The organism is Emticicia sp. CRIBPO (genome assembly GCF_009905725.1).
GTDB lineage: Bacteria > Bacteroidota > Bacteroidia > Cytophagales > Spirosomataceae > Leadbetterella.
Window position 1 is genome coordinate 57,672 of sequence record NZ_JAAAKV010000016.1, and the last position, 54,827, is coordinate 112,498.

45 protein-coding genes (1 of these 45 only partly in view) are annotated in these 54,827 nt (G+C 45.9%); 21 read left to right on the forward strand and 24 right to left on the reverse strand.

Going from position 1 to position 54,827, the window contains the following annotated elements; genetic code table 11:
- Positions 1-370 carry the 3' portion of a vancomycin high temperature exclusion protein gene (locus tag GVN16_RS24355; RefSeq protein ID WP_205748982.1) on the forward strand. 296 nt of this gene lie to the left of the window's left edge, so 370 of the gene's 666 nt are visible here — the last part of the coding sequence; the start codon falls outside the window, past its left edge; its stop codon occupies positions 368-370.
- An 8-nt stretch (positions 371-378) separates the two neighbouring features.
- Here the strand turns inward: GVN16_RS24355 and GVN16_RS24360 are convergent, their stop codons facing one another.
- Positions 379-858 carry a hypothetical protein gene (locus tag GVN16_RS24360; protein ID WP_166566580.1) on the reverse strand — a complete coding sequence of 160 codons (480 nt, stop codon included), beginning with the start codon at positions 856-858 and terminating at the stop codon, positions 379-381.
- Between the two features lie 167 nt (positions 859-1,025).
- On the opposite strand from GVN16_RS24360, the gene GVN16_RS24365 reads away from it, so the two are divergent.
- Both GVN16_RS24365 and GVN16_RS24370 read left to right on the forward strand, forming a co-directional pair.
- Positions 1,026-1,712: a hypothetical protein gene (locus tag GVN16_RS24365; RefSeq protein ID WP_166566581.1), complete on the forward strand. Its 687-nt coding sequence runs from the start codon at positions 1,026-1,028 to the stop codon at positions 1,710-1,712.
- Positions 1,713-1,818: 106 nt separating this feature from the next.
- A complete protein-coding gene (locus GVN16_RS24370) occupies positions 1,819-3,375 on the forward strand; it encodes an arylsulfatase (protein WP_166566582.1) in 1,557 nt (518 codons plus the stop codon).
- Positions 3,376-3,383: 8 nt separating this feature from the next.
- Here the strand turns inward: GVN16_RS24370 and GVN16_RS24375 are convergent, their stop codons facing one another.
- From GVN16_RS24375 to GVN16_RS24390, 4 genes are all read right to left on the reverse strand, one after another.
- Positions 3,384-3,872, reverse strand: coding sequence for an SRPBCC domain-containing protein (locus tag GVN16_RS24375; RefSeq protein ID WP_166566583.1), 489 nt, complete (start codon positions 3,870-3,872; stop codon positions 3,384-3,386).
- A gap of 13 nt (positions 3,873-3,885) precedes the next feature.
- A complete protein-coding gene (locus GVN16_RS24380) occupies positions 3,886-4,386 on the reverse strand; it encodes an SRPBCC domain-containing protein (protein ID WP_205748983.1) in 501 nt (166 codons plus the stop codon).
- On the reverse strand, positions 4,358-4,705 hold the full coding sequence (locus GVN16_RS24385) for a helix-turn-helix transcriptional regulator (RefSeq protein ID WP_166566584.1): 348 nt from the start codon (positions 4,703-4,705) through the stop codon (positions 4,358-4,360). Before GVN16_RS24385 ends, GVN16_RS24380 begins: the two co-directional genes overlap by 29 nt.
- 177 nt (positions 4,706-4,882) lie before the next feature.
- Complete coding sequence (locus tag GVN16_RS24390) at positions 4,883-5,575, reverse strand: NrtR DNA-binding winged helix domain-containing protein (RefSeq protein ID WP_166566585.1); 693 nt, start codon at positions 5,573-5,575, stop codon at positions 4,883-4,885.
- A gap of 166 nt (positions 5,576-5,741) precedes the next feature.
- On the opposite strand from GVN16_RS24390, the gene GVN16_RS24395 reads away from it, so the two are divergent.
- The 8 genes from GVN16_RS24395 (at position 5,742) to GVN16_RS24430 (ending at position 18,654) form a co-directional block, all read left to right on the forward strand.
- Positions 5,742-7,376, forward strand: coding sequence for a carboxylesterase/lipase family protein (locus GVN16_RS24395; RefSeq protein WP_166566586.1), 1,635 nt, complete (start codon positions 5,742-5,744; stop codon positions 7,374-7,376).
- 77 nt (positions 7,377-7,453) lie between these two features.
- The gene (locus GVN16_RS24400; RefSeq protein ID WP_166566587.1) at positions 7,454-9,061 is read left to right on the forward strand and encodes a carboxylesterase/lipase family protein; all 1,608 of its coding nucleotides are present in this window, start codon (positions 7,454-7,456) and stop codon (positions 9,059-9,061) included.
- 355 nt (positions 9,062-9,416) lie between these two features.
- Positions 9,417-10,028, forward strand: a complete 612-nt coding sequence (locus GVN16_RS24405; RefSeq protein WP_166566588.1) for an RNA polymerase sigma factor — start codon at positions 9,417-9,419, stop codon at positions 10,026-10,028.
- 62 nt (positions 10,029-10,090) lie between these two features.
- Complete coding sequence (locus GVN16_RS24410; RefSeq protein WP_166566589.1) at positions 10,091-11,173, forward strand: FecR family protein; 1,083 nt, start codon at positions 10,091-10,093, stop codon at positions 11,171-11,173.
- A 96-nt stretch (positions 11,174-11,269) separates the two neighbouring features.
- Complete coding sequence (locus GVN16_RS24415; RefSeq protein WP_166566590.1) at positions 11,270-14,671, forward strand: TonB-dependent receptor; 3,402 nt, start codon at positions 11,270-11,272, stop codon at positions 14,669-14,671.
- Between the two features lie 18 nt (positions 14,672-14,689).
- Positions 14,690-16,288: a RagB/SusD family nutrient uptake outer membrane protein gene (locus GVN16_RS24420; RefSeq protein WP_166566591.1), complete on the forward strand. Its 1,599-nt coding sequence runs from the start codon at positions 14,690-14,692 to the stop codon at positions 16,286-16,288.
- 64 nt (positions 16,289-16,352) lie between these two features.
- Positions 16,353-17,798, forward strand: a complete 1,446-nt coding sequence (locus tag GVN16_RS24425; protein ID WP_166566592.1) for a sulfatase — start codon at positions 16,353-16,355, stop codon at positions 17,796-17,798.
- Between the two features lie 88 nt (positions 17,799-17,886).
- Entirely contained in the window at positions 17,887-18,654 is a 768-nt protein-coding gene (locus GVN16_RS24430; RefSeq protein WP_166566593.1) for an SUMF1/EgtB/PvdO family nonheme iron enzyme, read from the forward strand.
- A gap of 69 nt (positions 18,655-18,723) precedes the next feature.
- Here the strand turns inward: GVN16_RS24430 and GVN16_RS24435 are convergent, their stop codons facing one another.
- Entirely contained in the window at positions 18,724-19,116 is a 393-nt protein-coding gene (locus tag GVN16_RS24435) for a DUF1398 domain-containing protein (protein WP_166566594.1), read from the reverse strand.
- Positions 19,117-19,208: 92 nt separating this feature from the next.
- Between GVN16_RS24435 and GVN16_RS24440 the strand changes: the two genes are divergently transcribed.
- From GVN16_RS24440 to GVN16_RS24450, 3 genes are all read left to right on the forward strand, one after another.
- On the forward strand, positions 19,209-19,466 hold the full coding sequence (locus GVN16_RS24440) for a hypothetical protein (protein ID WP_166566595.1): 258 nt from the start codon (positions 19,209-19,211) through the stop codon (positions 19,464-19,466).
- An 80-nt stretch (positions 19,467-19,546) separates the two neighbouring features.
- A complete protein-coding gene (locus GVN16_RS24445) occupies positions 19,547-20,464 on the forward strand; it encodes an SMP-30/gluconolactonase/LRE family protein (protein WP_166566596.1) in 918 nt (305 codons plus the stop codon).
- Positions 20,448-20,945, forward strand: a complete 498-nt coding sequence (locus GVN16_RS24450; RefSeq protein ID WP_166566597.1) for a YchJ family protein — start codon at positions 20,448-20,450, stop codon at positions 20,943-20,945. The genes GVN16_RS24445 and GVN16_RS24450 overlap by 17 nt, the downstream gene beginning before the upstream one ends.
- Before the next feature lie 149 nt (positions 20,946-21,094).
- Here GVN16_RS24450 and GVN16_RS24455 read toward each other — a convergent pair whose 3' ends face one another.
- Positions 21,095-22,015, reverse strand: a complete 921-nt coding sequence (locus GVN16_RS24455) for a metallophosphoesterase (protein ID WP_166566598.1) — start codon at positions 22,013-22,015, stop codon at positions 21,095-21,097.
- 197 nt (positions 22,016-22,212) lie between these two features.
- Between GVN16_RS24455 and GVN16_RS24460 the strand changes: the two genes are divergently transcribed.
- The 4 genes from GVN16_RS24460 to GVN16_RS24475 are packed head-to-tail and all read left to right on the forward strand — an operon-like array spanning position 22,213 to position 25,130.
- The gene (locus GVN16_RS24460) at positions 22,213-23,094 is read left to right on the forward strand and encodes a DUF547 domain-containing protein (RefSeq protein ID WP_166566599.1); all 882 of its coding nucleotides are present in this window, start codon (positions 22,213-22,215) and stop codon (positions 23,092-23,094) included.
- 11 nt (positions 23,095-23,105) lie between these two features.
- The gene (locus GVN16_RS24465) at positions 23,106-23,441 is read left to right on the forward strand and encodes an arsenosugar biosynthesis-associated peroxidase-like protein (protein ID WP_166566600.1); all 336 of its coding nucleotides are present in this window, start codon (positions 23,106-23,108) and stop codon (positions 23,439-23,441) included.
- Between the two features lie 10 nt (positions 23,442-23,451).
- Positions 23,452-24,507 carry an arsenosugar biosynthesis radical SAM (seleno)protein ArsS gene (arsS, locus tag GVN16_RS24470; protein WP_166566601.1) on the forward strand — a complete coding sequence of 352 codons (1,056 nt, stop codon included), beginning with the start codon at positions 23,452-23,454 and terminating at the stop codon, positions 24,505-24,507.
- An 8-nt stretch (positions 24,508-24,515) separates the two neighbouring features.
- Positions 24,516-25,130: a TIGR04282 family arsenosugar biosynthesis glycosyltransferase gene (locus tag GVN16_RS24475; RefSeq protein ID WP_166566602.1), complete on the forward strand. Its 615-nt coding sequence runs from the start codon at positions 24,516-24,518 to the stop codon at positions 25,128-25,130.
- Here the strand turns inward: GVN16_RS24475 and GVN16_RS24480 are convergent.
- From GVN16_RS24480 to GVN16_RS24560, 17 genes are all read right to left on the reverse strand, one after another.
- Entirely contained in the window at positions 25,106-25,792 is a 687-nt protein-coding gene (locus tag GVN16_RS24480) for a TIGR04283 family arsenosugar biosynthesis glycosyltransferase (RefSeq protein ID WP_166566603.1), read from the reverse strand. The two genes, GVN16_RS24475 and GVN16_RS24480, sit on opposite strands and share 25 nt — an antisense overlap.
- Before the next feature lie 111 nt (positions 25,793-25,903).
- Positions 25,904-26,317, reverse strand: a complete 414-nt coding sequence (locus GVN16_RS24485; protein WP_166566604.1) for an arsenate reductase ArsC — start codon at positions 26,315-26,317, stop codon at positions 25,904-25,906.
- A gap of 53 nt (positions 26,318-26,370) precedes the next feature.
- On the reverse strand, positions 26,371-27,240 hold the full coding sequence (locus GVN16_RS24490) for an arsenite methyltransferase (protein ID WP_166566605.1): 870 nt from the start codon (positions 27,238-27,240) through the stop codon (positions 26,371-26,373).
- Between the two features lie 55 nt (positions 27,241-27,295).
- Entirely contained in the window at positions 27,296-27,625 is a 330-nt protein-coding gene (locus tag GVN16_RS24495; RefSeq protein WP_166566606.1) for a helix-turn-helix transcriptional regulator, read from the reverse strand.
- A 192-nt stretch (positions 27,626-27,817) separates the two neighbouring features.
- Positions 27,818-28,765: a nucleoside hydrolase gene (locus GVN16_RS24500; protein WP_166566607.1), complete on the reverse strand. Its 948-nt coding sequence runs from the start codon at positions 28,763-28,765 to the stop codon at positions 27,818-27,820.
- Positions 28,766-29,072: 307 nt separating this feature from the next.
- Positions 29,073-29,879: a PKD domain-containing protein gene (locus GVN16_RS24505; protein ID WP_166566608.1), complete on the reverse strand. Its 807-nt coding sequence runs from the start codon at positions 29,877-29,879 to the stop codon at positions 29,073-29,075.
- Positions 29,880-29,911: 32 nt separating this feature from the next.
- Positions 29,912-30,097 (reverse strand): hypothetical protein, encoded by a 186-nt coding sequence (locus tag GVN16_RS24510; protein ID WP_166566609.1) that lies wholly within the window; start codon positions 30,095-30,097, stop codon positions 29,912-29,914.
- 126 nt (positions 30,098-30,223) lie between these two features.
- Positions 30,224-31,357, reverse strand: coding sequence for an NAD(P)/FAD-dependent oxidoreductase (locus GVN16_RS24515; protein WP_166566610.1), 1,134 nt, complete (start codon positions 31,355-31,357; stop codon positions 30,224-30,226).
- Entirely contained in the window at positions 31,350-32,045 is a 696-nt protein-coding gene (locus tag GVN16_RS24520; RefSeq protein WP_166566611.1) for a methyltransferase domain-containing protein, read from the reverse strand. Before GVN16_RS24520 ends, GVN16_RS24515 begins: the two co-directional genes overlap by 8 nt.
- Complete coding sequence (locus tag GVN16_RS24525) at positions 32,042-33,124, reverse strand: type III polyketide synthase (RefSeq protein WP_166566612.1); 1,083 nt, start codon at positions 33,122-33,124, stop codon at positions 32,042-32,044. The genes GVN16_RS24520 and GVN16_RS24525 overlap by 4 nt, the downstream gene beginning before the upstream one ends.
- On the reverse strand, positions 33,117-33,980 hold the full coding sequence (locus GVN16_RS24530) for a UbiA family prenyltransferase (protein WP_205748984.1): 864 nt from the start codon (positions 33,978-33,980) through the stop codon (positions 33,117-33,119). The genes GVN16_RS24525 and GVN16_RS24530 overlap by 8 nt, the downstream gene beginning before the upstream one ends.
- Positions 33,981-34,372: 392 nt before the next feature.
- Positions 34,373-35,170 (reverse strand): hypothetical protein, encoded by a 798-nt coding sequence (locus GVN16_RS24535; protein ID WP_166566613.1) that lies wholly within the window; start codon positions 35,168-35,170, stop codon positions 34,373-34,375.
- A gap of 414 nt (positions 35,171-35,584) precedes the next feature.
- A complete protein-coding gene (locus tag GVN16_RS24540) occupies positions 35,585-36,787 on the reverse strand; it encodes a hypothetical protein (RefSeq protein WP_166566614.1) in 1,203 nt (400 codons plus the stop codon).
- A 101-nt stretch (positions 36,788-36,888) separates the two neighbouring features.
- Positions 36,889-37,428 carry a helix-turn-helix domain-containing protein gene (locus GVN16_RS24545; RefSeq protein ID WP_166566615.1) on the reverse strand — a complete coding sequence of 180 codons (540 nt, stop codon included), beginning with the start codon at positions 37,426-37,428 and terminating at the stop codon, positions 36,889-36,891.
- 29 nt (positions 37,429-37,457) lie between these two features.
- The gene (locus tag GVN16_RS24550) at positions 37,458-38,012 is read right to left on the reverse strand and encodes an NIF family HAD-type phosphatase (protein ID WP_166566616.1); all 555 of its coding nucleotides are present in this window, start codon (positions 38,010-38,012) and stop codon (positions 37,458-37,460) included.
- A 271-nt stretch (positions 38,013-38,283) separates the two neighbouring features.
- Positions 38,284-39,786, reverse strand: a complete 1,503-nt coding sequence (locus tag GVN16_RS24555) for a SusD/RagB family nutrient-binding outer membrane lipoprotein (protein WP_166566617.1) — start codon at positions 39,784-39,786, stop codon at positions 38,284-38,286.
- Positions 39,787-39,808: 22 nt separating this feature from the next.
- The gene (locus GVN16_RS24560; protein ID WP_166566618.1) at positions 39,809-42,832 is read right to left on the reverse strand and encodes a SusC/RagA family TonB-linked outer membrane protein; all 3,024 of its coding nucleotides are present in this window, start codon (positions 42,830-42,832) and stop codon (positions 39,809-39,811) included.
- Positions 42,833-42,927: 95 nt separating this feature from the next.
- Here GVN16_RS24560 and GVN16_RS24565 point away from each other — a divergent pair, with 95 nt between their 5' ends.
- From GVN16_RS24565 to GVN16_RS24575, 3 genes are all read left to right on the forward strand, one after another.
- Complete coding sequence (locus GVN16_RS24565; protein WP_166566619.1) at positions 42,928-44,016, forward strand: AraC family transcriptional regulator; 1,089 nt, start codon at positions 42,928-42,930, stop codon at positions 44,014-44,016.
- A gap of 134 nt (positions 44,017-44,150) precedes the next feature.
- Positions 44,151-46,967: an ATP-binding protein gene (locus tag GVN16_RS24570; protein ID WP_166566620.1), complete on the forward strand. Its 2,817-nt coding sequence runs from the start codon at positions 44,151-44,153 to the stop codon at positions 46,965-46,967.
- An 898-nt stretch (positions 46,968-47,865) separates the two neighbouring features.
- On the forward strand, positions 47,866-54,827 hold a 6,962-nt coding region (locus tag GVN16_RS24575), incomplete at its 3' end, for a SprB repeat-containing protein (protein ID WP_166566621.1).

The window sequence follows — 54,827 nt, forward strand, 5'->3', positions numbered from 1 at the left end:
CATTGTCAGTGGCAACAGCCGGCCGCCTAACCGCGAAGCACAGGACATGCGGGAGGAGTTGATCAGCCGCGGTATTCCGTCTGAAGTTATATTCATCGACTACGCCGGATACCGTACACTGGATTCGGTTTTAAGGGCCAGGGACGTGTTCGGGCAGGATACATTCCTGGTGATCTCACAACCGTTTCACAATGAAAGGGCTGTGTTCATCGCCCGGCAAAACGGCATCAGGGCCTATGGCTACAACGCCGGGGACGTCAAGGCCCTCGCAATTGAAATCAGAGAGTTTTTTGCGAGAGACAAGGTATTCCTGGATATGCTGTTTGGCGTCAAGGCCAGGGTTTCGGGGAAGAAGGTTGAGATGAAATAAAGTAGTTATTACATTTCTAAATACTTCTCTATCAGGCGGATCTTCTGATGATCCTTTGGGCGGCCGAAAAAGTGCAGAATCCTTTTTTGATCAGCTAAAGAAGGGACGTGAACCTCAAAACCATCGCCGCTTATCTTAACAGGCTCCTCCACTCTCAAAGGCACCCATTTGTCGTTCCGGCAGACTTCCAGGTTACCCATCACCTCAACGTCCATATCGCCAAAACCGAAGCGTCCGAAGTTGGACCTGAATTGATGCCCGTCGGCCGGGATGTATGTATTCAGTTGCCGGTCTTTCCAGATGGTTTTTAAGAGATCGGCATCACGGGCAGAAGTCAGTAAATCGATATCAAAGGTATTCTCAACCTCCACTCCCGACAAAATCAAAGCAGAAGCCCCGATCACATAAAAGGGGTCGTTCAACAGCGTCAGGTCCTTATTTATTTCTTTTAAAAGAGCATGTATTTTTTCTTTTATACCTGTTTCCATCGGGTTCATTTATGTCCTGCAAATATCTTAAAATGAGAACAGAATTCCGAGCAACGATCCGTTTCCCTTTTTTTTCCCTGGTTCCGGAAGCGGTCTGAGTGACTATCCGGGTATATCTGCGTCTAAATTTAAAACGCTCTTTTAACCCTTTAACAAACACACCGGGTGTGTTCCGATCATTTATTCTTATGGCTATCATTACGACAATTTCACAAATCCATCTCAAAACCACTCCTTTAGACGCTACCCACGAATGCCCCAAATGTAAGCAACACAGCCATCTTCAACTGGACTGGTTTCAGCCGGAAGTTTCCAACTTTGGCGGTTCGGTTCTGTTAAAAAGAAAAGACGCCCAGCTAAGTTGTTCTGCCTGCCATCAAATCATCAGACCCAAGGACATTTCCCCGGAGATCAAGAGCCTGATCAAAGCAGAAAGAGAAAACATTGTCGCCCATTTCAGGATCAGACCCTCCCTGTTTTTTTACGGCCTGGTCATTTTCCTTGCGGGAATCTTCACTTATTTCAAGGTAATCAAAAAGAGCGATACAGGTCCGGATCCGGCTTTTGCCCATATCAAGGCCGGCACAAAAATGTGGACTTATGACTTTGACGAAACAGCAAAGAAACATTACACCTGGTTCCTCGTCAGCCGTATCTCGGGTGACACCGTTTTTGTCAGGCCGCACAAAGAAACCGTCACATCTTCCTCTTCATCTTCATTGCAAAACACAGAAGATCAGTTTAGTCCGACAGAAATTCCTGTGGCACAGGAAGAGCTAATAAAAGAGCAAAAATTATTTATCAACAACCAGATTCCCTACCGGAGCATAGGCAAGGTAGAAGAGCTGGAATAAACAGGTATTTCCAGGGCGGCCACCGACCCGTTTGCAGAACGCAGACGGGTATTTTATTTTAGCCGGAAACCGCTTCGCCAATCCTGTTTTTCACTATTTTTATCGAATGAAAACAACCGTTCCTTTGAAAAGAATATCTGAAATATACCTCCTGGCTATCGCACTTGTTATCAGTCATACTACCCTAGCCCAGAAAAAACCACAGCAACCCAATGTCATTTTTATTTACGCCGACGACGTCGGTTACGGTGATTTAAGCTCCTACGGTGCCCGTAAAATCAGTACGCCAAACATAGACCGGATCGGTAAAGAGGGCGTCCGGTTTACGAATGCCCACGCCACTTCGGCTACCTGTACCCCGTCGCGTTATGCCCTGATGACGGGCAGATATCCCTGGCGTCAGCAGGGAACGGGTGTGCTACCCGGCGACGCCTCCCTGATTCTTCCGACTGACCGCACCACGCTTCCCTCGCTGTTTCAGAAATCCGGATACAAAACGGCTGTAGTAGGTAAATGGCACCTGGGGCTGGGCGAAAAAGGTGAAAAAATCAACTGGAACAAGCCTGTTGCCAAAGGCCCCAAAGAAGTGGGCTTTGATTATTCCTATATTTTCCCGGCCACTTCCGACCGTGTACCGACTGTTTTCATGGAAAACCAGGCTGTGGTAGGTCTCAGTGCTGATGATCCCATTGAAGTGGATTATAAAAACAAGATCGGAAACGAACCTACCGGGAAAGAAAATCCTGAATTGCTGAAACTACCCGCGGCTCTTAACCACGGCCACAACAATACGATTGTCAACGGTATCGGACGTATCGGGTGGATGTCCGGCGGAAAACAGGCCCGCTGGACGGACGAAGAAATTGCCCATGTTTTCCTGGACAAAGCTGAGTCTTTTATAGAAAAACAGGCCAAAAGTCCGTTCTTTTTATACTTTTCACTGAACGACATCCACGTGCCCCGCATGCCCAGCACCCAGTTTAAAGGCAAAAGTGGTATGGGACTTCGCGGTGATGTTATACTTCAGATGGACTGGACCGTGGGTCAGATCCTGAAAAAACTGGAAGAGCTTAAAATTTCGGAAAATACGATTGTTATTTTCTCGAGCGACAACGGCCCCGTGCTGGACGACGGTTATGCTGACAAAGCTGTGGAACTGGCCGCGGGCCATCAGCAGGCCGGAGGGTTCCGGGGAGGAAAATACAGTGCTTTTGAAGGTGGCACCCGCATACCAATGTTGATCAGATGGCCCAAAGGCATCAAAAAAGGCATAGAATCCAATGCACTGGTCTGCCAGATAGATATGCTGGCTTCCTTTGCCAGACTGCTGAACCAGCCATTGAACAAAGAAGACGGGCCGGACAGTTTTGAGATACGCGATGCTTTTCTCGGCAAATCATTAAAGGGAAGAGAAACACTGATAAAACAAGGAGGAGCCTTATCGCTCACCGAAGGCCAATGGAAATACATCGAACCCAACAAAGGCCCCGCCTATTACGAACTGACGGGGATCGAATCCGGCAACAGTGAATCACCCCAGCTGTATAACTTATCAAAGGACAAGGAGGAAAAGAAAAACCTCGCTGACCAGTATCCCGACCGGGTAAAAGCCATGACTTCAACCCTGAACAAAATGAAGGAAGCAAGCCGGACGAGGCCGTAAATAAGTAATCAGCCGTTCATCTCCGAAAGCACCACCTCCAGACGGTCAAAATTCTCTTCGTTAGCCCCGGTGACCAATGATTTCAGGGCATCACACATTTCTTTGTTCTGAAAAATCATTTTATAGGAAAGAAATGTATCCTCTCCATTTGACTCAAAAGTGGCAACCCCCTGAAACTGTGGTGCTGATATATGATTGAATACAAGTTTTTTAAACGGCTCAATGGCAATGAAAACAGATTCATTCGGGTAGTTGGCCCCATTGGGTCCGTGCATCACAAAACTCCATTGTCCGCCCGGACGTAAATCGTAAATATTAAACGTATTGGTAAAACCATTCGGTCCCCACCATTTTTTGTGATGGTCCGGGGTAGTCCAGGCCTCAAATACCAGTCCCGTAGGATAGTGTAGAATCCTTTGGGTCAGTATGAAATTTTCTGCAGGGCTGTCGGTAATTTCTGCTTGTATATTTTCCAGCCAGATTTTCGAATTTGACATAATGATATAAAGGTTAAATAAGTTCAGCCGAAAGGCGTTCAAACATCTGTATCCAGCTTGGGTGTGCTCCTGTTTCTTTGGCCAGACTTTCAGAAGCGGTCTGATGTAAAGTCAGCAGGGTTTTGTCAGCGTTTTCTTCAAAAGTAACCGTAACAATGGTGATTTTGGGCCATTCCGGGTGCATGCCCAGGGCTTTGGGCTCCGCTTCATTGCCGTGTTCATCCGTCGCTGTAAGTGTGTAAACCAACCGCTCAGGGGCTTTGATTTCAAGGTATTCGCCTTTACACCAGCAATCCTTGAATGCCGGGTTTTTGATGCATGACCTGAACCTCCCTCCTTCCCTGAGGTCAATTTCGGGAAATTCGATGGTGCAGCCATGAGGAGCATACCATTTTCTGAGATGCTCAGGATCTGTCCAGGCTTTGAAAAGAATATCCCTTCTGACATCAAATACATAAGAAATCAATATTTCTCTATCCGTGCTTTTATTTTCCGGCTGATTCATTATTTCCATTTTCTTTACTTTTTAATTCCACCAGGTAATTGTCAAGCGATTGAAAACGATCCACCCAGAACTGGCGATATTGTTCCACCCAGCCTGATACCTCACTGAGTTTGTCGAGCTTTGCCTCGCAAAACCTTTCCCTCCCCTGCTGCTTAATCACAATCAGGCCGCACTCTTTAAGTATCTTGATGTGTTTTGAAACCGCCTGACGGCTGATGTCAAAAGTTTCGGCCACGGTGTTTAAATTCATGGACTGATAGGCTACCACCCGGATGATTTCCCGGCGGGTAGGATCGGCAATAGCCTGAAATACGTCTCTTCTTATCATTAATATGCAATCGTTTGGTTACAAATATAAATGCAACAATTCAGTTGCACAAGTATTTACGAATATTTTTATTTCATGGGCAATCATTCAATAGCAGAGGCCCTCACTGCAAAAGATCAAGGCAGGAAATTAATAGAAAGGCTGACATTCCTCCACCTACATCAGGTCCGGGGTTTGTCATTTTTCAAAACTATACAAAAAAGGAGCTTTGTGGGCTTTGCCTGAGTATTGTTTATCATGGCGTTTGAGGATGCCGAGGCCCAGCATTTTCCGCTGAAATGTTCCCCGGTGGATGGATTCTCCCAGGATCGCTTCATAAACTTTCTGCAGCTCTTTCATGGTAAAAACCAGGGGCATAAGGTTAAAACCTACCAGTTTACGGTCAATATTATCGCGAAGTGTCTGCAATGCTTTGTTGACGATCTCATTATGGTCCTGCATCAGGGCGGGCAGGTTATCTATGTCATACCAGCCACATGAATCGGACAGGGCGTCGGGCTGCGGAACAACTTTCTCGTAATCTATCAGGGCATAATAGGCCACAGAAATAAAACGCTCGAGCATCCAGGCGTACTGTTCTGTTGAATTGCCGTTGGCCAGGAGTATCGTCTGCATGGATTCGGGCTGATACCGCTGCACATCCCCGAAAGTATAAAACTGCTCAAGGTAAATATTATCCAGCCCCGTTCTTTCTTTGAGACCCCTCCTGACTGCGTCGTTCAGGTTTTCTTCCATTTTCACAAATCCCCCAGGAAGGGCATAAAGTCCTGTATTATGATACTTCATGATGAGAATTTTCAGCTTATCTCCTGAGAATCCGAGGATAACCGAATCGAACGCGATATGTCTTAAATAGTTTTTTGGTTCCACTTTGTAATGTTAGTGATTTTCTGAAAAGAGAAAAAGAAAAACGGGATGAAAAGCTCCTTCTTCTTACACCTCCGACGCTTCCTGAATATAATTTTTTCAAAAATAAGTAGGATAATTTAAAAAAACGAATTACTATTGTCGCAATATGCGACAATAATCAAAATTTATGAAAAAAATATTTTATCTGGCAGCTTTGAGCTGTTTTATTACATTTTCGTCCATGGCCCAGGGCAACAATGCCTTCGCTGTGCAGACTACCGTTCAGAACGGTATTATTGAGGGTAATTACGATACTAAAACCGGTATTCAGACTTATTTCGGTGTACCTTTTGCCAAACCACCGGTAGGAAACCTGAGATGGAAAGCCCCTCAGCCGGCTGAAAACTGGAAAGGCGTAAAGCAAACCAAGAAATTCTCGGCAAGACCCATGCAATCAGTGGTTTTCGGTGATATGAACTCCCGTTCAGATGGCGTCAGCGAAGACTGTCTTTATTTAAATGTGTGGACCCCTGCCAAACGCAACACCAAAGGCCTGCCTGTACTGGTTTACTTTTATGGTGGCGGTTTTGTGGCAGGAGATGCTTCGGAGCCCCGCTATGACGGTGAAGCCATGGCCAAAAAAGGCATTGTGGTCGTGACTGCCAATCACAGGCTTAACATTTTCGGTTTCTTTGCACACCCCGAACTGAGTGCTGAAGCTGCTTACAAAGCCTCAGGTAACTATGGCTTGCTGGATCAGCATGCGACCCTGGAATGGGTGAAGAAAAATATCGCGGCTTTCGGGGGAGACCCTTCCAAAGTGACCATTGCGGGAGAATCAGCCGGTTCTATCTCTGTGAGTGCCCAAATGTCTTCTCCGCTTTCTAAAGGACTTATTGCAGGAGCCATTGGTGAAAGCGGTGCCGGCATCAACCCTACGCTTGCCCCGGTTCCATTGGCAGAAGCCGAAAAAACCGGACTTGAATTTGCCAAAAATGCCGGATTCCCTTCATTGGCCCAATTGAGAGCCCTAAGCTCCAGAGAAGTTTATGAAATTTATAATGAATCGAAAAGATTCGGCTTTCCTACAGTCATTGACGGTTATTTCTATCCTAAAACCATTCCTCAGATTTTCAATGCGAAGCAACAGGCCCAGGTGCCGCTTTTGCTAGGCTGGAACTCTGCAGAGATTCCGGGAGGAGCCTTTATGTTTGGTCAGCCGAATAAAGAAGAAAACTTTATTAACAGGGTAAAAAAGGAATACCCTAATGATTTCGAAGAGGTACTGAAATTATATCCTCATGGTTCTGAGAAAGAAGTAGAACTCTCGGCCACGGCCCTGGCTTCAGACCGTTTCATTTCTTACAGCACCTGGAAATGGTTTGATCTGCACAGAAACAACAGCAGCCAGCCGGTTTACAGGTATTTATACAGCAAGCTGCGTCCACCTTTGGCAGACAACAACCTGGCAGCAGGACTGGCTGGTGGCACCGTCAAAAAAGACCCGAACGCTCCCAAAGCTCCTGAGGCAGTAGGTGCCCCGCATGCCTGTGAAATCGAATATGCCATGGGAAACCTTCATCTGATCAAGGAGTTTGCCTGGACACCGGACGATTACAAAGTGTCGGAAACCATGTTTAATTTCTTTGCCAATTTTATCAAAACCGGAAACCCGAACGGAACAGGATTACCTGAATGGCCAAGTGCCAAAGCAGGAGACAAAACTCCTCCTGTGATGATCATTAACACGGAGTCTAAAGCCATCGCCACTAAAGACGACGGCAGGTATGAGTTCCTGGATAAGGCCTATGGCAATAAGTAGACTATAAGCTTTAAGCCGTAAGCTTTAAGAAACATGGTCTGAACTAAAACATATTAAAAATTCTAACATTCATAAACATGAAAAAATATTCGATCGCAATTCTCATGGCCCTGAGCAGCATTTCAGGAGCTTTTGCCCAATTGCAAACCGGTGAAAATGTAGCAGTAACCAATACAGATGCCGGTAAAGTACGCGGATATATACACAATGGCGTGTTTACCTACAAAGGGATACCTTACGCCACGGCCAACCGTTTTGAAGCTCCCGCCAAACCAAAAGCGTGGCAGGGAGTCAGAAGCTCGCTCAGCTATGGCCCGGTGGCTCCCTTGATGGACCCTACCACCAATGTCGCCGACGAAAGTGAGTTTATTTTCCACCACGACTGGGGCTATGCCAGCGAAGACTGCATGCGTCTCAATGTATGGACACCGGGCATCAGCGACGGCAAAAAAAGACCCGTCATGTTCTGGATCCATGGGGGTGGCTACACCGCAGGTTCTTCGCAGGAGCTTCCTTCCTATGACGGCGAAAACCTGGCTAAGAAAGGGGACGTGGTGGTCATTTCTATCAACCACCGTTTGAATATCCTCGGCTATCTTGACTTGTCGGCTTACGGAGAAAAATACAAACATTCTGCCAACCTGAGTATCCTGGATATGAAAGCAGCATTGGAATGGGTAAAAGCCAACGCAGCGAGCTTCGGCGGAGATCCCGACAACGTCACCATTTTCGGGCAATCAGGCGGAGGGGCGAAAGTCAACAACCTGATGGCCATGCCTTCGGCCAAAGGGCTTTTCCATAAAGCAGTGAATCAAAGCGGTGCCTTCAGAGCAGCCATGCTGGAGAAAACAGAAACCCAGCTCATAGCAGCTGAGGTTCTAAAGGCCCTGAACCTGCAACCCAACCAGGTAGACAGCCTGCAGAAAGTACCTTTTGAAAAACTGAGTGCTGCCGGTAAAAAAGCTCTGAAAGTAGTCGCTGACAAAATGAAAGCCGAAGGCAAACCGGTCGTAGGATTCGGGCTGAGCTGGGGACCAAGCCGTGACGGCGATGTGCTTCCTTACCAGCTCTTCTCTCCGGAAGCCTTTGAGTTATCTAAAAACATTCCATTGATGATCGGTACTGTAAAAAATGAATTCATGCCCTCTCTCGGAGCAGGATTAAGTAATGGCACACAGGAACAGGTGATGGATTTTATCAAAAAGAGATATGCAGACAAAGCCGATGCTTATGTAGCTGCTGTGAAAAAGGCATTCCCGAAAGATACCAAACCTTCCGACCTCATCGATGTCGACCTGATGTTCCGTCCGGGAGCTGTGTTGCAGGCCAATACCAAAGCGGCCGTTAAAGGCGGGGCTCCGGTATACATGTACTATTTCGCTTATCAGTCGCCTGTGATGGATGGAAAATACAAGGCCATTCACTGTTCGGAATTGCCTTTTGTGTTTAACAACATCGCCCGTTGTGAAGAGATGTCAGGCGGAACGAAAGAAGCCTATGTGCTGGCAGACAAAACAAGCCAGGCCTGGATCAATTTTGCCAGAACCGGCAATCCCAACCACGCAGGTCTGCCGAAATGGGAACCTTATACAGTAGAAAAAGGAACCACCCTGTTCTTCGACAACAAGAGCGAGATCAGGTATCACCATGACAAAGAATTGCTGGAGCTGATGGCTCCAAAGTAAGAGATGATACAATAACCCTAGATTCTATAACTGAAGGTCAGATCCCCCGGAGAAATCCGGGGGATTCTGGTTTAAATTGGTGCCTCACTCCTGAATTTAATAGTATTGCTTTAACTTATTTTTTAAGAGAATAACACGCTCAGATTATTGCTTCTATCATTGGTCTTTTAAATATTCCCTGAGAAAGTGCCCTCGATGCAAACGTGCAGACTCCTGTCGAAAACCCCTATACTACACAAGGATAAATTCAGAAAAATAAAAAAATATTGATAAAATGAGTATTTTTGAGAGGCCTGTTCCTTCTATAGAATGGTCAGGGAGATACGTTTATCCTGGTCTTGTTTAAACGAAAGAAGTGAAAATTACAGAAAATCAAAGTGCCCAGTCAGATATTCAATTGTGGATACAATTGAAGCATGGAAGTGAACTGGCTCTGGGTAAGCTGGTTAAGAAATTTTTCAATCCTTTGCAGAACTATGGCTACAAGTTTATCAAAGATGAGGATTTTGTCAAAGACTGTGTGCAGGAGATTTTCATAGAAATATGGCAGCGAAGGGAGCGGCTCAGCGTTCCGGACAGTGTGAAGGCTTACCTGCTGAGTTCTGTCAGAAAGAGAGTATTGCGGGAAGGTTACCGCCAGCAGATTTTAAAAGGAGACGACGAAAAAGTGATTCAGAATGACCTCAGCCAGTCCGATTTTTCGGCAGAATGGGCCATTATCGAAGAAGAAAGCCTTCATGAAATCACAGAGAAAGTAAAGGATTCTCTCGGAAAACTGCCCAAACGGCAACAGGAGGTATTGTATCTCCAATATTACCAGGGACTGAGCCGGGAAGAAATCGCAGAGATCATGGACATCAATACCCAATCGGTTTCCAATCTTATACAGACAGCGTTTAAATCATTTCGCCAGAACTGGGAGGGCATCGTCATCCTCATCAGCTGGCTGTACATTTTCAGGTCATAAATTTTTATTAAAAACAGAGTATTTTTCAGGGCAATCTGCCATCTCAGTAAAAAGCATCAACGATGGAAAAAGAATATAGAAAATACCACTTCGAAGACTTAGCCAAAGATCCGCATTTCAGGAGCTGGGTGATAGACCGCAACCCTGAGAGCAGGATTTTCTGGGAGCAATGGCTGGCAGAAAACCCGGATATGCAGAAAACCGCACACCTGGCCAGGGCCTTCCTGATGGCCCTGGAAGAAAAGGACACCCACCTGGACCAGGAAGAACTGGAAAACATCACCGACCAGATTGTAGAAGAAAACCAGGCTTATCCTGTGAGTTTCTGGAAAACCAAGGCTTTCAGGATAGCAGCCGCTTTGTTGCTGTTTTCAGGACTCGGCTACCTGGGTTATTCTTTTATAACCGAGAACAGCAGGGAGGATGTATTATCGGGCATTCTCGATGGAGGGGCCGAAGGCTACCAGGAAGAAAGCAATACCGGAGACCAGATCAAGGTAGTGAGCCTGATTGACGGCAGTAAGGTCAGCCTGTATCCCAAAAGTAAACTCCGCTATCCGAAGTCGTTTTCAATGAAAAAACGGAGTATTTACCTGACCGGAAAAGCTTTTTTTGACATACATAAAAACCCGAACAGCCCTTTTTGGGTGTATACAGAGCATATTTCGACCCAGGTGCTGGGCACCAGTTTTACGGTCAGTGCCTTTGAAAACACCAAAGATGTCAAAGTGGAAGTGAAAACAGGGAGGGTTTCTGTATATACCCGCAAAGACCTGGATGCCAATAAAGACGACCGGAAAGGCATGCTGGCGGGGATGGTCCTTACGCCCAACCAACAGGTGACGTTCTCGAAAACGGAAGCCAGGCTCATCAAATCCATTGTGGAGCAGCCGGAGCAGATCGTTGAAATACCCAAAGAGCAGTTCAGATTTGAAGAAACATCTGTGTCCAATGTATTCTTAATGCTGGAAAAGGCCTATGGCATTTCCATTATTTTTGATGCCCAGAATATGATCGATTGCTACCTGACAGCCACCCTTGAAGAAGAAAATCTGTATGAAAAACTGGATATCATCTGCAAAGTGACTCACTCTTATTATGAAATTGTTGACGCGCAGATCATCATTCACAGCCGGGGTTGTTAAAAATTTTATATTATTTAAAAAAAAAGTTCTACCAAAACGAGTATTTTTAAATCATCGCCGCCATCTGAGAGAAATTACCAAAAATCTTTTCTCAAAATGGCAAAACGTTACAAGCTTAACCCTTTACTACTCTCCATTATGAAGATCACATTAACACAATTCATGTTAATTGTCTTGTTTATGGGAGTATCCTATGCCCACAAAGCGGCGGGTCAGGAAATACTTGATCAAAAAATCTCAGTTTCTGTCACCAATGAAGATTTAAAAACGACATTGGAAAAAATCGAACGATCTTCAAGCGTGAAATTTGTGTATAACCCGAAAGAAATCAGGGTTTCACAAAAAATAACTCTGGATGCAAAAAACGAACAACTGAAAGAAGTACTGAAAAAGATCTTCAACCCTCTGAGGATCGACTTTGAAGTAACAGGCAAAAAAGTAGTGCTTTTCAAACACGGCCTCGGATTGATACAGGCCCTTCCACAGCCGTCAAAGGTTATCGAACAGGCTGCTGAAAAAACCATTACCGGCCTGGTCACAGATGATAAAAATGAACCCATCATCGGGGCTACCGTAGCCGTTAAAGGAACGACCAGGGGATCTATCACCGATGTTGAAGGAAAATACAGCATCTCTGTCCCGGACGAAAACGCCCTTCTGACATTCAGCTACATCGGCTACATTTCAGCTGAGGTAAAAGTGGGCAATCAAAGTGTCATTTCAGTGGTACTCAAAGCCGATACCAAGACCCTCGAAGAAGTAGTGGTGGTAGGTTATGGCCAACAGACCAAGGTCAGTATGACCAATGCTGTAGCTACCATTAAAAGTGCTGAACTCGTTAAAAGACCCGTTTCCAATTTACAGCAGGCTTTGCAAGGCCAGGCTCCAGGCCTGACGATCATCGACCAGGGTGGCAGCCCGGGGCGGACCACCACCACCATGAGGGTAAGAGGGGTAACCACCCTAAGCAACAGCAATGAAGCCCTGATTATCGTGGATGGTATTGAACAGCAGATGACCAATATCAATCCTAATGATATCGAATCCATTTCTGTTTTAAAAGATGCGGCCTCCACAGCCATTTACGGATCAAGGGCTGCCAACGGGGTCATCATGATCACCACCAAGCGGGCCAAAGAAGGTAAAATAAGTGTGAGTTACAGCGGTTTTTATGCCTTGCAGAGCTCTGTAAATAATCCTGAAATGGACATGCCCAGCTATATGAAACTGCAACAGGTGGCCTACACCAATGCCAAAATTGCTATTCCTGCCAATTTCACAGAACAAGGCATTCAAAACTATCTGCAGGGAAACAAGACCAACAAAGAACTTTATCCTGACGTCAACAGCTGGTTTCAGGACATGCTTTATAAGGCTCCACAATACAACAATACCCTGTCGATCAGTGGAGGTAATGAAACCATGCTGGCCAGGTTGAGCGTCCGTCATCAGAAACAGGCTTCCATCCTTGACGTGCCTCAGGATTACGGCAGCGACCTCAGGGACATCCGCCTTAACACCGACTTCAAGCTTTCCAAAAGGCTGAATGTGGTGGCCGATATTAATTACCGTAACAATTACTCGCTGACACCTGTGAACGAAGGAGAGGTATTCAACCGTTTTTTCCACGGCACGCTTTTCGCCACACCCAGGTATTCTGACGCACTCGAAAGCCAGTATCCGGGCATAACAGGCACTTACGGTCTGAGTCCGCAGGGCATCAGCCCGAGGATTGTAGCTGAAATGGACGGTACTTCAAAAAGATGGGACGAGAATATCTTCAGCAATCTGAAAGGCGATCTTAAAATCACGGATCATCTGAGTTTTTCTTCGCAGCTGGCCATCAGGATAGACAACCTGAGAGAAAAGAACTTCTCCAATGCCTATAAAAACGTAGACCTTGTTAAAAACATCACCAGGAATGTGGTCAACAACACCCTGACAGAGATAAGAAACACCGCGACAGAATATACCTGGAACAACTTCCTGAATTATGACAATACTTTCGGGAGTCATTATGTCAAGGGGCTCATCGGCTATTCAACCATCAACAATGATTACCGCGGCCTGTCAGCCTACAGGCAGAATTTCTATAACAATGACATCCAGTCGATCGGACAGGGAGCTAACGACGGCACCAAAAACAACAGCGGTTATGATGCCCAGTTTGGTCTCCGCTCCTATTTTGCCCGTGTCAACTATTCTTATGCCGACAAATACCTGTTTGAAGCCAACGGACGCTACGACGGCTCATCCCGGTTTACCGGTAACAACGTTTACAGTTTCTTCCCGTCCTTTTCAGCAGGATGGCGGATTTCAGAAGAGAAATTTATGCAGAACAGCCCGTTTGATGAGTTAAAACTGAGGGCTTCCTGGGGAAAAACCGGTAATCAGTCGGTGGGCCTTTACAGCTTTTACCAGTCGCTTGCCCCGACTTCCTACGGATTCAACGGGGTGACCGTTGTAGGCTACAGCCCTGCCCAGCTGGCCAACAAAGACATCACCTGGGAAACCACCTCGCAGGTTGACCTTGGCTTTGATGCTACACTTTTCAGAGGATTTAATGTAACTTTTGATTACTATAAAAAACGTACGGAAGGGATCTTACTTAACCTCCCGATTCCGGCCACGATCGGTCTGACGGCTCCTCCCCAGAATGCCGGGGTGGTTGAAAACAAAGGTATAGAGCTGATGCTGAGCTACCGCAATGCCCCGACCAAGGCCATCAGGTATAACCTGAGTTTCAACATTGCCGCTAACCGTAACAAAGTGGTGAGCCTTGCCGGAACAGGCCCCTACATTACCGGAACGGACATTGACCCGCTGTACATCATCAAGGAAGGCTATCCGATCAACTCACATTGGGGATACCTGACAGACGGCCTGTTCCAGACCGAAGAAGAAGTGAAATCATACCCTAACATTACGGCAGGACGTGCTCCCGGGGATGTGAAATATGTAGATCTCAACAATGACGGTAAGATTGATGCCAATGACAGGACCGTGATCGGGAAATCTTTCCCGGATTTCACTTACGGATTCAACGCCAACCTGGGTTACAAGAGTTTTGAGCTGACGATGTTGTTCCAGGGAGCTGCCGGGGTAGATACCCGCCTTTCGGGAGCACTGGCCGAAAACGGCAATAACGAAGGTTTTGTACCGGCCATGATCAGCAAGGATTACTGGACCCCGGAAAATACAGATGCCCGTTTTCCGAGACCTCTGAAAAGAGACCTGTTTAACATGTACACTTCTGACAGACTGATCGTTAACGGTGATTATCTCCGTCTTAAAAACGTACAGCTGCTTTATACGCTGCCTAAAGAGCTGGTGAGCAAAGCCAGGATGGTCAATGCCAATATTTATGTATCGGCATCCAACCTGCTTACTTTTTCAAAGCTGAAGGAATGGGGACTTGACCCGGAAGTAAGCAGTGGCCGTGCCACGTATTACCCGCAGGTTTCAGTCTGGACCATCGGAGCGAATATTCAATTTTAATTTAATTATCTGAATCAAATGGAAGCGAAAAATATATTAAATATCGGATTACTCACCCTGACTATGTTTGCCCTGGGCAGCTGTGAGAATGATTTATTGAACCAGGCCCCTAATGACCGGCTGGCCAGTGAGCTGTTCTGGAAATCAGAAAATGATGCCATCCTGGCGGTCAATGCCGCCTATCCGGCTGTTCTGGACGACGGCATGACTTTATTCCAGAGAGATGCCCTGACAGACATCGGGCATGTCAACTCTTTTTTCAACCAGGACGCCCTGGTTCAGAAAAACTCTTTTGATGCGTCGAACTCAACCATTGCCACCCAATGGGCCAATATCTGGATCGGGGTGACCAAAACCAATTTTGTACTGGATAACGTGGATCAGATTCCTGTTACTTCCAAAACCATCATCAACAGGGTGAAAGGCGAGGCCAAAGTGCTCAGGGCTTTTCAGTACATCAAACTGGCTGCCATGTTTGGCGATGTTCCGCTGGTGACAAAAGTAATTTCCATCCAGGAGGGTCGTGGCCTGACCCGTACACCGGTAAACCAGGTCTGGGATTTTATAGATACCGAACTGACGGACGCCGCCGCCCTGTTGCCCGTCTCTTATACCGGGGCAGACAGAGGCCGCGTAACCAAAGGTGCTGCCCTGGCCCTCAAAGCCCGTGCTGATTTGTATGCAGGAAGATACCAGCAGGCCGCAGCTGCTGCCAAAAGCGTAATGGATCTAGGGGTATATGCCATTTATCCGAAATACAGCGAACTGTTTTCTTATGCGGCAGAAAGAAACACGGAAGTAATCCTGGACAGGGAATACATCAAAGACCTGTTGTCAAATGCCATTTTTAACACCATGGCTCCTTACGGACAAACGGCCTCCTCGAATCCCAACACCTATGTACCGACCAGGGCACTGGCCAGGATGTATACCATGAACAACGGAAAAGACATCACTGATCCGGGCAGCGGATTTGAAGCGATCAATCCTTACAAAAACCGCGATTCGAGGTTATATGCTTCTTTCTTTTTGCCGGGTGACCTGATGCCCAACGGAAAACCGTTTAACTCATTGCCCAACAGCGGCACCACTGACGCCGCAGGAGGAACTTACTTTGCCTCAGCGACCGGTTTTACTTCCAGGAAGTATATTAACAGCCAGGACGCCGCCACCCCTGCCAACAACGGCATCAACATCATTCAGACGAGGTACGCCGAAGTATTGCTGACTTACGCCGAAGCGAAAACAGAGCTGAACCAGATCGACCAGAGTGTTATTGACGCCGTCAATGCCATCAGGAAAAGAAGTGACGTGAACTTACCGGCCCTTGCCTTAGGCATTGGCCAGTCAGAACTCAGGGAAATCATCCGCAGGGAAAGGACTATTGAACTGGCTTTTGAGGGTTTCAGGTTATTTGACATCAGACGCTGGAAAATTGCCGAAAAAGTAATTCCCGGCAATGTGGAAGGCATTGATTACGTAGAAAACGGCACTTTAAAAACACTGGTGGTGCCTTCATTCATTAAAGAATTCAAGGCCGGCCGCGATTATTTATGGCCGATCCCGACCAACGAGAGAGTTCTGAATCCGAACCTTACTCAAAATACCGGCTGGTAATAAAGGAAATTCAACATACAGGTACCCCCGACCTCCGGGGTACCTTAACCTTAAATAGAAATCAATGAAATATTCAAGATTTATCATCGCCTTTTTTGTACTCAGCCTTGCCCTGGTGAGTTTCAGTAAAAAATCGGAGAAACCGAATGTCATCGTCATCTATTTTGACGACATGGGTTATGGAGACACCGAGCCTTACGGGATGACCGGTGTACACACCCCCAATTTTAACCGGATGGCCGCTGAAGGGATGCGGTTTACCAATTATAACACCATTCAGGCGGTTTGTTCGGCTTCAAGGGCAGCTTTGCTGACCGGAGCGTACACCAACAGGATCGGACTGGCCGGAGCCCTGGGTCCCAAGGCACCGATCGCCCTCAGCAGAGAGGAAGAAACGGTGGCATCCCTGCTGAAAGGAAACGGTTATGTGACTGGAATGCTCGGTAAATGGCACTTAGGCAGCGAAGCACCGTACTTCCCGAAAAGTTACGGTTTCGACAGTTTCTACGGCCTTCCTTACTCTCATGACTACTGGCCCATTGGCTATGACGGTAAGCCCATCACCGCCGAAAATGACATCAGGAAAAGCTGGCCTCCGCTGCCGGTTATTGATGGCAACGACATCGTAAGGACCATCACGACCCTGGAAGAGCAGGCTGAATGGACTACCACCCTGACTGAAAAGGCGGTTTCATTTATCAAAACCAATAAGAAAGGCCCGTTTTTCCTTTACCTGGCACATCCGCTGCCGCACGTGCCGCTGGTGGTTTCTGATAAATTCAAAGGCAAAAGCAAACTGGGCCTTTTCGGAGATGTGATGATGGAACTGGACTGGTCGATCGGTGAAATCCTGAATACCCTGGACAAGGAAAAACTGGCAGAAAATACCATTGTGATGATCATGAGCGACAATGGCCCGTGGATACACTTCGGCAATTCAGCAGGTTCAAGCGGGGGCTTCAGGGAAGGCAAAGGGACTACTTTTGAAGGGGGCACCAGGGTCCCTTGCCTGGTTCGCTGGCCGAAAAAAATCAAAGCCGGTAATGTGTCGGGTGAACTGATGACCAACATGGACATATTGCCGACCATATCTGCCATGACAGGATCAGCCCTTCCTAAAAAACGCATTGACGGACAGAATTTTATGCCGCTGATGACCGGGCAGACTGTGGACGGACCACGCGACATGTTCTATTATTACTATAATCAAAACAGCCTCAAAGGCATACGCTACAAACAATGGAAGCTGGTTTTACCTCATAAATCACTGAGCTATGAGCTGGGAACAATAGGACGCGACAGGTTCCCGGGCCAGACCAAGCCCATGGACGTTCCTATGGCTCTATACAATCTCGCCCATGATCCCGGTGAGCGGTATGACCTTCAAAAGGTATATCCCGAGGTTGTGAACGAGATCATGAAATATGTGGAAGAAGCCAGGGCCGACCTGGGTGACGACCTGACAGGCAGGGAAGGTGCCAACAGGAGGCCTCCGGCCAAGGTTCATTAAACTGACAAACGGAAAAAGAAGAATGAAAAATGTAGTCTGACCTGCTTAGTTTAACTACATAGTTCAAACTAAAAACTGATTTTACTTCATGAGGATAAAACCCATATGCGTGTTCTGTTTTGCCCTTATTATTCAGGCTTGCCAGCCCCGTGCCGTTGAGAAGGACGGCATGGTGCTGATTAGCGGAGACCGCGATATAAAAGATTTCTGGCTGGATGTTTCACCGGTGACGGTGGAACAATTCGGCCGGTTTGTCAAAGCCACAAACTACAAAACCGAAGCGGAAAAATTCGGAGATGGCGGTGTATTTGATTTTGAGCTGGGTGTGTGGAAGCTACAGAAAGGAGTATCATGGCAACACCCTTTCGGAAACGACACCGCCAAACCCGACCATCCTGTCACGATGGTGTCGTGGAACGATGCTGTGGCTTATGCCCGGTGGGCAGGAAAACGGCTGCCGACGAGTCAGGAATTTGTATTTGCAGAAAAAAACGGAGAGGCAGACTTCGATAAGACTTATACCTGGGGCGAGCATTTTAAAGAAAACGGGATGTTCAAAGCCAATTTCTGGCAAGGTACTTTTCCTGGTAAAAATACGGTAGAAGATGGGTTTCTGACCACATCACCTGTCGGCCATTTTGGTAAAAACAAGCTGGGGTTAACCGACATGGGCGGCAATGTCTGGCAATGGTGCCAGGACGAATCAGAGCAGGAACCAGGGCAAAAAGTGCAGCGTGGCGGTTCTTACCTTTGTGACCCCATGGTTTGCCACGGTTTTAAAGTAGGTGGCAAGGCCGCCTCTTCACCGGAGACGAGTTTAGTGCATGTGGGATTCAGGTGTGCTAAAACCGAGTAAATGAATTTATCATTAAAATCGCGGTAAAGCCGGGCCTTTTGCTGATCAAAAGGCCCGGCTTTTTTTAAGTTATGGCTCCGGGATTGTCTCCGTTACGAGAACATTCCCTTTTTTGTCTACATAATAAACTTCCATTGCTGCGGCGTCAGTAACCCATTTTTCCACTCCGGCCTCAGCGGCCTGCTGACAGAAAGTGAGGAAATCGGTCTGCCCTTGCTGATGAATTTTGAGAGCACTTTTAAGGTTTCCCGGAGAGCTGTTTTCTGTAATACTTTTAGCCGGATATTTAGGTATCCCCTGCACTTCATAATCGCCTGCCCCGTAATAAACCGCATGGCCGTCGGCCACATAAAAATCGTAATGATCAAGCCCCAGGGCTTTGATTTCCTTTACATACGCCGGAAAATCGGCCCCGCTTTTTACCTTGGCATGGGCTGCCAGTATTTGTTCTATCGTAAACATGTCTTTTGAATGATTTAATCTTTCTGCAAAGGTAAACCGGCCGAAAAGGGTGTGATTGTAAAAAATCGTTTATTTAAAGTTCATAAATTCTTATGAAGACATTAATTGATCTTTTTTATTTACAAATTCGCAAACAAATCAATCCATTAAACAAAATTAAACCCATCAACATCTCTGAACTTACTCCTGCCATAGCCATTCACCCTGGTGAAATATTACTCGACGAACTGGAAGCAAGAAAAATAAAACAAAAGGAATTTGCTCTTCAGAGCGGCATGCAAAAATCGCAGCTGAATAAGCTCAAGACCTTAGTCGACAAAACTGAGTTTGAATCTGAATTTGTTAAATAAACGGAGCTTTAAAAATAATCCCTCCAAACTTCGTCAAAATCCATTAATTTGTGACCTCATTCAACCTCTTAAATATGTTTATGAAAAAGTACAACAAAACACCCGGGCTTTTGACAGCCCTCATTGCCCTTACATTTTCCACGCAGGTTTCCGCACAGGGATTAGACAGCATCAAGGTCGTCGCTCCGAAAGCCGTGTTGAAAAAAGTTTCCGACCAGTTTAAGTTTACGGAAGGTCCTGCAGTCGACAAAAAAGGCAACATTTTCTTTACTGATCAGCCCAACGACAAAATCTGGAAATATGATCTCAAAGGAGAGCTGAGCCTGTTCATGGACCAGACCGGTCGCTCCAATGGTCTTTATTTCGACAAAAAAGGCAACATCATTGCCTGTGCGGATCTTAAAAACGAACTGTGGTCTATCGCTCCCGACAAAACCACCAGTGTACTCATGCCCGGTTCACTGAACGGCAAGGGTTTTAACGGACCGAACGACCTGTGGATCGACCCGAAAGGTGGCATTTATTTTACGGATCCATACTATCAGCGTGACTACTGGGAAAGAAAAAGCACGGAAATGGACGGTATGAAAGTGTATTATCTTCCGAAAGACAGCAAAACCCCTGTGGTAGCGGATGATAAACTGGTGCAGCCTAACGGTATTGTAGGCACTCCTGACGGCAAACATCTTTTTGTAGCTGATATCCGCGACAACAAAACGTACAAATACGACATTGCCAAAGACGGCTCGCTAAGCAACAGAAGGTTATTTGTGGAACAGGGCTCAGACGGCATCACGCTCGACAGCGAAGGCAATCTTTACCTGAGTGGCCGCGGAGTTACGGTGTATGACCGCTCCGGCGGTAAAATAGGTAATATCCCTGTGCCTTCACGCTGGGTAGGTAACCTTTGTTTTGGTGGAAGAGACCGCAAAACCCTGCTGATCACCGCATCGGAATCTGTGTATACCCTTAAAATGAATTATGCCGGCGTCGAATAATATGACCTCATGTTTCTGTGGCTCGCAACTTCCTTTCGGGGAATGTTGCGAGCCATTTATCCTTGAAAAAGCCTTCCCTCCTATCGCGGAAAAACTGATGCGGTCGCGGTACTCGGCCTTTGCCGTGGCTGATTCGTCTTACCTGATGAGTTCGGCCCACCCGGTTCTCCGTAAACAGCAAAATGAAGAGGACATCAAAAGCTGGGCCCTGGAAAATAAATGGCAGAAACTGGAGATCATTTCCACCAAATCGGGTCAGTCTGAAGATGAAAAAGGAGAAGTGGAATTTAAAGCTTACTATATTGATTCGGAAGGCATTATGCAGATCCACCATGAAAGATCAACCTTTCTGAAGGAAGACGGACGGTGGCTGTATCACTCCGGCATAACCCCACCCAAAACAGCGGTCAAAACGCCGAATCGGAATGATTTATGTGCGTGTGGAAGTGGCAAGAAGTATAAAAATTGTCATGGAAGGTAAGGTTGATTACACATCTCAAAAAACAGGCGATACTGTCGGGATCCGGATTGTTTTACTGTGTGTGACTATTCTACAAATATTTGAATGCATGGGATTCAGCAAAAATGACTCTGCACTATAAAATACTAATGCAGAACCACTTAATAATATCAACGATAACTCACATACTCCGTCTTAAAGCTACCGTCGGCAAATAAATCTATCAAAGCATAACCAGGTCCGGTCTGGTGATAGGACCCAAACCACCAGGCTCCGCTGACGGCCCCGTTGCAGCAATAGGTGATGCCGTTGTATTCCACTTTATCCAGCAGGTGCAGGTGGCCGCTGACGGCGATTTTAATGTTTTTGAATTGATAAAACAGGTCGGTCAATTCGGCGGCATCTTCATGCATCCAGCTGCCGGGCACATTCCACTGGCCGTTTCTGTAGTTCTTCCCATCCAGGAACACAGAGGCTGACAGGATAGGAATATGTGACATGATGAAAACAGGAGTAGCGGCAGGCACACTTTTCAGTTCTTTTTTCAGCCAGTCCATCTGGGCTTCGTCAATAGCCCCGGTATACCATGAACCATCTGCTTTGGCCTGAACAGAGTCGAGCACGATAAAATGCCAGCCGTTGCGGCTGAAACTGTAATAAGGTTTGGCGAGCTGATATTCATCCAGGGCCCATTTTTTGCCGTCGTTAAATGAGCGGGCATTTTCTGTCTCACACCAGATGTCATGATTGCCGATGCAAGGGAAAATTTCCAGACCGTTTTCGCTGGAAATCACATCCTGAAACAAGCTCCATTGCTTGGTAAACTTATCTTTGGGCGATTTGTGGGCTCCCATGATGGAGTCTCCTCCATTGAAAATAAAGTCAGGCTTAATATCCAGGTTCTGAAGATGGTGCAGGCATTTTTCGAGCCCCCTGGCTGCCCCGATGAGCGGTTGAACGTGTACATCGGTCAGGTGGGCTATCCTCAGTACTCTCTGATTTACTGTTGGTTCTGCAGCTTTTGTCAGCACCGGAAGATGCATGGCTCCTGCCAAAGCCCCCAACCCTTTTAATAGCTGTCTTCTCTGCATCTTTGTATAGTGACCGGTTAATCAGACACAAAGTACCTGATTTTAAGCCAGATAGACATTAACAAAAAGTTAAGGTATCGTAAGGTAATTATAAACTGCCGTCTGACCCACTTCCGGCAATATAAAAATATCAGATAGGCTTCCCATTCAATCCATTTCTCTTCAAAATGCGTATATTTGACAAAACCAGGTTCACAATGCAGCACTTTTTTCTGCTCTCGCTCATGCATATTTTCACTCTTTCTCCGACAGGTGGCCAGCCTGTCCGGTCCGGTGAGCAGCATAATCACATGGTTTTGCCAGGCATTGTTGATACAAAACAACCAGACGGAAAGACAAACGACCAGACTATGTCCCCGATTAGCAAATCTCTTCCCGGGCTCACTCCTTCCAGGCCGCTGGTTCAACTTTCCCAGGAGTTTGTTTACGCCTCCAGGACGGGTGAAAATACCGAAGTTTTTATTGAAAAGTTTAAGCTGATTCCTTTTGATGAACTCACCTCTCAACTGGATTCAGACAGAGAGAAAAAAGCTTTCTGGATAAACCTTTACAATGGGTTTACACAGGTTTTGCTGAAAAAAAATCCTGAAAAATACCAGGACAAAGGCAATTTCTTCAAAACAAGGGCCATTGAAATAGCCGGAAAAATGATGAGCCTCGACGATATTGAACATGGTATATTAAGAAGATCAAAAACAAAATGGAGTCTGGGCTACGTCAATAAGCTGTTTCCGGGGAAGGACGAAAAAACACTCAGGGTTTCGGCAACAGACTATCGTATTCACTTTGCATTGAACTGCGGAGCAAAGAGCTGTCCGCCCATCGCTTTTTATAAGACGGAAAGTCTTGATCAGCAGCTGGACCTGGCCACTCAATCCTACCTGGGAGGTGAAGCCATATATGATGGAAAAACAGTGCAGGTGCCCGCTATACTGAGTTGGTTCAGAGCGGATTTTGGTGGCAAAAAAGGCATTATCCGCTTATTACAAAAAGAGGGTATTGTTCCGGAAGGAGTCAAACCCGGCATAGTTTTTAAAACATACGACTGGTCAATCTATTTAAATAACTATACCAATTAAACTTTAAAAAAATGGCAAATCATTATTACAATGCTGAGGATTTGGGTAAATTCGGCAGCATAGGAGAGTTCCAGAAACCCATGGCTGATAAATTTTTTGCCTGGTACGGTGAAGTATTCGGAGAAGGGCATCTGACAGCCAAAGAGAAATCGCTGATTGCCCTCGCGGTGGCTCATGCGGTACAATGCCCATACTGCATCGACGCCTACAGCACTGATGCGTTTGAAAAAGGTTTCAGTGAAGCCCAGATGATGGAGGCCATTCATGTAGCAGCGGCCATCAAAGGTGGGGCAGCCCTGGTACACGGCACCCAGATGATGAACAAAGTAAAAGAAATTTCCATGTAAACGGCAACCTATGAAATCACTGAAAGCCCTTGGCAGTAAACTGGCCACAGCCAGGGAACAAATAGACATTCTTGAACACGGCATTGATCATGAGCACCCTGTAAGCACCTTCCCGTTTGCCGAAAATTTAAGAAATATCGGATTGTTGCCTCTCAAACCCACCGAACTGGAGATTTTCCAGATCAATATGGGCAAAATGTGCAACCAGGTGTGCCAGCATTGCCACGTGGATGCCGGGCCTGACCGGAAGGAAATCATGACCAGGGATACCATGCAGCAGTGCCTGGAGGCTTTAAAAAACAACCCTTCCTTTAAGACCGTTGATCTGACAGGCGGGGCTCCGGAAATGAATCCGGATTTCAGATGGTTTGTAGGCGAAATCAGAAAACTTGAAAAAAAGATCATTGTCAGGTGTAACCTCACCATTATTCTGGCCAATAAAAAGTACCACGACCTTCCGGAATTCTTCAAATCTCACGAAATAGAGGTGGTGTCTTCCCTGCCGTTTTACGCCAAAGACCGCACTGACAAACAGAGAGGCACAGGTGTATTCGAGGACAGCATCAAAGCCCTGAAAAAGCTCAACGAAACAGGCTATGGTATGGAAGGAAGCGGACTGATCCTCAACCTGGTGTACAACCCCTCGGGAGCTTTTATGCCAGCTGCTCAGAACAGCCTTGAAAAAGAATACAAAGAGGTATTGAAAAGGGATTTTAATATTGTGTTTAACAGCCTGTTTACGATCACCAACATTCCGATCAGCCGCTATCTCGACTATCTGATAAAAAGTGGAAATTTTGAAAAATACATGGATAAGCTGATTTCGGCCTTCAATCCTGTCGCCGCTCAAAATGTGATGTGCCGCAATACCCTTTCTATCGGGTGGGATGGCTATATTTATGACTGTGATTTCAACCAGATGCTGGATATGAAGGTGGCTTGTGACAGTCAGCACGTTTCAGAATTTAACAGCGACGCCCTTAAAAACAGGTCGATATTGGTCAATCAACATTGTTATGGATGCACCGCCGGAGCAGGTTCGAGTTGCGGCGGGGCAGTAGCCTGAGCTAAAGTATGAAAAATGCCATCATCATTTTTGTAAGAAACCCTGAAAAAGGAAAGGTAAAAACCAGACTTGCCCGGGGTATTGGCGATGACAAAGCCCTGGAAGTCTACAGGACCTTACTGACCATCACCCATGACCTGACCGCCAGAATCGATGCAGACCGTTTTGTTTTTTACACTGATAAAGTGGAAGAACAAGACTTGTGGGAGACTTCTCTTTTTAAAAAAATGATCCAGAAAAACGGTGACCTCGGCGAAAGGATGTCTCATGCTTTCGAACTGCTCCTGGGGCAGGGGTATGAAAAAGTCGTGATCATCGGCAGCGACTGTCCGGAACTTAACCCGGCGATTATGAACGAGGCTTTTGACAGCCTTGACCATTATCCGGCCTGCATCGGCCCAGCAGACGATGGAGGATATTATCTGCTGGGTTTAAACGGGTTGATTCCAGAATTGTTCAAGGACAAAAACTGGAGCACCGCCACAGTGTTCGGTGACACCATGGCTGACCTGGAAAAGACAGGAAAGAAGGCTTTTATCCTGCCCATCCTTTCAGATATCGACACGATTGAGGACCTGCTGAAGTTTAAGGGTAAACCTTATTTTGCCAACATCGCCTTATAAGTATCCACAATATCCTGCTGATCATCTCCGGCTTTGAACATACTGACAGCCTTGCGGTTGGCCAGCTGGACTTTCAGCCACCCGGCCTCCTGGTATTTCCTGGCCGAAACCAGCACCTCTTCCTTTATGATCTTATATCCGGCAAATGGCCTGGCTCTTAAAACAATATCATAATCTTCCATAATAAGACGGGATACATCAAATCCGGCGATACTGTCAAACAAATCCCTCGTCATAAACAAAGTCTGGTCACCTCCGTAGCAAATGAAGAAATCAAAGCGGGTAACAAAAGCATTGATTTTCAACAAGAGCATATCACTATCGAATTTGGTGATAAATCGTCCAAAACCAAATCCTTCTTCCATGGCTTTTATTATATCTGTGGCGTAAGTTACGGGAGGCAGTGTATCTGCATGCACAAAGTAAAGTATCTTGCCGGAGCTCAGCATAGCCCCCTCATTCATCTGACCGGCCCGTCCTTTCCGTGAACTCTTCAGCACCGTTGCTCCCGCAGCGGCTGCCATTTCAACCGTGTCATCAGTACTACCACCATCCGACACGATGATTTGTGACACCAGGCCTGCGGCGTTCTTCAGAAGATGCTCCACCAGCTTTGTGATGTTACGGACTTCATTATAGGTCGGAATAACAATGCTGATCATATCAGATGCATTTGATTTTAAGTCTGATTTTTAACCTCAGGTTCTGATCAAATATACGGATATAACCCGGAAAAGTATGAAAACCTATAATGCGGAATCAGATGTTCCGGATCAAATATGCTCACTTATAAAATCTCGGCAATACGTTTTGATCATTTCCCTCACCCTTCTGAATTCGGCAAGAACTTCGTCTTCTGTACCCTGAAACTTAGCCGGATCAGGGAAGTTATGATGAAATTTTACGGCGTTTGTCGGGAAATAAGGACAACGCTCCCTGGCATTGTCACAGACCGTAATCACAAAATCAAAGTCAATGGCCGCGTATTCGTCCACATGGTTAGAGGTATGTCCTGAAATATCAATACCGTCTTCTTTCATGGTGGCTACAGCCCTCGGATTCACGCCGTGGGTTTCCACGCCTGCACTGAATACCGACACATTTTCTCCCCCGAAATGCCTGAGGTATCCCTCTGCCAGTTGCGATCTGCACGAGTTACCGGTACACAAAACCAATATCTTCTTCATTATAAATTATTTATTATAAGCAATTTAACTTAAAATACAAATATTTCCGGTATTCAGCTGCAACAATCTGTTCCGCAGCAGGCTTTTTCTTCTGCCTTGATTTTCACCTCTTTTGTACCGGGTTTCTCTGCATACACCGTTACGCTGAAAATACCGGTTCCGCTTTCTTTGAAGCTGGTGATTTCTTCCAGTGAAAGAAGGGTTGACAAGATATCATCAGGCAGGATAATCGGCTTTTGTTTTTGAATGGTCATATTTTCAAAACCGGATGCTATAATCAATTCCAGGTACTCGTCCTTCTGAATGGCTCCGGACACACAGCCCGCATACATTTCAGCTGCAGACTGTAGTTTTTCCGGCAAATCACCCACCAGCACCACATCCGAAATACTGAAATGCCCTCCGGGCTTCATTGTCCTGAATATTTCTGCAAAAACGGCCTTCTTATTGGGCACTAGGTTAAGCACACAATTGCTGACGATCACATCGGCCACATTATCCGAAACGGGCATGTTCTCAATGTCCCCCTGGCGGAACTCCACGTTGTTAAAACCCCGAACTTCAGCATTTAGCCGGGCTCTTTCTATCATTTTTTCTGTAAAATCCACGCCGATCACTTTGCCTTCCGGTCCGGTTTCGGCCCTGGCGACAAAACAGTCGTTGCCCGCCCCCGAGCCCAGATCAATGACCGTATCTCCTTTCCTAATATGGGCAAATTGTGTCGGCAAGCCGCACCCCAGACCCAAATCAGCCTCCGGATGATAGCCCTCCAGCTGCTCATAACTATCTGACATGATGTTGTACACTTCTGTCGAACAGCCACCTGAACCACAGCACGAGCTCATATTCTGTTCTTTGTCCTGTAAAGCAATCTCACTGTATTTCTGCTTTACCATTTCTTTGATTTGTTCTTCTGTCTGCATATTGGTTTTTATTTAAAATATATCGTAATATTGCGATTAACTAAGTCAAAAAATTTTAGCAACACCTGGATGCCGCCACATAGCTCGAGAACAAAGCAGAAAGATAGCTCTGAGCTATTTTCCATTCGTCCTCATCAATACAATAACAGACTTTTGCCCCGTCAATATCCCCTTTGATAAGCCCTGATTCTTTCAGTTCTTTCAGGTGCTGGGAGACGGTACTTTGAGAAAGAGGAAGCTCATCCACAATATCACCGCAGATACAGGCCTGCCTTTTGATCAGGATATTCAGAATGGCTATCCTGGCCGGATGCGACAAGGCCTTGGCATACCTGGCTACCCGGTTATCAACGGCCGAAAACTCTTCTGATTTGGTTAATCCCATGTGTTCACTAAAATCATATCGCAATATTACGATTAATATTTAAAACTGCAAATTATTTTTTTACTTTTTGCTGTTCAGCAATGAGACAATGATTTCGTTCCTTTTTGCGGATATAGGGACGTTGCGTCCAACGTCCCTACCAGATATCTGAAATGCGGATAACATTCTATCATGTATTGAGACATTGAATACTCACCTCCCCAGATTCTGCTTCATATATACCTCCATGATGCGTTTGATGAATTCTTCGGTGTTGATCCAGACAGCGATTTCGGCATTGGGGGCTTTGGTTTTGTCGATCCTGGTGTAGCCCTTGTCGTCAACTTCCACAAAGACTTTTTCGGTTTTGAACAAGTCGGGATAAAGGGCCATCCCGATGGCTACAGCATCAAAAATCGTCGGGTTCCGTTCGTAGCCCCACAGGGTGGTCAGACCGCAAAGTATGCTCGTCACAGGGCTCTGGCGATACAGCAGTTTTTCACGGTTGACCTTGTCAATTTTAACAAAAGTGGTGACATCCAGCCCCGCATAGAGAATGTTAACCCCGGCGTTCACAAACTTTTTAGACGATTCCACATCCACCACCACATTCCATTCCGGATTGATGGTCGGACTACCGTTATAACCGATGTGGAAAGAACCGAACATAGCTATTACCCTCTTGGCCAGCTTCAGAGCCTGCGGGTCTTTCTCGATCACATCACGCATATTGGTGACAGGCCCAACAGAAAAAACAATGACTTCGCCCGGGTATTTTTTCAGTTGTTCAATGATGAAATCAGCGGCAGGCTGGGCAATGGGCTTGATTTTATTGAATCCTTTTGACCAGTGAAACTGATCTGCAAACCAGTTAGCCCTTTCGTTCGTGGCTGAAGTGTTCCGGCCTATGGCCACAGGGATTTTCTCCAGGCCTGTTTCATATAAAAACTTGCAGGCCATGGTGCCCCGGTCGTCTGTCCGGCCATAACAGGTAGTGATGCCGAGCACTTCAAACTTATCGGTACTGGCCAGCATCAGGGCCACGGCATAGGCGTCGTCTACATCGTCGCCCAGATCACAATCAAGGATCACTTTTTGTTTCTGGGCCTGGAGATGCAAGCAGGCAAGAATAAATAAAAAGCTGAATACAAGTTTTTTCATTTTTATAATTGAGGTTGAATAGTAAAAAAGTGTTTCAAATTAAGAAATTCCGGGCAGCTATCAGCGGTTGGCTTTTAGCTTTTTTGCAAGGTAAGATTTTCGCCTGGTCTTTTTCTACCGGGGAAAAATAAAAACAATCTCATTCAATACCGCCAGGCAAAACCCAGGTCGGGCAAGCATCCAATCATTCATTCATTCATTCATTCAATCATTCAATCATTCAATCATTCAATCATTCATTTACTCTATCACAAAAAAAATGCCCGCCAAAGCGGACATTCCGGACAAATTGAGCTCTGACCCCAAATCAGTTGCTCCATTTAAGATCGAATTTCATTTTGAGGGCGGCATTACTGTAGTTGGTGCCGTTGCCTTTCAACTCAATGCTGGATGGATACTTGTTATTGATGTTGATATAATCTGTCGGATTAAGCACCACTGTCCCCATAGACTCATAGCTACTGGAGTAAAGATTGGCGTTTTCATCGGCATCGCGAAGCTGTATGAAAAGTTTGCCTGCCGCCTGCACATTGGTGTTGATAGTAAACCCGGAGCTGTGATCCCAGAAAGTGCTTCCATTGACAAGGGCAGAAGCCGCCACATTTTGCTTTATAGCAGTATAATAAGCGTCGCTGTTTACGTTTTCATATCTGCCGATCAGGTAAACATCCGGCCCGCCTGAGGTCCACCAGTTGGTTGCGTTGGTTCCTAAGTCCCAGCCGGTGCCGTCGCTGAAAGCCGTAGCGGCTGTTAAAATGGTGGATTTGGTAATGGCTAATTTGGTATAAGGAGGATCAACCGTTAAAGTTTTGCTATCAGAGACAGATTTTCCGTTGAAAAGTACCGTCAGTTTAATAGATTTTAGTCCGCCTGTGGTAAATACTTTTTTAGGTGTCTTCTCGGTTGTTGTGGAGCCGTCGCCGAAATCCCAGATAAAAGTAGCTCCCTCCATTTCATCATAGGGGGTGAAAGTAATTTCTGAAGGGGCCCGAAGGTCGCTGTTCAGGGCTGAAAAACCAAAGGAAGCAGTTGGCTCGGCAGGGGGCTCCTCTTTAGCACATGAACAAACCAGGAGAACTGAAAATAAAGACAGGGATGTAAATATCTTATACATGAGTGACATTTATTAAAGGGTTAAAAAATTTATTATTTAAGTCTGCTTTCTTTTCCAAGCCGGCTCAAAGCAATGACCGCCAATGCAGGAATGATCAGCTGTATTCCAAATCTGAGACCGTTGCCACAAACCCAGCATTCGGGTGGTTTCGGAGGGAAAACGATGGTGATAATGCTCAGTACGATAATAATGAAGAGAAGGACTCTGGGAGTTTTCATTTTTACAAAGTTTAAATTTCAGGAATGTTTACTTTGCAAAGTTCTGACAATAGTAAGAGGGAGGAAATCCCCAATTTTGGTGAGTTACTTAATGATGTAGCCCCGGAAACCTGGCTACATTAACGATTAAAAGGGTTTTCCATGGGTAGAGCGGATGACCCACCTGGCTAACAGCGGGAAGAAACTCATGAGTTTCAGAAAGAATGAGGTAGTGACATCTGCTCCGAAAAACCTCTGTACGACCCGCCCGGCCTGTAACCGCAGACTGAACTCCTTTTTCCACTGTTGGCTGTATCGGCTTTCCATTTCTGTGCGGTTGATCTCTCCTTTAAGATACAGATCAACAGATTCAAAAGCCAGTTTAGCCCCGTGCATGGCCATGCTCATGCCATTGCCACAAAGGGGGGTAATCATTCCTGCTGAATCACCGGTCATGAGCATGTGATTTTCGACAGAAGCTTTAGTGTGAAAACTGACCTGGGAAATGGTCAGAGCTTGCGGATATATAAAAACAGCCTCTCTGAATATTTCTGAAAGATGGGGATTTCTTGACAAAATATCCTTTTGCATTTTATCGATGGAATTGCCCGATTTCCGGAGGTTTTCGGCCGTGGTCAGGTAACAAAGACAACAGATATCATCTTCAACCCTGGAAATCCCACAATAGCCGTCCGTAAAGTTGTGCAGTGAAATCAGGTGTTCAGGATTCGGGTACCTGATGTGGTATTTCACAGCGATATAATGACTGAGCCTGTCGGGTTTGTGTTTTGTAAACGGCCTATTCCATTTCACGTCCAGGTTACTTCTTTTACCAAAACTTCCGGTCACGACCTCAGCCTTAAACACCTGATTATCTGTATGAATATTAAATCCGTCTGATTCAAAAACGACATCCCGGACTGTGGTGGAAGTCAGCACAGTCACGCCTTTTTTCAGGGCCAGCTGATATAATGCCTCATCAAGCTTAAACCTTGAAATGCCGAACCCACCCAGAGGCAGATCAAAGCGGTAAGCATTACCCCGCACATCGGAAAGCTGCAGCTGACTGATCACCGGCAAGTTCCATTCGCCCAGCGGAAGACCGAGACGGACCAGGAAATCATAACTTTCCATACTGATGTACTCACCGCAGACTTTATGAAAAGGATAAGTTTCTTTCTCAATCAACAGGACAGCATAGCCCTTCTCAGCTGCCTGAATGGCCATGGTCAGCCCCGCCAGGCCTCCTCCGACAATCCCGATCTGGTAAACTTTATCCATGCCGGTACACAATTAAATATCTGAAAGCCCATTTCCACCTGATGTTGATTTTATGGAATCCGGCATCTTTGAAAATCTTCAGCCATTCTTTTTTATGAAATCCCCGGGCCACACTCAGCGGGGCGTCGTTTTTCACCAGGTAAGAAGATGAAAACAGGGCTGTGAGCCATTTGATGAGATAGTAGGCCAGCTTGTTACGCTGTAGGTCATTAATAAAAAATCCTGTTTTTGCATTGTCTTTCATCCATTTTACCTGCCCGTCAAGCTCCTCTTCTGTGAAATGATGACAAAACAGACTGGAGAAGATAATATCCGGCTGGGTTCTGAAAACCGCTTCGGCATAATCGCTGGTGATCAGGGTAATGCGTCCTGACAGGGCAGGCTGCCTGGAAGCCACTTCAATGCATTCCTTTTTGATGTCTATGCCGGTACAATGCACCTCAATGTCCCTTTTCAGGCACCAGCGGGTGATGGTCACCAGGTTGTCCCCTCCCCCGCAGCCGATTTCACAAACATGTATTTTCTTTTTATCACGCAGCAATTCCTTAAAACCACTGATGGTGATGCCGTGTCCCCCCAGCCAGGTATTGATAAAATCAAGCTCCTGCATGTTTCTGAGGATGTCCGGAAAAGGGATGTGATCCTCATCCAGCAGTTCTTTCTGATATGATCTGTGTGTAAGATTCATTTCCTGGTAGCAATAAAAGTTTCCATGGTAAGTCCCGGCCCAAAGGCAATCCCCAGCACATTAGCGGCCTGGTCTGATATATCGTCCATGATTTCTCTCAGGACAAAAAGGATGGTCGGCGAAGACATATTCCCGTATTCAGCCAGCACTTTTCTCGAATAAGCAACATCTTCATCGGTCAGGCCCAAACGGTTCTGAATGGTATCAATGATCTTCCTTCCGCCCGGGTGCAGACACCAGTGGGTGACTTTTTCTTTGGTAAGTTTGTTTTTAAGGGCATTTTCGACCAGTCCCGCAATATCCTCCTCAATCAGGTGTGGCACATAGCTACTGAGTGTCATCAGAAACCCCTGACTGTTGAGGCTCCAGCTCATGTCATTTTTACCTCTGAAAGCCACTTCCGAATAAAAATGATCAAGCGATAAAGACCTGTCACTTTTCAATGTATTGCTGACCAGTACAGCCGAACTGCCATCCGCAAATAACAGGCTGCTGGAGGCGTTATCAGCGTTGAACTCCTTCTGAAAATGCAGGGTGCAAAGTTCGGTAGCTACCATAACGACATTTGCCTCAGGATTACTGTCACAAATCATTTTGGCCAGTTTTAGCCCGTGAATGGCTGCATAGCAACCCATAAAATTGACGGAAGTCCTGAAAATATCCGGAGATAATCCCATGGCTTCCATGATAGCCAGATCAAGGCCCGGAGCACTCATACCTGTGCAACTGACCGTGATCAGGTGCGTGATTTTATCTTTGGTGATAAATCCGTCAATGCATTGTTCGATGGCTTTAACGGAGAGTGGTAAAGCCTCCCGGTCAAAAATCGCCATTCTTTCCTCTATACTTGGGAAAGCTGTTTTTTTATCACGGGGAATAAATTCCCATCCTCCGGCTTCAACACCATAGTCACGGATTACAGAATGCCGCTGGTTGATACCACTCTGACGGTATAAAAATCTGAGTTTACGTTTTTCGGTTTCATCCAGCCCGAAACTCTCCTGCATAAAACCCAGAATGGTTTCCTGTGCATGGCAAAAGGGTGGTAATGCCCGCGATATGGATACTATTTCAGCCAAGTTGATGTATAATTATGATGGTGATAAAGGCCAGATTGGTACACGTTCCGGCCAGCCAGTTCATTTGCATAGTATGTTTAAAGTCTGCCTTACTCTCATCTTTCCATACCAGGATAAACCATCTCAGGAAAAAGATGATCACCGGGATGAAAAAAGCCTGTAAAACCAGGAAGTCGTTCAAAGCATTGTTATTCATATAATCCATAAATAGTAAACCGAAAGCCATCGTGTACATCACAGCACAGAAAAAAAACGTTCCGCGTTTCCCCAGCAGCATCGAAATGGTTTTCACCCCGTCTTCCTTGTCCTGCTGATGCTGGTAAATCTGTGTGATGGGATAAAAGCCCCCGATCAGAAAACCGGAAGCCAGCATACCTGTGTAAGATACGTTGGTAGTGAGGTCAATGGATGCTCCGTGGGCCACCATAAAAAAAATAACGGCTCCCTGGTTGATGATCACTGTCAGGTAACCGATGACAGGATATTGTTTCAGACGGACGCCCCTGTAACTGTAGAGCCTCGAACAAATGATGTAAAAAACAAAGGCCAGCCCAAACCAGGCAGAAATAAAGAAAGACAAAGCCCCCGCCAGGACATCCATGATGACGGTCACATAAAACAGCTCTTTTGTCGGTTGCATGGGGTCTTTAATGCCCCCTATACTGCCCGTATCACGGTCCATATAGCTGTTGTAGCCGTTGCTGGACGGATAAAGCAGTAAATGAATCAATAAAAATATGAGCACGGCCCTGAGCCGGTCGATACCGTCCACAAAACTCAAAGCAAAAAAATAGACCGGCATCAGGAAATAAGAAAACGGAAAGCGGAGAAGCTGGAGGGTTGAGGCTTTGAGCATAATGGCTTAGGTTTGATCTGTATGCTAAATATAAACAGAATTACTTGTAATTTGTTTTATCAGCCACAGTATTCGGGATCAGCTTTTAGGTATAAACAACCTTATATGCTTCTAAGAAAACGATCAATTATACTGAATACATTAATTTGCTGATTTCCTTAAAAAGACAATCAGCTCTTCTTCCAGTCGCTATCAATTGGTAACGAAAGTCATTATAGAATTAAATAGAAGTGGGTAATAGCAGAGCTGTCGTATCCGTTACTATGAAGTATTGTCTCATTAGTACTAACGGCTTTTCAGCAACTAGATGATTGTCATTGAAAATTGCTGAGGCCAAATTTAGCGTCTTCGTCCTGCCTTAACTATCTAAATGTTCATTCTGAGTAAAGCTATCAGATTTTTTTAAAGGAGTAAGAAATAGTTTCTCCGCCCTTAAGCATAGCCCATTCTTCCCTGATGAAATAAAACATCAGAACTGAGGCATTAGTTTTATTGACTTTAATATGTAAAGACTCACTTAATTTGGGTTGAAAATCATCCAGTGTTTTTTCCATTTTAATTCTGGTGCTATCATTTGCTGATATCCCCATTTTATCCCACGCCAGTCTTGTATTTTCTGCAAAATATTTCTTAAATTCTGATTCTGAAACCTTCGAAGAAAAATTGACATCTATTTCATCTTTGCCTGACAAAGAAGTTAAATTTATGGTCTTATGCAGTTGAATTAGTTTAGACTCATCAAAAATATAGTCATTAAATTCTTCCACCGTATCTTTTCTGACTACCGATTCGGTCGGAAAGATTTCGTACGCTTTCATAAATACTTTAACCTCAGGAAGCAGAATATCTAAAAAATCACCTAAATCCTCAGTTGAATTAATTGAACTTTTCAAATTACTCATGCACAGTTCATTGCCTGACTTTGAGTAAAACAGTAACATCTTATCCTTCAAAGATTTCAGATTTTTCCACTGAGGGTTTTTGCCGTCTTTATCTAACTCGATCATAAGGCTTGATTTTAACAGGAAGTTTTTAAACACAACTGCACATTCATCTTCTAATGTGTCTGTTTCTAAAGTTCTGTAATCAAGATAGGTCCATTCCAATAAATACCCCGGCTGAGCCTTTGAATTAACTTTCAATACTTTTAACTGGAATTTTTTGTTGCTGTTTTTTTCAATTTCAAACATACCACCTAAACTCTGCTGATCCAGTTTGTATTTCCAGATGTCGCCGACTTTCCAGGTAATGGGCAAAGTGGTTTTTTGAGCAAAAGTGCAGTTAAAAGTTAAAGTAAGAAGAATAAGAGTTAATCTAATTTTGTTCAATATTTTAATGTTTTAATTGTATTCATTTTTTACCCATCAACGCCCCCGGAAAATCAACGTTGAAAGTCATTTCTCAATCCCGTTTAAACTACATCAATATTTTTATCCCAGTTTTCTGCGAAACAAAAACCCAGACAAAAAACAATTTCCCACTAACTGTCACTTCTCAACCAATCAACTGTATTTCAGTAGTTTAAATCATAAAAATCAAGAATTCATGTCCCAAATTTAACAAAAATGCGGGACAAAATACGTATATACTTACTTAAAGTTTATTTAATTCTGCTTTCTCTGCCGCAGATAACTCCCATAATCTGAATAGGGCTCATTTTTCCGGTTGTTGGGTTTTAAATAGATAACGCCTTTCTGATTGTCCAGAATGACATTAAAATGATTCAGGACCTGGTTGCCGAACAAAGTCGGGCGGCCTTGTGGTTTGACAGGGTCTGCCGCATTGGTGACGATGTCTCTGAATACTGTTCCCCCGATGACGGCATCTAAACGGACAATTTTCCGGCCGTTGATCATCTCCAGTTCTTTAAGGTTGTTCCAATTGTTATCCTGGCTGGTAAAATCCTCCCCAATGAGCATGGTTCCCTCCCGTCCCGTATCAAACAGGCACCAGAATGAATATTTCTTTCCGTTTTGGATTATGTCTGCCTTAAATTTCGGGCGGTCCTGTTCGTAAAACACGTCTTGTTTCTGATAGTTTTTTGCATACTCCGGCAGTCGTTCATGAACCATCAGTACCATTTTGTCATAATCAATTTCGATGATTTTATTACGGAAAATGCCATTTCCAACGATCAGGTTTTCATGGGCCTGCATATTACCGACTTCCACAAACGGCACCCCTTTCCAGGTAAAATCACCCATGATCAGCTCGTTGCCTGAACTTACCCTGGCTTCATTCAGCCCGTGGGTGTTGCTAATCATCGCTTTCTGATCAAACATCAATGGTAGTTTTTCTGAGGACAACCGGTTAACGCAAGCCCCGCCCGCACCCAGGTCAAACTGTATGTTTACTTCTTTCTGCCCGTTAAGACGGCCTTTAAAATAAATCCGGGAGCCAGTTAAGGTAAACGGGATAGTGGCAGGATAAGGTTGACTCATTTCCAGGGAAACCGGTGTAGGTACCTCCTTAGCCACCAACCGGACGAAGCAGCTGTCTTTCTGATTCAGTAAGACTACAAAATCATAAGTCTCCCCATATTTTGTCTTAAAACTTATTTTATCCTGATCGGTCCTCAGCGTTACCTTGCCGTGTTTCCGGGGGACATTAACATAATAGACATCAGGTTTCAGGCCGGGATCAAGTTTCCAGTTGATTCTGAGATTTTCACCGTCCAAAATCACAGCGGTCTCTTTCCCCGCTTTTATGACCGGAAGTTTTGTTTGTGCAAATGCAAGAGGGCCGTTGCAAAGCAAAATAAAAAGAAGGAGATTCCTGATTTTCAAAGTCATTTCAGTACTGTTCATTGGTTTGTTTTTTGTCCGCAAAAGAACACAAAAGTTTAAACCGCCAATGATGATCAGGCCGCCAATGACCCGCCAGGCTGCCGCCAATGATGATAAAGAAATTATAAAATGCTGAAATTCATACTGATACGCAAACTTCCATCCTTTTCAATTCCTGCAGCATTCAGAAGAATAATGATAACATTTATAAGTATCCAGGCCAAAGGTATCAACAGGGTCAACTGGCTTTTTACACCAAACCAGTCGTTGAGCATCATCACCAGGACCATCAACACGATGGCTATCAGGGTCCATAAAACCTGGATAGAAATAATCTTCCGGCTAACAGGCGACGATTGTTTTTTCCAGATCATAAGCAACAGAGGTACGGCGATATTCAATGGCGGAATCACCGCAAAAGGCAGTGCAGAAAGATTGATAATTTTCAGCCATTTGCTGTTATTCATTGTTTGCGACTGACCCGTTTCCAGCAACTCAATCTCATTAACCCCCAAAGCCTCAGCCAATGCTTTCAGCGTATAACCTTGCGGAGCAGTCCCTGCCTCTATCCGCTGGATGGTCCGCACCGAAACCCCGGATTTATCGCTTAACTCTTCCTGGGTCAGATTCAGTTTTTGCCGGAGGGTTGATAATGTGGGCATTGTAGTGTTCTTTTATTAATATATTTAATTCATGATGCTTCTTTATCCGATCTCCAACCACGCTTTTCAATTTCCCGGACATTAACCACGGTTTTTAAAGTTAGTAAATAATCATGTAAATGTTTGAGCTCTTCGTCAGTCGCTTCTCCCGAAAACTCTCTGATATAAATAGCGTTTCCGTAATTGCTTTTAGATTTCGCAGGAGTATCGTCTACTATAATAATTTGTTCGAGTCGGAATCCTCTGTTTTTTAATTTATGAAGTCGCTTTTCAAAATAATAATTATCCAAATCATAATCTCTTCTCACAGAACACCTGCTTCGTCCCCAAATGACTTCAAGTTCTACATTGTCCGGCTTAATACTTTTCACAATCTCTGTTACATAATTATCATCAGCAGAACTCCATATTCCAATTGTAAAGTGCCTTGAAATATCTGAAAGGAATTTATCCAGAAAGGGACGTTTATAAACAAAATATTTGTCAAAAAGGAAGTCTTCCGAAATATCCAATTTGTTTTCGGTAGCATGAATCAGGGTTTCATCCAGGTCCAGAATTAAAAGTTTATCTGATTTTTCTTCCATTTATCATTTAATAGTACTTACAGATCCGGTCTCTGACCGAAAATCTATTATTCCAGTGGTATTGATTTTACTGACATTTTTCAAAGAAGCGGTCAGAGACCGCCAATCACTGACTGGGTGTCTCCTTCCGGTATGTCTGAGACTTGGAACAGTGTTCCAAAAATGAAATACACCTAAACCACCTTAAAACTACCAAAAATCCCCAACATCCCAAAAACAAAAACAGCCCGCCGGTTTCCCGGCAGGCTGCTTGAAAAATCAGGGTTGAATATCAGTTATCCCACCAGACCTTATCGGTGATCATGTCGTCGCTGCCTTGTTTTGTGGCCTCAGTATTATTCGTCTGACGCTCGGATTCAGGGTACATAAAACGCAAGGGTCTCGCTGTCGGCGACGGAGCGTCCAGTGAATTCGGGATCGCGGGAATGCCCAGTCTCCTGTAATCGTTCCAGGCCTCGATGCTGCTGATGCTGTTCAGGGCCAGCCATTTTTGCTCGATAATCCTGTCAATCGTATTGTTAAATGCCACAGCAGACTGGGCATTGTAGGCAGCAAACTCAGCGGCATTCACTTCCATATATTTGAATGACTCCTGTATACCGGCTTCGTAAGCCGATTTGGCAGAACCTTCCAGCCAGCCTCTCTGTATGGCTTCCGCCTGTAAAAACAAACTTTCGAAAGAGCCCAGCAATACGGAAGCCTGTGTAGAGCTTTTGAACAAAGCTGACGGTCTGTTGCCGTTTTCCTGCGGGCCTTTGAAGGCCGAAGTTACAGAACGGTTATAACCGGCTTCCGCATTCGGATTGCCGAACAGCACCCCTTTGAAATCTCCGGCTACCTCCACATACAGGGTGTTCAGCCTCGGGTCTTTTCTTGCTTTGTACTGGTCAACCAAAAATACCGTCGGGCGGATATCTACATGGTTTCCGGTGCTTACGCCCTGTACATTGCGGTAATAATTTTCCCAGAAAGGATTCAGCTTTCCGGCGGTATTCAGATAGCCCGGCTGTACCAGGGCACTTTCTCCTGTTCCCAGAAACCCGGTACCTTCGCTTTTTATTTTCTGGATTTCGGTATTGATAAAAGCCTGATTATCGGTCTGTGATTGTCTGATCAGCCCCCTCAGTTTAACAGTATTCGCAAACTTGATCCAAAGTGTTTTGTTCCCCCTGAACATCACGTCGTCCGTACCCGGTTCTGTGCCCGGTGCAGCACTTTTGATGTCTGCGATACCGTCGGAAATCAGCTGAATAGACTTGACATAAACGGTTTTCCCGTCTTCGTATTTCGGGGTCGGATGAACCGTGCCCTGAAGTGCGTCATCAAACGGGAGGTTGTTGTAAACATCCACCAGTCTCATAAAATGCAGCCCCTGCATCACCTTGGCAATGCCCAGGTAAAACTTCGATCCTTCCTGCTCAGCCTGCTGACGGATCAGCTGGTAATAAAGCAGCGTGGTGTAGGCGTTTTCCCACACCGGGATACCGTCACGCTGGTGGCGGATGGCCGGGCCGTTGTAGTTTTTAAGGTCAGGAAACAGGTTGATACCCTCGCTGGTGGTGCCCCAGTAGCCTCCCCACAAAGCTCCGATCTGGTTCAGCTGGCCTGATTCCTGGTTAACAGAACTTACCAGTGCCGCCGGCAGTTTGGCACTCAGCCTCAGGTTTTCAGAAACCGGTGAGTTGGGGTTATCATTTACGTCCAGAAAGTCGTTACAGGCACTGAGCCCTGCAGCCACAACCGCTGCCAGTAACACGTTCATTATCTTCTTCATATCTATCTGATTAAAACTTGAATTATAAACCTACATTAATATTGAAACCATAGGTGCGGAATGGTGGCACCTGGCGAAAACTGATGTAACCATCAGTGGTATTGTACAGATATTCAGGATCTCCGTACTTATTGTCTTTATGACGGATGATGAACAGGTTGGTAGCAATAAACCCGATGCTGGCTTCCTTGAACACCTTCTGACCTGATAACCACGCCGACGGCAGTGAATACGACAGGTTCAGTTCTCTCAGCTTGAAGTAGTCTGATTTGGCGGCGGTATTGATCTGTACCTCTCCCTGTTTGGTCCAGAATGCCTTGTCGCCTTTTGAGAGTACACTGGTGTTTTCCTCAAAAGTACCGTCCGCTTTCTGGATCACGGAATTAGGGAAAATAAATGGCTGACGACCAAATTCGGCGGTCCTAGGGTCTGTTCCGGCGGTATACATCCTCGGCACGATCTCCGAATACAACCAGCCCCCCATACGCCAGTCGAACTGTGCTCCCAGGTTAAAACCTTTGAATTTCACTGAAGTATTAAGACCCATCTGATAGGGAGGCACCATGGTTCCGAGGTGAACGGGATCAGTCGCAATAAGTGGTTCTCCGGTAGCCTGGTTGATGATCACACGACCCTGCGGGTCTCTTTTGTAATCACTCACCTGCAGACTCGGATAAGCCTGACCGATGTTGGCATAAGACTGACGGAAGATATTGAAGGAAGTCAGTCCTTCATACAATTCTTTCACCTGGTTGTTGATGTACGTAAAATTGAAACCTGCATTCCATTTCAGGTCCCTGTGCCTGATGATGTCGCCGCTGATGCCCAGTTCGATGATGTCGTTGGTCAGACGGCCGGCGTTTACGACCGCACTGCTGTAGCCTGTGGCTCTTGAGGTAGTGGCGTTAAAAATCTGTCCTTTGGAATCAGAGAAGATATAAGAGCCTTCAAAATTCAGCCTGTGGTTAAACAAGGCGATCTGCACCCCTGTTTCAAATGAAGTCACGAACTCCGGCTGGATGTCAGGATTCGGGTACCTGCTGCCCGGTGTAAAACCGACGATGTTTCCGAAAGGAAAACCGTCTATCTGGCTATAAGGATTATTCAGTGAATAAGGATCAAGGGTTACGTTACCCGTTTTATTCCATGAAGCAAACAACTTACCAAAAGAAACGGCAGAATTGTCTCTCAGGGCCGGGATGGCTTCGTTGAATACGAATGAAGCACTCACACCCGGGTAAAAATACGACCTGTTGGCTTTACTCAACACCGAAACCCACTCGTTACGGCCACTGACAGTCAAAAATGCATAGTTTTTATACCCTCCGGTAAATTCACCGTAACCGGCCACAGACCTATACTGGGTCAGCGTCGAACTTCCTCCCAGCTCACCGATGCGGCTTCCGGGGTTAAACAAACCTGGTAATGTAAGGTTTCCGGCACTTACGGCCGTGGCTTTGCGGTTATCTGCCCTCAGGTTTTGTCCTAATAATAACCTGGTACTGAAATTGCCTATTTTCTTGTTAAAGTTCAGGATCAGGTCGCTGTTCAATCTTCTGAAGTTGTTGTTTCCATCGCTTACGCTTCCGTTGACATTCCGTCTTCCGGCGGCTTCAAATTTCCCCGTTGTGCTGCGGGTTTCAGTAGCACTGCTGTAAATCCCGGCCCTGTACAATACATTCAGCCATGGCGTGAAGGCATATTCCAGGTCGAACTTCCCGTTAAGCACCTGCTCTGTGGTCCGGTCACGGATGTTGTCAATCTGGTGATAAGGGTTTTTCTGTAAATCCGTAAAGAAATTATTCGGGTTGGCGACAGAAGCCGGGTCCTGCCAGTTTTTCATGGCGTTATAGTCAAAATTAGCGGGCAACTGATACGCAGTGATCCACGGTCCGTCAGGTGTTGTGTTCTTATTGAAATACACATAATTGACATTGTAGGAAGTTTTCAGTTTACCGAATTTCCTTGAACCGTTAAAACGCCCGCCTGTCCTGCGGCTTTCATCACCCGGGACAATGCCTTTGATAGACACATCCTGCAGCGAGAAGAAATAAGTGGTGTTATCGTCCCCTCCCGAAAAAGAAAGGTCATTCTGTACATTCACGCCTGTATTGAACAAATCCAGGCGGTTGTCTCTGCCGGGAGCTGAATACAAGGCCTGAGGAATGGTACCATCCGGAAGTTTACCTCCGAAATCCTTCATTGTGCCGTCAAAGGCAGGCCCCCATGATTCATATTGTGTAGGGTTATAAACGCCGTTAACACCCTGACCGAACTGCGTCTGGGCCGGAGGCAACAGGAAAACATCCGAGAAAGTGGTCGTATTGCTGAACCTGATCGCTCCCCTGTCTTTTGATCCGCCTTTGGTGGTGATCATCAGGGCTCCGTTAACCCCCTCAGAACCATACAAAGCAGCCGCATTGGCCCCTTTCAGTACGGTAACCGACTCAATATCATTCGGATTCAGCCTGCTGATGTCCGGCACGGGAATACCGTCCACTACATAAATGGGAGCATTTTTGCTCCTGTTCAGCGAGCGGCTGCCCCGCATCACCACCTGCAGCTGCGGATCTACCTTACTATCATACATGTTGATTCTCAATCCCGACACTTTACTCGTAAGCCCAGTCAGCGGATTGATGGTCTTGCCCTGGTTCAGGTTTTCATTGTTGATCACCTGTGCCCCGCCACCGAATTCCCTGGCGGCTCTTTTGATACCCAGAGCCCCGGTCACCACGACTTCCTGCAGACTGTTGAAGTCTTCAGACAGAGCGACCAGTACCTCCTGGTTGCCGTTCGGCACTGTTATTTCCTGTGTTTTATAGCCAATAAAAGAGATGATGAGTGTTTGTCCGGCCGCGGCCTGTATCCTGAACTTCCCCTGTTCATTGGTAGAAGTTCCCTGCCTGGTTTCCTTGATCATGATACTTGCTCCGGGAAGTATCTCTTTGGTTTGCTGTTCAATCACCCTGCCATGAATGTCCTGGGCCATTACCCTGACACTGATCAAAAGCAGTATGATAAACGTGAATAGATTTTTTTTCATTTTAATTAGAAGATGGTAAAAAACTGATTTTTTGTTTATACTTAGTCTAAATAAGACTAAATTTGTGCAAAGGTATCAAACAAACAATTTCAGGAATGACGGATAAAGGAGAAAGAATGACCCTCAAAGGAGAAAATAAACCAGGAAAACTTCAGCCCTCAAATGTGTGGAAATACAGTCTGGAAAGCATAAATTCACACAAAGACGCAATCTGGGAGAAAAAAGACCAGTGGAATGAAAGAGCTTTAAAAGGTAAAATCCAGGAGTTTGTCGTAGGTGGTATCCACATCTGGTATGGTCTTATTGTGGTAGCCAAAAGTAAGACCGTCCTCATTGATTATAACGAACCGGTGGTTCAGATGTGTTTTTCGATCAAGTCGAGCAGTGAGTATAAAATGGACAAGAAGTCTGAACCTTTTGTTTCCCTCGACAACTTCCAGCATAACATCATTGGCATGCCTGATGCCCGACTGAACCTGGAATGGGGCCCGAATACCAACCAGGAAACGTTTGTTATCAGCCTTCCACCCTCCGTTTTTCTCCAATACCTGCCTAAAACGCATCCGTTTTACCAAAACCTGAAACAAAACCTGGCCGAAGGAAAAGTGAGTTACCTGACTGAACCCTCCCTTCCGATCACACCGAAAATTACTGCCATTTTATACGAAATACTGAACTGTAAACTGAAAGGCTATTTCAAAAAAATCTATATGGAGGCCAAAATTGTGGAGCTGCTTGCCCTGCAACTCGGACAATCTGAAGAACCTGAAACCGCTTCTTATGCCCAGGGTCTGAAAAGAGAAGAAATGACGAAAATGTACCAGGTCAGGGAGTTGCTTTTATCTGATCTGACGAGGACATTCTCACTGAAAGAGCTGGCCCATGAAGTAGGCACCAATGAAAACAGCCTGAAAAACAACTTCAAAAAAGTGTTCGGCAATACAGTTTTCGGGTATCTGCACGATTACAAAATGGAGCGGTCGAAAAAAATGCTGGTTTCCGGCAAGACGCTTATTTCCGAAATATCGGAATCTGTAGGATACAAACACGCCACCCATTTTACGGCGGCTTTTAAAAAGTACTTCGGTTTTTTACCAACCAAAATCAACAGCTTCCTGTTGAATTTAGTGTATCTGACCCAGGAATTTGTCCCTGAACTGATCTTTCTGGAGACTGCGTTCTGAGGTTTCCGGTCGATCTGATCAACATGTGTTACAGTACAATTTTGACTGCATACTTGAAAATCCTCCATAAAAACCGCAACTTTGTTATCAGGAATCACAAAGGTTAATCCACTGATTCTTAATAAGCCGTAGCTATGACCCATTCCGTAAAAAAACAGACCTTAAAACTATTGACCTTTATCCGCTTAGCTTTCCTGTGGTTCACGGGTTTTTCTTCTTTTGGTGCCACTCAGGATATGGACCAGGACAGACAGAAACCACTCGTTATTCACCAGGACAACGCCCCTGCCAACATTTCCGGGCAATCGGCTTATTTTGAAGATGCGTCGGGCAAGTTGACACTGGATGATGTCAGAAACAAGCGATTTACTCCCAATCCCGGCCCTGTTTACCAGTTTGGATTTACCCAAAGTGCCTATTGGTTCCGGTTTAAGCTCCGTAACAAAAGTACGGTCAATCAAAACCACTGGTATGTCACCTGGGACTCGGGCCTCAACGACCACGTCGACCTTTATCTTCCGCAACCCGGCGGAAAATATAAGTTACTGAAAGGAGGTCTGAAGGCCCGGGCCAATGAAAAAGCTTACTCGGGACTTTCCCCGCTTTTCAGTCTGGGGGTGCTTCCCAAAGATTCGGTTCAGACTTATTACGTCAGGTTAAAAGCCAATGAACCGCTGATCGGGCAGTTGATGCTCATGAACCAGGACCAGTACATACACCAGTTGCCCAACGCCCTGGCTTTGGTGTGGTTTGTCATCGGGTTTCAGTTGCTCCGGATGTTTTATAACCTGGTGCTGGCCCGTTACGTCAGAAATACCTCGTTCAGGTGGTACAGCCTGCACACCCTGGTCGTTACCTTTTCTGTGCTGGGGTCTTTCGGAGTCACGGCCTACCTGATAGACGATTCTCCGGCCCTGGCGGCTTTTCTTAATTCCCTGTTTTATTTGCTGATGCCGGCTACTTATACCCTCTTCATTTATTCTTTACTGAATGTCCCGGTCTATTTTCCGAAACTAAAATTCGTTTTCATCGGCATCATTGCTTTCAGTACCGGGCAGGTGATCATGTATTTCCTGGTACCGGCCATGTATGTGTTGCAGAGCAACAATTACCTGTTCCTCTTTACCGAAGCATTCCTGATTTCGGTCAGTTTATATGCCCTCGTCAGGAGATACGATGTCAATGTGTACCTGATGATTCCCTGCTTCCTGACCCTTGTTCCGTTCATTTTCCTGAACCTCAGGGCATTGGGCTATATCAATTACGGCTGGATTTACCCGATGATTTATATCACGAATATCCTGGAAATCCTGGCCCTGTCACTGGTACTAGGCAAAATCATACAGCAGGCTGAAAGAGAGCGGATTACCACCGAAAAAGCCCTCCTTACTGAGAAACTGGAGGCTGAAAAACTCTTTGAACTGGACAAACACAAGACCCAGTTTTTTGCCAACATATCGCATGAATTCAGGACTCCGCTGACCCTGCTGCTGGCACCGGCAGAGGAACTTATCAAAAAATACCCGGCAGAGAGCCTGTTGCCCGTCATCCAGCGGAACGGTCAGAGGCTTCTGACGCTGATCAACCAACTGCTGAACATGACCCGGCTGGAAGCCGGACAAATGAAAGCGGAAATCAAACAGGCAGACCTTCCGCAGTTCATTCGTCTGCACGCCGCAGCGTTCGCGTCCCTGGCTGAAAGCCGGGGGATAAGCTTCGACGTTAAAGGTTCTGACAAAGAGATCAAAACCTGCTTTGATCCCGAAAAACTGGAAATTATCCTGAACAATCTCCTTTCCAATGCCTTTAAGTTTACGCCCAAAGGAGGTAAGGTCCGTATCAGTTTTGATTATACCGCGGACCTTAAATCCTGCATCATCAAAGTGAGTGATACAGGCATAGGCATTTCTCCGGAAAACCTGGATAAGATATTCGACCGTTTTTACCAGATAGACGGCTCCTTGCTTCGTAATTATGAAGGTTCGGGCATAGGACTCGCCCTGGTGAAGGAACTTACCGGGGTGATTAAAGGCAAGATCAGGGTGGAGAGTAAAGAAAACGAAGGCACTACGTTTAGCCTGAAGTTTCCGGTGGATGAAATCACCTGGACGGATCACATTCCCCGTCCGCAGGAAGAAGTTTATGCCAAATTCAGCCCTCTTATTGAGGAACAAGACGATGAAACCGAAGAGGTGATTTCTCCGGAAGGACCACTTTTACTGATCGTCGATGATAACCGCGACATCCGTAAATACATCAGGAGTGTGTTTCAGAACGAATTCCAGGTCCTGGAGGCGGCCGACGGCCAGGAGGGGCTCAACAAGGCCATTGTTCATGTACCGGACTTGGTGATTTGCGACCTGATGATGCCGGTTCTGGACGGGTTCGGATTTTGCAAATTATTGAAAACCAATGAAGCAACCAGTCACATCCCCGTGATCATGCTGACAGCCAAAGCGACCGTTGAAAGCCGCATAGAGGGTTTTGAGCTGGGAGCCGACGAATACCTGACCAAACCATTCAACACCGATGAAATCAAAGCCCGGGTCAATAACCTGATCAGACAACGGGAATTGTGGAGAGAAAAATTTGATCTCAAAGTCGTTGACCTGAAACCTACTGAGGTAAAACTCAAGCCGGCGGATGGGATCTTTATCGAAAAGGTTAAAAATATCATCGAAAATAACCTGGGAGACAATCATTTTGACCTTACCCGTCTGAGCGAAGAACTGAATATGACTGCCGAACAGCTCAGAAGAAAACTCAAGGCCGTCACCGGGCTGAAACCCATAGAATTCATCCGCAAATACCGGCTGCAGAAAGCAGCTGAAATGCTCAGACAAAAAGCCGGCACCGTCTCTGAAATAGCACACAGTGTAGGTTTTGAAAGCCTCTCCTATTTCTCCAAAGTTTTCCAGGAAGAGTTCGGAACAGCTCCTTCGGAATTCTGAATGATGAATTTTGAATGATTGAATACCTGACACGCCTGAAGCTTCTCCCGGTGGGAGCTATGCAAGCTAATAACCAATTGTTAAACAGCTCACAGCAAAAAAACTTTTTTTGAGGCAAAGAATGTCGTTTTTGAGCTAAGAAATTTCTGATGTCTTCTTCCGGAAATTTCTTTCCCCCACCCTGTTCCGGAAATGAGACAAAGATCATCGTTTTCGGATTAAAGCCTTTATCGTTTCTTTTTCCAAATTTGCATTGTTCTTACTAATATGGACAGTCCAAGTCACAGACCAACCCTGTAATATAATGAAGAACTCCTGGTAGCAGAATAAACAAAATAAGGAAAAAACACCCGGTGATTATCCCTTATTTCCAGCGACTTTCTTTTGCCTTTTCACAAGAAAGTCGCTCTTTTTCAGCAACATACATTTTAAATATTTCATATATATTTATAGGAATATGATAATTCTCATTTTAAATTGCCAAAAAAATACATTCCCCTGTATTTGAAGATTCAGAATGTCTTTTTTTGTCCCTTACAATACCACAGGTATTCGTAAAAAAACAGCCTTGAAACAACTAAAAAAACAGCTATGTACAACAAGCCTCTACATCCGTCCTTATCTGACCCCGACACGCTCCGCTTATTATCAAACGTCGTTAAATTCTTCCACAAGACCTGAAAATCGCATTCATGTTTTAAATCCTGCCTTCCTCCTGGTACAGAAAAAGCATTTTGTTTTTCATGGGAAATTTCTCATAAAAATGCGGCCTTTACCCAAAGAAGACTTCACGGATTTTACAATTATTTATAAAGTATAACCGCTGCTCTACTGCCTCCGTTTTGGAGTTTACCATCCTTCTCCCGATTTAACCATTCAGAAAGCAATTGACTCATATATGAAAAAACATTTTACCCATACCCTAAGACTCTTACTATTTTTTTTACTGCTCTTTCACTTTGGAAATGCGTCTCCTGCTGTAAAAATTACGGGCGACGAGCCCGGTCGCAACAAGTCCGCTGTCTACTTTGAATCACCTACCCCGGCAGTTGACGCACTTGTATTGAAAAAGAACCCAAAATTCAGAATCAATGCCCGGGCTGTGAGAAAACCTTCAGCTCCCCTGGCCCTTAACACCCTGACCTTTACCAGTGATGGCAGCTGGACAGACGGCATTGCAGAAGATGGAGAGGGCGGCTCAACAGACATTCCCGGAATTACGATCCAGGTGAGAAACATCTCCAGCACCAGCGGCACTGCCATCAGCAGCATGTCATGGAAAAACAATTCCTTTTTATCCTCGACAGATGGCACTTATTCTGCCCTGACCTACGACAACAACGATGGCTCAAAAGGAATGTCCGTCAAATCAGCTGATGGCAGTGAGTTTGAGATTAACCAGTTTAAATACCACAACTGGGGTGAAACCAGTACGATCACCAATACAGTAAAAGGATATAAAGACGGCAGTGAGGTGGCTTCCACTACTTTTAACTTCACAGGGCTGACCAGTGGGGCATCAGCTCCGATAACAGTGAACTTAAACAGCAGCTTCGATGATGTTGACGAAGTAAGGATTTATATTTCTGCAGGTGGATACAAAGGAGACCAATCTGCTACCAACCATTCCATCAACAACATCGAATTAGTGACTGCAGATCCGCCGGAGATCACTGACGAACCCGACGACTCAAATGTATGTGCAGGAAGCAGCACCACTTTTAGTGTCGCAGCCACCGGAGCGGTAAGTTACCAGTGGCAGGGAAGTTCCGGGGGGGCGTTTAACAACCTTAATAATGCTGCTCCTTTATATATCAATGTAAGTACAAATACACTGACCGTAACACCGACAAACACCGTTTTTAACGGCTACAGATATAGATGTGTTGTCACAGGAGCAGGAGGTACTCAGACGATATCGGAACCAGCTACGCTAAGGGTTTCAGGCATCACTGCCAGCAGTAGTTCTACTAACGAAACCTGTATCGGAGCTGCCAACGGAACGGCTACTATCACCGGAACGGGAGGCGTTTTTCCTTTCTTCTACAGCTGGCAGCATACTTCAGCTACCACCTCTACTGTTACCGGATTGACCGCAGGAACTTACACCGGTACCATGACCGATAGCTTTGGATGCGAAGTGGTGAAAAACTTTACCATTACAGCACCTTCAGCTGCCATCGACATCACAGAAACAACCAACGTGAGTCCCAAATGTAACGGCGGAACAGACGGAAGTGCATCAGTGACTGCAACAGGAGGTTCCGGAATCTATACCTACACCTGGGCACCCTCAGGCGGATCAGCCGCTACAGCCACCGGCCTGGCAGCCGGAACTTATACGGTTACCGTCGCTGACAATGCAGGCTGTTCAAGCAACATAGAAATCATTATTTCCGACCCTCCGGCACTTGATACTTACATCATCCCCCGCGATGTCACCTGCTATGGCGGCAATGACGGGTCTATACAAACAAGTGCCTATGGCGGTACCGGTGACTATACTTATACCTGGAGTCCGAATGTCAGTTCTTCCTACGAAGCTACCGACTTGTATGCAGGTACCTATTCAGTTACCATCACGGATGAAAACAACTGTCAGATCACCAGGAGTTACACCGTCACGGAACCCGGGCCGCCCACTCTTTCAATGAGCAGCACCACGTCGCCGTCCGGCTGCGGGGCTACTGATGGTTCTATTGACTTTCAGACTGTCAATGTACCTGACGGAAGTTACTTTTTAGACTATAAAGAAAACTCATCGGCGACTTCGGTCGTTGTAACAGTCTCAGGTAATTCTTTTACCTTATACGATCTGGGTGCTGCAACCTACACTGATTTTGTGCTTAATTTCGGTACTTGCACCACCTCCTTAGCGGGCCCGATAGACTTATATGACCCGGCTGTGACCATCTCTTTCATCGAAAAATTCGACCCGAGTTGTTTCGGCCTTGATGATGACGGAATTATCGCCTTTGAAACCAATTTGCCGGATGGCGATTATACCCTTGACTACCTCAAAAATGGTTCTCCGGGATCTGCATTGGTAAGTGTCGGGTGCGGCGAATTTGCATTGGAAACAGGCAGCGGTACCTATACAGGTTTTTCGATTAACTATAACGGCCATATCGCCACAGACGCCTCTACGGTCACCCTGGCGGCTCCACCCCCGGTCACCACACTGGCAGTGGAAAGTCAGCAGAACCCTACTTCCTGCGGTGGTACAGACGGAGAAATTTCGTTTTCAACCAACGTGAGTGACGGCTGCTACCCGCTGGCTTATGCTAAAGATCTCGATTTGGAGCTCACCTGTGTCAATGTCGTATCAGGGGCATTTACATTGAGTGGTCTTTCGTCAGGCGACTACTCTGATTTCTACCTCGTAACAGAAACATGTTTTGCGACGCTCTCCACCACCGTTACTTTAACGGAACCTACGGGACCTACACTCACGATGGGAGCTTCCACCAATCCGGTTACCTGCAACGGTTCGGAAGGTAGCATTGCATTCACCACCAGTTTAGGTAACGGATCTTATACCCTGGAATATTATGAAGGATCAACGCCTAAAACCGCTTCCGTTACAGTAGCTTCAGGGGCTTTTACCTTAACAGGACTTTCGGCGGGCGATTATTCAGATTTCGCCATCACCGTCGGCGGATGCACAAGTTATGACCCCGGTTCATCTACATTGACTGATCCGTTTGCTCCGACGCTGACCCTGGGTGCCTCTGTCAATCCGACGACCTGCGGTGGCACAAATGGCATCATCACTTTCACCACCAGTCTTGCTGACGGCCCTTATACTTTAAATTACTCCAATGGCTCCGCCAAAACAGCGTCCATTTCTGTCACTTCAGGCGAATTCACCCTGACAGGTCTTGCCGCAGGGGTTTACTCAGGATTCTCTGTTACGGTTTCCGGCTGTGCAGGGACGGCATCAGGATTTGTTGCCCTGACTGATCCGGGTTCTGCAACACTGGCGTTGGGTTCTTCTACTGATCCAAGCACCTGTGGCGGCACAGATGGGGTTATCTCCTTTACCACCAGTCTTGCTGACGACTCTTACACCCTGAATTATTCTAGCGGAACTGCCCAGACTGCCGTTATTGTAGTGGAATCAGGAGGTTTTAACTTAATAGATCTTCCTGAGGGAACTTACACTTCATTTTCAATCACTACCGGAGGCTGTACCACTGCGATTTCCGGAACATCAACACTGACTAACCCTGCCGGGCCGGCCCTGGATCTGGATACTTATGTCGATCCAAGCACCTGCGGAGGCACAGACGGTGTTATATCTTTTACCACCGGCCTTGACGACGGCTCTTACACCCTGAATTATTCCAACGGAACCCCGCAATCTGCCACCGTGGTAGTAGCATCGGGAGCTTTTAATCTGACAGGTCTTCCTGCAGGCGACTATGATTCTTTCTCCATCACTTTTGGTGGTTGCACCATTTCAGCCTCAGGATACATGCCTTTGTATGATCCGAGTGGAGTGGTGTTGCTGGGGACTGATTTTGAAGATCCGAGTACCTGTGGCGGAACAGATGGCAGCTTAACATTTTTCACCAGTGCTGCAGACGGCACTTATACTTTAAATTACTCAAACGGGTCACCCCAGACCGCCAGCGTCACGGTAGTATCAGGTGAATTTGTCCTTTCCGGACTTACTGCCGGCGACTACTCGGACTTTTCAATCACTGTGGGCGGCTGCTCAAGTATCCCCGGAGGGGCCATTGAATTGTACGACGCGGCAGCGGAGACATTGACACTCGGTTCGTCGGTTAACCCCACCACCTGTGGCGGCACAAACGGAAGTATCGATTTTACAACCACACTTCCTGATGGTACTTATACATTAAACTATGACGACGGAGCAGCCAAAACGGCAAGCATCACGGTAGCCTCCGGAGCATTCACGCTGGCGGGGCTTCCGGCAGGGTCTTACTCAGGTTTTTCAATCGGTTCAGGTGCCTGTATAAGTTCAGCTTCGGGATCAAGAACATTGACTGATCCGGCTACGGCAACATTGACCTTGGGCTCAGCTGTTAATCCAACCACTTGTGGCGGCACAAACGGAAGCATCGCCTTCACCACTACATTAGCAGATGGCACTTATACATTAAACTATAATGACGGAGCAGCCAAAACCGCTTCTGTTACAGTAGCTTCAGGGGCATTTACGCTATCAGGACTTCCGGCAGGATCATATTCTTCATTCTCAATAACTGTAAGCGGCTGTACAAGTTCAGCTTCAGGATCAAGAACATTGGCTGATCCGACTACGGCGACATTGACTTTAGGTTCTTCTGTTAATCCAACCACCTGCGGTGGCACAAACGGAAGCATTGCTTTCACCACTACTTTAGCGGATGGAACTTATACTTTGAACTATAATGACGGTGCAGCTAAAACTGCTTCTGTTACAGTAGCTTCAGGGGCATTTACCCTATCAGGACTTGTGGCTGGATCATACTCATCATTCTCCATAACTGTCACCGGATGTATAAGTACCGCGTCAGGATCAAGATCATTGACTGATCCGACTGCGGCCACCTTGACTTTAGGCTCAGCTGTTAACCCAACCACCTGTGGCGGAACAAACGGAAGCATTGCCTTCACGACCACTTTGGCTGACGGAACTTATACTTTGAATTATAATGACGGGACGACCAAGACAGCCTCAATTACCGTAGCTTCAGGTGCATTTACTTTATCAGGGCTTGTCGCAGGATCATACTCATCATTCTCAATAACCGTGAGCAGTTGTACAAGCTCAGCTTCGGGATCAAGAACATTGGCTGATCCGACTACAGCGACATTGACTTTAGGCTCAGCTGTTAACCCAACTACTTGCGGCGGCACAAACGGAAGCATTGCTTTCACTACCACTTTAGCGGATGGCACTTATACTTTGAATTACTCTGACGGAGCAGCCAAAACCGCTTCTGTTACAGTAGCTTCAGGGGCATTTACACTGTCAGGACTTCCAGCGGGATCATATTCTTCATTCTCAATAACTGTAAGCAGTTGTACAAGTTCAGCTTCCGGATCAAAAACTCTCACTGATCCGGCTACGGCCACATTGACTTTGGGTTCTTCGGTTAACCCGACTACTTGCAGTGGCACCAACGGAAGCATTGCCTTCACCACTACATTAGCGGATGGAACTTATACTTTGAATTATAATGATGGGGCAGCTAAAACCGCTTCTGTTACAGTAGCTTCAGGGGCATTTACGCTATCAGGACTTCCGGCAGCAATATATTCAAGTTTCTCGATAACCGTAACAGGATGTACAAGTTCGGCTTCAGGATCAAGGACGTTAACTGATCCTACCACCGCGACATTGACTTTAGGCTCTTCTGTTAACCCAACCACATGCGGCGGCACAAACGGAAGCATTGCCTTCACCACTACTTTAGCGGATGGAACTTATACTCTGAATTACTCCGATGGAGCGGCGAAAACCGCCTCAGTTACGATAGCTTCAGGTGCGTTCACTTTATCAGGACTTTCAGCGGGATCATATTCTTCATTCGCTATCACTGTCACCGGATGTATAAGCACCGCGTCAGGATCAAGGACGCTCACTGATCCGACTACGGCGACGTTAACTTTAGGCTCAGCTGTAAACCCAACCACCTGCGGCGGCACAAACGGAAGCATCGCTTTCACCACCACTTTGGCGGACGGAACTTATACTTTGAATTACAATGACGGAGCAGCCAAAACAGCGTCTGTTACGGTAGCTTCTGGGGCATTTACACTGTCAGGACTTCCGGCTGGATCATATTCTTCATTCTCAATAACTGTCACCGGATGTATAAGTACCGCGTCAGGATCAAGAAACCTCACTGATCCAAGTACTGCAACGTTGACTTTGAGCTCATCTGTAAACCCTACCACCTGTGGTGGAACAAACGGAAGCATTGCCTTCACCACTACTTTAGCGGATGGCACATACACGTTGAATTACTCAGATGGAGCAGCTAAAACCGCTTCGATTACAGTAGCTTCCGGTGCATTTACCCTATCAGGACTGCCGGCGGGACCATACTCATCATTCTCAATAACCGTGAGCAGTTGCACAAGTTCGGCATCAGGATCAAGAACGCTCACTGATCCGACTACGGCCACATTGACTTTAGGCTCTTCAGTTAACCCGACTACCTGCAGTGGCAGCAACGGAAGTATTGCCTTCACCACCACTTTGGCGGATGGGACTTATACTTTGAATTATAATGACGGAACAGCTAAAACAGCGTCTGTTACAGTAGCTTCAGGGGCATTTACCCTATCAGGACTTCCGGAAGGAGCTTATAATTCATTCTCAATAACTGTCACCGGATGCATAAGCAACGCCTCTGGATCAAGAACGTTAACTGATCCGACTACGGCGACGTTAACTTTAGGCTCAGCTGTAAACCCAACCACTTGCGGCGGCACAAACGGAAGCATTGCTTTCACCACTACTTTAGCGGATGGCACTTACACTCTTAATTATAATGACGGAGCGGCGAAAACAGCGTCTGTTACTGTAGCTTCAGGTGCGTTTACGTTGTCAGGACTTCCGGCTGGAACTTATACTTCATTCTCGATAACCGTGAGCAGTTGTACAAGCTCAGCCTCAGGATCAAGAACATTGACTGATCCGACTACGGCGACATTGACTTTAGGTTCTTCTGTTAATCCAACCACTTGTGGCGGAACAAACGGAAGCATTGCCTTCACCACCACTTTGGCAGATGGAACTTATACTTTGAATTACAATGACGGGGCAGCTAAAACGGCTTCTGTTACGGTAGCTTCAGGGGCGTTCACTTTAACTGGACTTGTGGCAGGGTCATACTC

Excerpts from the sequence above, each read along its gene's own strand:
- GVN16_RS24360 (WP_166566580.1), bottom strand. The coding sequence starts at position 858 with ATGGAAACAGGTATAAAAGAAAAAATACATGCTCTTTTAAAAGAAATA.
- GVN16_RS24370 (WP_166566582.1), top strand. The coding sequence starts at position 1,819 with ATGAAAACAACCGTTCCTTTGAAAAGAATATCTGAAATATACCTCCTG.
- GVN16_RS24375 (WP_166566583.1), bottom strand. The coding sequence starts at position 3,872 with ATGTCAAATTCGAAAATCTGGCTGGAAAATATACAAGCAGAAATTACC.
- GVN16_RS24380 (WP_205748983.1), bottom strand. The coding sequence starts at position 4,386 with ATGGAAATAATGAATCAGCCGGAAAATAAAAGCACGGATAGAGAAATA.
- GVN16_RS24385 (WP_166566584.1), bottom strand. The coding sequence starts at position 4,705 with ATGATAAGAAGAGACGTATTTCAGGCTATTGCCGATCCTACCCGCCGG.
- GVN16_RS24395 (WP_166566586.1), top strand. The coding sequence starts at position 5,742 with ATGAAAAAAATATTTTATCTGGCAGCTTTGAGCTGTTTTATTACATTT.
- GVN16_RS24400 (WP_166566587.1), top strand. The coding sequence starts at position 7,454 with ATGAAAAAATATTCGATCGCAATTCTCATGGCCCTGAGCAGCATTTCA.
- GVN16_RS24410 (WP_166566589.1), top strand. The coding sequence starts at position 10,091 with ATGGAAAAAGAATATAGAAAATACCACTTCGAAGACTTAGCCAAAGAT.
- GVN16_RS24415 (WP_166566590.1), top strand. The coding sequence starts at position 11,270 with ATGGCAAAACGTTACAAGCTTAACCCTTTACTACTCTCCATTATGAAG.
- GVN16_RS24420 (WP_166566591.1), top strand. The coding sequence starts at position 14,690 with ATGGAAGCGAAAAATATATTAAATATCGGATTACTCACCCTGACTATG.
- GVN16_RS24425 (WP_166566592.1), top strand. The coding sequence starts at position 16,353 with ATGAAATATTCAAGATTTATCATCGCCTTTTTTGTACTCAGCCTTGCC.
- GVN16_RS24430 (WP_166566593.1), top strand. The coding sequence starts at position 17,887 with ATGAGGATAAAACCCATATGCGTGTTCTGTTTTGCCCTTATTATTCAG.
- GVN16_RS24435 (WP_166566594.1), bottom strand. The coding sequence starts at position 19,116 with ATGTTTACGATAGAACAAATACTGGCAGCCCATGCCAAGGTAAAAAGC.
- GVN16_RS24440 (WP_166566595.1), top strand. The coding sequence starts at position 19,209 with ATGAAGACATTAATTGATCTTTTTTATTTACAAATTCGCAAACAAATC.
- GVN16_RS24445 (WP_166566596.1), top strand. The coding sequence starts at position 19,547 with ATGAAAAAGTACAACAAAACACCCGGGCTTTTGACAGCCCTCATTGCC.
- GVN16_RS24450 (WP_166566597.1), top strand. The coding sequence starts at position 20,448 with ATGCCGGCGTCGAATAATATGACCTCATGTTTCTGTGGCTCGCAACTT.
- GVN16_RS24455 (WP_166566598.1), bottom strand. The coding sequence starts at position 22,015 with ATGCAGAGAAGACAGCTATTAAAAGGGTTGGGGGCTTTGGCAGGAGCC.
- GVN16_RS24460 (WP_166566599.1), top strand. The coding sequence starts at position 22,213 with ATGCAGCACTTTTTTCTGCTCTCGCTCATGCATATTTTCACTCTTTCT.
- GVN16_RS24465 (WP_166566600.1), top strand. The coding sequence starts at position 23,106 with ATGGCAAATCATTATTACAATGCTGAGGATTTGGGTAAATTCGGCAGC.
- arsS (WP_166566601.1), top strand. The coding sequence starts at position 23,452 with ATGAAATCACTGAAAGCCCTTGGCAGTAAACTGGCCACAGCCAGGGAA.
- GVN16_RS24475 (WP_166566602.1), top strand. The coding sequence starts at position 24,516 with ATGAAAAATGCCATCATCATTTTTGTAAGAAACCCTGAAAAAGGAAAG.
- GVN16_RS24480 (WP_166566603.1), bottom strand. The coding sequence starts at position 25,792 with ATGATCAGCATTGTTATTCCGACCTATAATGAAGTCCGTAACATCACA.
- GVN16_RS24485 (WP_166566604.1), bottom strand. The coding sequence starts at position 26,317 with ATGAAGAAGATATTGGTTTTGTGTACCGGTAACTCGTGCAGATCGCAA.
- GVN16_RS24490 (WP_166566605.1), bottom strand. The coding sequence starts at position 27,240 with ATGCAGACAGAAGAACAAATCAAAGAAATGGTAAAGCAGAAATACAGT.
- GVN16_RS24495 (WP_166566606.1), bottom strand. The coding sequence starts at position 27,625 with ATGGGATTAACCAAATCAGAAGAGTTTTCGGCCGTTGATAACCGGGTA.
- GVN16_RS24500 (WP_166566607.1), bottom strand. The coding sequence starts at position 28,765 with ATGAAAAAACTTGTATTCAGCTTTTTATTTATTCTTGCCTGCTTGCAT.
- GVN16_RS24505 (WP_166566608.1), bottom strand. The coding sequence starts at position 29,879 with ATGTATAAGATATTTACATCCCTGTCTTTATTTTCAGTTCTCCTGGTT.
- GVN16_RS24510 (WP_166566609.1), bottom strand. The coding sequence starts at position 30,097 with ATGAAAACTCCCAGAGTCCTTCTCTTCATTATTATCGTACTGAGCATT.
- GVN16_RS24515 (WP_166566610.1), bottom strand. The coding sequence starts at position 31,357 with ATGGATAAAGTTTACCAGATCGGGATTGTCGGAGGAGGCCTGGCGGGG.
- GVN16_RS24520 (WP_166566611.1), bottom strand. The coding sequence starts at position 32,045 with ATGAATCTTACACACAGATCATATCAGAAAGAACTGCTGGATGAGGAT.
- GVN16_RS24530 (WP_205748984.1), bottom strand. The coding sequence starts at position 33,980 with ATGCTCAAAGCCTCAACCCTCCAGCTTCTCCGCTTTCCGTTTTCTTAT.
- GVN16_RS24535 (WP_166566613.1), bottom strand. The coding sequence starts at position 35,170 with ATGTTTGAAATTGAAAAAAACAGCAACAAAAAATTCCAGTTAAAAGTA.
- GVN16_RS24540 (WP_166566614.1), bottom strand. The coding sequence starts at position 36,787 with ATGAACAGTACTGAAATGACTTTGAAAATCAGGAATCTCCTTCTTTTT.
- GVN16_RS24545 (WP_166566615.1), bottom strand. The coding sequence starts at position 37,428 with ATGCCCACATTATCAACCCTCCGGCAAAAACTGAATCTGACCCAGGAA.
- GVN16_RS24550 (WP_166566616.1), bottom strand. The coding sequence starts at position 38,012 with ATGGAAGAAAAATCAGATAAACTTTTAATTCTGGACCTGGATGAAACC.
- GVN16_RS24555 (WP_166566617.1), bottom strand. The coding sequence starts at position 39,786 with ATGAAGAAGATAATGAACGTGTTACTGGCAGCGGTTGTGGCTGCAGGG.
- GVN16_RS24560 (WP_166566618.1), bottom strand. The coding sequence starts at position 42,832 with ATGAAAAAAAATCTATTCACGTTTATCATACTGCTTTTGATCAGTGTC.
- GVN16_RS24565 (WP_166566619.1), top strand. The coding sequence starts at position 42,928 with ATGACGGATAAAGGAGAAAGAATGACCCTCAAAGGAGAAAATAAACCA.
- GVN16_RS24570 (WP_166566620.1), top strand. The coding sequence starts at position 44,151 with ATGACCCATTCCGTAAAAAAACAGACCTTAAAACTATTGACCTTTATC.